Annotated in this window: 47 protein-coding genes and 2 pseudogenes (1 of these 49 running past the window's edge); 22 read left to right on the plus strand and 27 right to left on the minus strand. The window is 61.2% G+C overall.

Going from position 1 to position 57,671, the window contains the following annotated elements:
• Positions 1-101, plus strand: a pseudogene (locus HJB84_RS29675) (IS110 family transposase); the annotation flags it as partial.
• 171 nt (positions 102-272) lie between these two features.
• On the opposite strand, the gene sbmA reads toward HJB84_RS29675, so the two are convergent.
• Together sbmA and HJB84_RS29685 are read right to left on the minus strand one after the other, a co-directional pair.
• Positions 273-1,538 (minus strand): peptide antibiotic transporter SbmA, encoded by a 1,266-nt coding sequence (gene sbmA / locus HJB84_RS29680; protein WP_221117659.1) that lies wholly within the window; start codon positions 1,536-1,538, stop codon positions 273-275.
• 122 nt (positions 1,539-1,660) lie between these two features.
• Positions 1,661-2,845: a YbfB/YjiJ family MFS transporter gene (locus HJB84_RS29685; RefSeq protein WP_221117660.1), complete on the minus strand. Its 1,185-nt coding sequence runs from the start codon at positions 2,843-2,845 to the stop codon at positions 1,661-1,663.
• Between the two features lie 168 nt (positions 2,846-3,013).
• On the opposite strand from HJB84_RS29685, the gene HJB84_RS29690 reads away from it, so the two are divergent.
• Positions 3,014-3,589 (plus strand): PadR family transcriptional regulator, encoded by a 576-nt coding sequence (locus tag HJB84_RS29690; protein ID WP_221117661.1) that lies wholly within the window; start codon positions 3,014-3,016, stop codon positions 3,587-3,589.
• Positions 3,590-3,853: 264 nt separating this feature from the next.
• Here HJB84_RS29690 and map read toward each other — a convergent pair whose 3' ends face one another.
• The 6 genes from map to glpK all read right to left on the minus strand — a co-directional run bounded on the left by map (position 3,854) and on the right by glpK (position 9,804).
• On the minus strand, positions 3,854-4,612 hold the full coding sequence (gene map, locus HJB84_RS29695; RefSeq protein ID WP_221117662.1) for a type I methionyl aminopeptidase: 759 nt from the start codon (positions 4,610-4,612) through the stop codon (positions 3,854-3,856).
• Between the two features lie 39 nt (positions 4,613-4,651).
• Positions 4,652-5,713 carry an LLM class flavin-dependent oxidoreductase gene (locus HJB84_RS29700; RefSeq protein WP_221117663.1) on the minus strand — a complete coding sequence of 354 codons (1,062 nt, stop codon included), beginning with the start codon at positions 5,711-5,713 and terminating at the stop codon, positions 4,652-4,654.
• Positions 5,714-5,959: 246 nt separating this feature from the next.
• The gene (locus tag HJB84_RS29705; protein ID WP_221117664.1) at positions 5,960-6,427 is read right to left on the minus strand and encodes an SRPBCC family protein; all 468 of its coding nucleotides are present in this window, start codon (positions 6,425-6,427) and stop codon (positions 5,960-5,962) included.
• Positions 6,428-6,521: 94 nt separating this feature from the next.
• Positions 6,522-7,781 carry an RNA polymerase sigma factor gene (locus HJB84_RS29710; RefSeq protein ID WP_207581367.1) on the minus strand — a complete coding sequence of 420 codons (1,260 nt, stop codon included), beginning with the start codon at positions 7,779-7,781 and terminating at the stop codon, positions 6,522-6,524.
• A complete protein-coding gene (locus HJB84_RS29715) occupies positions 7,778-8,152 on the minus strand; it encodes a YciI family protein (RefSeq protein WP_207581368.1) in 375 nt (124 codons plus the stop codon). Before HJB84_RS29715 ends, HJB84_RS29710 begins: the two co-directional genes overlap by 4 nt.
• A gap of 158 nt (positions 8,153-8,310) precedes the next feature.
• Positions 8,311-9,804 carry a glycerol kinase GlpK gene (gene glpK, locus HJB84_RS29720; protein WP_221117665.1) on the minus strand — a complete coding sequence of 498 codons (1,494 nt, stop codon included), beginning with the start codon at positions 9,802-9,804 and terminating at the stop codon, positions 8,311-8,313.
• A gap of 259 nt (positions 9,805-10,063) precedes the next feature.
• Between glpK and HJB84_RS29725 the strand changes: the two genes are divergently transcribed.
• From HJB84_RS29725 to xdhC, 4 genes are all read left to right on the plus strand, one after another.
• Positions 10,064-10,840, plus strand: coding sequence for a 3-hydroxybutyrate dehydrogenase (locus HJB84_RS29725; protein WP_207581370.1), 777 nt, complete (start codon positions 10,064-10,066; stop codon positions 10,838-10,840).
• A 28-nt stretch (positions 10,841-10,868) separates the two neighbouring features.
• Positions 10,869-12,335, plus strand: coding sequence for a xanthine dehydrogenase small subunit (gene xdhA, locus HJB84_RS29730; protein WP_221117666.1), 1,467 nt, complete (start codon positions 10,869-10,871; stop codon positions 12,333-12,335).
• 103 nt (positions 12,336-12,438) lie between these two features.
• The gene (gene xdhB, locus HJB84_RS29735; RefSeq protein WP_221117667.1) at positions 12,439-14,778 is read left to right on the plus strand and encodes a xanthine dehydrogenase molybdopterin binding subunit; all 2,340 of its coding nucleotides are present in this window, start codon (positions 12,439-12,441) and stop codon (positions 14,776-14,778) included.
• A gap of 258 nt (positions 14,779-15,036) precedes the next feature.
• On the plus strand, positions 15,037-15,852 hold the full coding sequence (gene xdhC, locus HJB84_RS29740; RefSeq protein WP_221117668.1) for a xanthine dehydrogenase accessory protein XdhC: 816 nt from the start codon (positions 15,037-15,039) through the stop codon (positions 15,850-15,852).
• Here the strand turns inward: xdhC and HJB84_RS29745 are convergent.
• Positions 15,828-16,031, minus strand: coding sequence for a hypothetical protein (locus tag HJB84_RS29745; RefSeq protein WP_207581374.1), 204 nt, complete (start codon positions 16,029-16,031; stop codon positions 15,828-15,830). The two genes, xdhC and HJB84_RS29745, sit on opposite strands and share 25 nt — an antisense overlap.
• A gap of 101 nt (positions 16,032-16,132) precedes the next feature.
• Here HJB84_RS29745 and gcvA point away from each other — a divergent pair, with 101 nt between their 5' ends.
• A complete protein-coding gene (gene gcvA, locus HJB84_RS29750) occupies positions 16,133-17,029 on the plus strand; it encodes a transcriptional regulator GcvA (protein ID WP_207581375.1) in 897 nt (298 codons plus the stop codon).
• A 52-nt stretch (positions 17,030-17,081) separates the two neighbouring features.
• Here the strand turns inward: gcvA and HJB84_RS29755 are convergent, their stop codons facing one another.
• A complete protein-coding gene (locus HJB84_RS29755; RefSeq protein ID WP_085738009.1) occupies positions 17,082-17,414 on the minus strand; it encodes a hypothetical protein in 333 nt (110 codons plus the stop codon).
• A gap of 288 nt (positions 17,415-17,702) precedes the next feature.
• Here HJB84_RS29755 and puuD point away from each other — a divergent pair, with 288 nt between their 5' ends.
• From puuD to HJB84_RS29770, 3 genes are all read left to right on the plus strand, one after another.
• Positions 17,703-18,941, plus strand: a complete 1,239-nt coding sequence (gene puuD, locus HJB84_RS29760) for a urate hydroxylase PuuD (RefSeq protein ID WP_221117669.1) — start codon at positions 17,703-17,705, stop codon at positions 18,939-18,941.
• Positions 18,938-20,248, plus strand: a complete 1,311-nt coding sequence (guaD, locus tag HJB84_RS29765; RefSeq protein WP_221117670.1) for a guanine deaminase — start codon at positions 18,938-18,940, stop codon at positions 20,246-20,248. The genes puuD and guaD overlap by 4 nt, the downstream gene beginning before the upstream one ends.
• Positions 20,249-20,354: 106 nt before the next feature.
• Complete coding sequence (locus HJB84_RS29770) at positions 20,355-21,497, plus strand: alpha-hydroxy acid oxidase (protein WP_221117671.1); 1,143 nt, start codon at positions 20,355-20,357, stop codon at positions 21,495-21,497.
• A gap of 126 nt (positions 21,498-21,623) precedes the next feature.
• Here HJB84_RS29770 and HJB84_RS29775 read toward each other — a convergent pair whose 3' ends face one another.
• From HJB84_RS29775 to HJB84_RS29785, 3 genes are read right to left on the minus strand one after another with little or no spacing between them, the layout of a single operon-like run.
• Positions 21,624-22,064, minus strand: a complete 441-nt coding sequence (locus HJB84_RS29775; RefSeq protein WP_221117672.1) for a hypothetical protein — start codon at positions 22,062-22,064, stop codon at positions 21,624-21,626.
• Complete coding sequence (locus HJB84_RS29780; protein WP_221117673.1) at positions 22,061-23,389, minus strand: phosphatase PAP2/dual specificity phosphatase family protein; 1,329 nt, start codon at positions 23,387-23,389, stop codon at positions 22,061-22,063. The genes HJB84_RS29775 and HJB84_RS29780 overlap by 4 nt, the downstream gene beginning before the upstream one ends.
• Before the next feature lie 9 nt (positions 23,390-23,398).
• Positions 23,399-25,183: a bifunctional alpha/beta hydrolase/class I SAM-dependent methyltransferase gene (locus HJB84_RS29785; RefSeq protein ID WP_221117674.1), complete on the minus strand. Its 1,785-nt coding sequence runs from the start codon at positions 25,181-25,183 to the stop codon at positions 23,399-23,401.
• A 201-nt stretch (positions 25,184-25,384) separates the two neighbouring features.
• Here HJB84_RS29785 and HJB84_RS29790 point away from each other — a divergent pair, with 201 nt between their 5' ends.
• A complete protein-coding gene (locus HJB84_RS29790) occupies positions 25,385-25,996 on the plus strand; it encodes a CDP-alcohol phosphatidyltransferase family protein (RefSeq protein WP_207581381.1) in 612 nt (203 codons plus the stop codon).
• 513 nt (positions 25,997-26,509) lie between these two features.
• Positions 26,510-26,869 (plus strand): annotated as a pseudogene (locus tag HJB84_RS29795) (flotillin domain-containing protein); the annotation flags it as partial.
• 21 nt (positions 26,870-26,890) lie between these two features.
• Here HJB84_RS29795 and HJB84_RS29800 read toward each other — a convergent pair.
• The 8 genes from HJB84_RS29800 to HJB84_RS29835 all read right to left on the minus strand — a co-directional run bounded on the left by HJB84_RS29800 (position 26,891) and on the right by HJB84_RS29835 (position 32,390).
• Positions 26,891-27,631 carry a metallophosphoesterase gene (locus HJB84_RS29800; RefSeq protein ID WP_221117675.1) on the minus strand — a complete coding sequence of 247 codons (741 nt, stop codon included), beginning with the start codon at positions 27,629-27,631 and terminating at the stop codon, positions 26,891-26,893.
• A gap of 2 nt (positions 27,632-27,633) precedes the next feature.
• The gene (gene uraH, locus HJB84_RS29805) at positions 27,634-27,990 is read right to left on the minus strand and encodes a hydroxyisourate hydrolase (protein ID WP_221117676.1); all 357 of its coding nucleotides are present in this window, start codon (positions 27,988-27,990) and stop codon (positions 27,634-27,636) included.
• Positions 27,987-28,487 carry an ureidoglycolate lyase gene (locus HJB84_RS29810; RefSeq protein WP_221117677.1) on the minus strand — a complete coding sequence of 167 codons (501 nt, stop codon included), beginning with the start codon at positions 28,485-28,487 and terminating at the stop codon, positions 27,987-27,989. The genes uraH and HJB84_RS29810 overlap by 4 nt, the downstream gene beginning before the upstream one ends.
• A gap of 4 nt (positions 28,488-28,491) precedes the next feature.
• Complete coding sequence (locus tag HJB84_RS29815; RefSeq protein ID WP_221117678.1) at positions 28,492-28,854, minus strand: DUF86 domain-containing protein; 363 nt, start codon at positions 28,852-28,854, stop codon at positions 28,492-28,494.
• The gene (gene uraD, locus HJB84_RS29820; RefSeq protein WP_207581386.1) at positions 28,851-29,351 is read right to left on the minus strand and encodes a 2-oxo-4-hydroxy-4-carboxy-5-ureidoimidazoline decarboxylase; all 501 of its coding nucleotides are present in this window, start codon (positions 29,349-29,351) and stop codon (positions 28,851-28,853) included. Before uraD ends, HJB84_RS29815 begins: the two co-directional genes overlap by 4 nt.
• On the minus strand, positions 29,351-30,274 hold the full coding sequence (gene puuE, locus HJB84_RS29825; RefSeq protein ID WP_207581387.1) for an allantoinase PuuE: 924 nt from the start codon (positions 30,272-30,274) through the stop codon (positions 29,351-29,353). The genes uraD and puuE overlap by 1 nt, the downstream gene beginning before the upstream one ends.
• A 115-nt stretch (positions 30,275-30,389) precedes the next feature.
• Positions 30,390-31,097, minus strand: a complete 708-nt coding sequence (locus HJB84_RS29830; RefSeq protein ID WP_207581388.1) for a DUF1045 domain-containing protein — start codon at positions 31,095-31,097, stop codon at positions 30,390-30,392.
• Positions 31,098-31,211: 114 nt separating this feature from the next.
• A complete protein-coding gene (locus HJB84_RS29835; protein WP_221117679.1) occupies positions 31,212-32,390 on the minus strand; it encodes an FAD-binding oxidoreductase in 1,179 nt (392 codons plus the stop codon).
• On the opposite strand from HJB84_RS29835, the gene mnmD reads away from it, so the two are divergent.
• Both mnmD and HJB84_RS33835 read left to right on the plus strand, forming a co-directional pair.
• Positions 32,389-33,117, plus strand: coding sequence for a tRNA (5-methylaminomethyl-2-thiouridine)(34)-methyltransferase MnmD (gene mnmD, locus HJB84_RS29840; RefSeq protein WP_207581390.1), 729 nt, complete (start codon positions 32,389-32,391; stop codon positions 33,115-33,117). The genes HJB84_RS29835 and mnmD overlap by 2 nt on opposite strands.
• A gap of 37 nt (positions 33,118-33,154) precedes the next feature.
• Positions 33,155-33,394: a type II toxin-antitoxin system RelE/ParE family toxin gene (locus tag HJB84_RS33835; RefSeq protein WP_311044117.1), complete on the plus strand. Its 240-nt coding sequence runs from the start codon at positions 33,155-33,157 to the stop codon at positions 33,392-33,394.
• Between the two features lie 2 nt (positions 33,395-33,396).
• Here HJB84_RS33835 and HJB84_RS29850 read toward each other — a convergent pair whose 3' ends face one another.
• The gene (locus HJB84_RS29850; RefSeq protein WP_221117681.1) at positions 33,397-36,798 is read right to left on the minus strand and encodes a response regulator; all 3,402 of its coding nucleotides are present in this window, start codon (positions 36,796-36,798) and stop codon (positions 33,397-33,399) included.
• A 340-nt stretch (positions 36,799-37,138) separates the two neighbouring features.
• Here HJB84_RS29850 and HJB84_RS29855 point away from each other — a divergent pair, with 340 nt between their 5' ends.
• The 4 genes from HJB84_RS29855 (at position 37,139) to HJB84_RS29870 (ending at position 41,734) form a co-directional block, all read left to right on the plus strand.
• The gene (locus HJB84_RS29855; RefSeq protein WP_207581392.1) at positions 37,139-37,456 is read left to right on the plus strand and encodes a hypothetical protein; all 318 of its coding nucleotides are present in this window, start codon (positions 37,139-37,141) and stop codon (positions 37,454-37,456) included.
• A gap of 298 nt (positions 37,457-37,754) precedes the next feature.
• Positions 37,755-38,678 (plus strand): hypothetical protein, encoded by a 924-nt coding sequence (locus HJB84_RS29860; protein WP_207581393.1) that lies wholly within the window; start codon positions 37,755-37,757, stop codon positions 38,676-38,678.
• Between the two features lie 14 nt (positions 38,679-38,692).
• The gene (locus HJB84_RS29865) at positions 38,693-39,832 is read left to right on the plus strand and encodes a DNA alkylation repair protein (RefSeq protein WP_221117682.1); all 1,140 of its coding nucleotides are present in this window, start codon (positions 38,693-38,695) and stop codon (positions 39,830-39,832) included.
• Positions 39,833-40,054: 222 nt separating this feature from the next.
• Positions 40,055-41,734 (plus strand): DEAD/DEAH box helicase, encoded by a 1,680-nt coding sequence (locus HJB84_RS29870; RefSeq protein WP_207584351.1) that lies wholly within the window; start codon positions 40,055-40,057, stop codon positions 41,732-41,734.
• A 53-nt stretch (positions 41,735-41,787) separates the two neighbouring features.
• On the opposite strand, the gene HJB84_RS29875 is transcribed toward HJB84_RS29870, so the two are convergent.
• On the minus strand, positions 41,788-42,684 hold the full coding sequence (locus tag HJB84_RS29875) for a DMT family transporter (protein WP_221117683.1): 897 nt from the start codon (positions 42,682-42,684) through the stop codon (positions 41,788-41,790).
• A gap of 402 nt (positions 42,685-43,086) precedes the next feature.
• On the opposite strand from HJB84_RS29875, the gene HJB84_RS29880 reads away from it, so the two are divergent.
• The 3 genes from HJB84_RS29880 to HJB84_RS29890 are packed head-to-tail and all read left to right on the plus strand — an operon-like array spanning position 43,087 to position 46,274.
• On the plus strand, positions 43,087-44,496 hold the full coding sequence (locus tag HJB84_RS29880) for a circularly permuted type 2 ATP-grasp protein (protein WP_221117684.1): 1,410 nt from the start codon (positions 43,087-43,089) through the stop codon (positions 44,494-44,496).
• Positions 44,496-45,437, plus strand: coding sequence for an alpha-E domain-containing protein (locus HJB84_RS29885; RefSeq protein ID WP_207581397.1), 942 nt, complete (start codon positions 44,496-44,498; stop codon positions 45,435-45,437). The genes HJB84_RS29880 and HJB84_RS29885 overlap by 1 nt, the downstream gene beginning before the upstream one ends.
• A gap of 12 nt (positions 45,438-45,449) precedes the next feature.
• The gene (locus HJB84_RS29890) at positions 45,450-46,274 is read left to right on the plus strand and encodes a transglutaminase family protein (RefSeq protein ID WP_207581398.1); all 825 of its coding nucleotides are present in this window, start codon (positions 45,450-45,452) and stop codon (positions 46,272-46,274) included.
• Positions 46,275-46,325: 51 nt separating this feature from the next.
• On the opposite strand, the gene HJB84_RS29895 is transcribed toward HJB84_RS29890, so the two are convergent.
• The 3 genes from HJB84_RS29895 to HJB84_RS29905 all read right to left on the minus strand — a co-directional run bounded on the left by HJB84_RS29895 (position 46,326) and on the right by HJB84_RS29905 (position 57,148).
• Positions 46,326-53,429 carry a M10 family metallopeptidase C-terminal domain-containing protein gene (locus tag HJB84_RS29895; RefSeq protein ID WP_221117685.1) on the minus strand — a complete coding sequence of 2,368 codons (7,104 nt, stop codon included), beginning with the start codon at positions 53,427-53,429 and terminating at the stop codon, positions 46,326-46,328.
• A 117-nt stretch (positions 53,430-53,546) separates the two neighbouring features.
• Positions 53,547-55,004 carry an HlyD family type I secretion periplasmic adaptor subunit gene (locus HJB84_RS29900; RefSeq protein ID WP_221117686.1) on the minus strand — a complete coding sequence of 486 codons (1,458 nt, stop codon included), beginning with the start codon at positions 55,002-55,004 and terminating at the stop codon, positions 53,547-53,549.
• Complete coding sequence (locus tag HJB84_RS29905; RefSeq protein ID WP_221117687.1) at positions 55,001-57,148, minus strand: type I secretion system permease/ATPase; 2,148 nt, start codon at positions 57,146-57,148, stop codon at positions 55,001-55,003. The genes HJB84_RS29900 and HJB84_RS29905 overlap by 4 nt, the downstream gene beginning before the upstream one ends.
• A gap of 238 nt (positions 57,149-57,386) precedes the next feature.
• Here HJB84_RS29905 and HJB84_RS34215 point away from each other — a divergent pair, with 238 nt between their 5' ends.
• On the plus strand, positions 57,387-57,620 hold the full coding sequence (locus HJB84_RS34215) for a transposase (protein ID WP_405049251.1): 234 nt from the start codon (positions 57,387-57,389) through the stop codon (positions 57,618-57,620).
• Here the strand turns inward: HJB84_RS34215 and HJB84_RS33840 are convergent.
• A protein-coding gene (locus HJB84_RS33840; RefSeq protein WP_259671212.1) for a hypothetical protein crosses the window boundary here: on the minus strand, positions 57,593-57,671 show its 3' portion. It continues 50 nt past the right edge of the window; 79 of the gene's 129 nt are visible here — the last part of the coding sequence; the start codon falls outside the window, past its right edge — the gene reads right to left on this strand; the stop codon is at positions 57,593-57,595. The two genes, HJB84_RS34215 and HJB84_RS33840, sit on opposite strands and share 28 nt — an antisense overlap.

Raw genomic sequence — 57,671 nt, forward strand, 5'->3', positions numbered from 1 at the left:
CCGGCAAGCCCAAGATCGTCGCAACCGTCGCAACTATGCGCAAGCTGCTCACCATCCTCAATGCCATCATCAGGGACGGACGACCATGGCAAAACGCTTGACAAATAAGACAGTCGCTCTCCCCGCTGGGGAGAAGAGACAAGCCACGGCGCCTCGACTCCCCTTCTCCCCAGCGGGGAGAAGGTGCCCGTAGGGCGGATGAGGGGGCTGCACGGTACACCGACTATTCTCAGCCACCGCCCACCCTTCCCCATCCAGGCAAGCCCAACACATCAGCCGTCGGCGTGCACGATACCGGCTTCTCGCTCCAAATAGTGCTGGTCGATGGCGGGCAGCGGCTCGTCATCGATAGCGGCTTCGAAGGCACGAAGACGCTTATAGATGGAAAGCAGCTCGATAATCGTCGTCCAAGAACTGACAAGGTACTGAAATGATCCGCGAACCTGATCGAAAACGTTCGTGATCTGCGTCATCAATCCCAGTGTCAGCTTCCCTGCAACGATCGATGGAACAAGCACTACGAAACTGAAGATATTATCGGCTTGGGAATAGAATATTCGCGCCACATTAAAGTACATATAGTGGAAATATATACGAAAATAGTTTCTCCGGACGTTGGCGAATAGCTCGGCAATAGTCGGCGGCGCTGCACGATCTGCATGATCCTCGCCGTAAACAAGTTCTTTGCGATAGCTGGCCTCTACTCGCTGATTCAGGAACTGTAGTCCCGGAAGTTTTATACCGACAATTGCCAGAAATATCGTTCCGAACAGCGACCAGAAAATCGCAGCCCAGACAAGCGCGTGTGGCACGTTGCCGATCAATGGCAGTTCTGTGATGTTCGCACCCAAACGGAAAAGCACGGGGAGGAACGCGATCAAAGTCATGATCGAACCCACGAAACTCACCCCAAGGCTCTCGATAGTTTGTGAGAAGCGCATCGTGTCGTCCTGAACGCGCTGAGAGGCACCTTCCACGTGCCGGAGCTTCGGCCAGTGCGCCATATAGTAATCGTTCATTGCTGTTCTCCAACGGAAGACCCAATGGCTCACGAAGAACGCATTAAACACACCAACCGTAATCGCCACGAATGCGATACCGGCAAAAACTACCATACTTCCATAAAACTCGGATGCCGGAACAGAACCCACATTGGTCAGCGCTTTCTGCACCAAATCATAAAAGGGACCATACCAGGCGTTCACCGCCACGCTGACCTGCACGGAAAAATACGTATCGAATATGATCAGCGCGGTCCCCAAAATGGACCAATACTGCCAACGATGTGGGCTATACCAGAACCAAAATATCGCAAATGGAGCCACGACGGCGGCATAATAAATATAAAACCACAGAAACGGCGCCGACCAGAACACCGGTAAGCCAATCGGCGCTTCCTGCCCTTGCGAAAGGGGAGGCAATCCGATCAAAGCCCCTGCCTGCTCGCCGCCAAAATACCATAGCAGGACGGCAGCCAGACACCAGATCATGACCGATATGAAGAAAGCCTTTGGCTTTGGAAAAAACGATAGAAACACTAGGGGGCGCTTTCCTGAACTGGAATTTCGGTAGCATCAACAAATGCTGATTTTGCCGGAAACTAAGGCAGTTCGAAGGAAGCAGCAATGGGTTCGGCCGATTGTTACGCAGATGTAACCGGTTAAGCGATTTTCCTGATAACCGGCATCACCAGCCCCGCGCAGGCGATGAGGGCGATTGCGGCAATCACCGTCGGCACGGTGAAGCTGCCTGAGCGTTCGGCGATCCAGCCGGCAACGACCGGCCCGACGATCTGGCCGACCCCGAAGGCGGCGGTCATCATCGCGAGAATCCGCCGCGGGCTGTCGGGGGAAAGTTTGCGGCCGATCTGCAAGCCGTAAGCGGTGATCGCCAGGAACGTCGCTCCGAACAGCGCCCCGCCGATCAGCGGTGCGGCAGAGGGCGGCAGCGCCACGGTTGCGAGCACGCCGGCGGCTTCGACCAGAAGCGCTGCGACATAGACGCCGCCGAGCCCGAGCGGCTTGACCAGCGGCTTCCAGGCAAACAGCGCCACCGCTGCGGTCAAGCCGGCAATGAACCAGCAGAGGAATTCGACGAAGGGTCCCGTTGCCGAAAGGCGCGCGATGGTGACGAGGAAGGTCGCGGTGATGACGTAGCCGAAGCCGAACAGGCCGTAGGACAGCGTGACCAGCACCATCGGCCGGCTCCAGACAAGGGCCGGCTCCTTACCCGTGCGCGCCAATTGCGCCGGCGCCGACGGCAAGAGCAGGAAGACGACGACGAGGCTTGCCGCGCAGTAGAGCGCCCCGCCGATCCAGTCGGCGCGCCAACTGTCCGGCCCGTCGTGAAAGCCGAGACCGATCAGCAGCACCATCACCGAGGAAAGTGCGATCCCTGCCCCCGGCCCGCCGAAATGCGCCGCCTGCACATGGTCGTTGCCGGCGGCAGCCCCGTGGCTGAGTACGATCGACGAGGTGAAGACCATCGCGAAGGCGCTGGCGAGGCCGGCGAGGAACCGGATGACGGCAAAGACCGCGACGGAATTTGTGGCGGCCATGGCTGCAAGCAGGATCGCGGTCGCCAGCAGCGCCAGCAGCGCCACTATCCGCTCCCGCCCCGCCGCCCAGCCATAGGCCGCAAGCACGGCGCCGACGAGATAACCGACGAAATTCGCCGAAGCGATAAAACCGGCATCCGCCGCCGAAAGCGGCACGCCGCTCATCATGCCGGGCAGGATCGGCGTGTAGGAAAAGCGCCCGAAGCCCATGGCCGCCGCCATCGCAACGGCGCCGGCAGCGGCGGTGGAAACAAGGTTCGGCGGGGAGTGACGGACGCGCTCGAGCATGCAGCGCTTATCGCGCCGCGGCATCGGCGCCGCAATTCAGTAATTCTGATCGATCGATCAATTTCCGGAAACCTCAAAAAAAAATCGGCTTCCCTTGAAAGGAATTATCGTAAGATATATGTTTTACGACATAGCTAACGATACATCCAACGATGAAAGGAAAAAGCCATGAGAGGTTTTAAAGGCGGCATGTTCGGCGACGCGTTCCGCATGGGCCGCAAATTCGCCGCCGGCGATCTGCAGCTGGTCATCCTGGCGCTGCTCGCCGAGCAGCCGCGCCACGGCTATGAATTGATAAAGCTGCTGGAGGAACGTTCCGGCGGCTTCTACGTGCCGAGCCCCGGCGTCATCTATCCCGCCCTCACCTATCTCGAGGAAACCGGCCTTGCCGAGGTCGAGGCCGAGGGCGCCAAGAAGCTCTATCGCATCACCGAGGCCGGCCGCCGCCGCGTCGAGGAAAACCGCGATATGATCCTGCACACCCTCGCCAAGCTTGAGCGCATCGGCGAGAAGATGGCCTATGTGAAGCGGGTGTTCGAAACCGACCGCCACGGCGCCGACGATGGCGATGACGGCGATTTCATGCAGGACGGCGGCGACATCCGCGCCGCCCGCATGCTGCTGCGCTCGGCCCTGCGCATGCGTTATCCCTGGTCGAAACCCGAGGCCGCACGGATTGCGGGAATATTGGAACGCGCCGCCACCGAGATCCTGCAGGGCAGCAAGCCGGAAACGCGGGGGTGAGGATGAAAGGCTGGTGCCGATGTACGGCGCGTTCGAGGATACCGCGCCGACACTTAAGAGAGCCTCATCCTGAGGTGCCCCGCAGGGGCCTCGAAGGACGGGGCGGGGCTCGGCCCGTCCGATGAATGCAAGGAGCAGCGTTGCGGCGTGCTTCGAGGCTCCGCCCTGTGGGCTGCACACCTCAGCATGAGGGCCGTTGGAGGATGCCGCACGAAGGAAGAAAGCTCTCCGGTCAAGCGACGAGAACGCAATGCCAGCTACGCCCTACCCCCGCGCATCCGGCAAGGTCAGAACCACCGGTCCGTTGCGCGTCGCGACCACCGTGTGTTCATATTGCACGGTCGGCGCCTTGGGATCGGCATAGAGCGTCCACGCATCGTCGCCGCCTTCGGCCCATGTCGCGCCGAGCGACAGGAAGGGCTCGACGGTGAAGACCAGGCCGTCCGTCATCATGCGTTTTTCCGAAGGGTCCGGCCAGGTCGAGAGCTCGGCCGGCTCCTCGTGCAGAGAGCGGCCGACGCCATGGCTCGCCAGATTGGCGACCAGGGTGTAGCGGTTCTTCTGCGCGAACGCGCCGACGGCGGTGCCGATCTTTGCGAGCGGCTCGCCCGATTTCACCTGGTTGAGGCCGGCCCAGAGCGCCCGCTTGCCGTCGCGGCAGAGCCGCTCGATCTTTTGCTTGACGGGCGGCATCGCGAAGGAGGCACCGGTATCGGCGAAGAAGCCGTCCTTCTCGGCCGAAACGTCGATATTGATGAGGTCGCCGGCGCGGATGACGCGTGGGCCGGGAATGCCATGGGCGATTTCCTCATTAATGCTGATGCAGGTGGCGCCGGGAAACTGGTAGCAGAACTCCGGCGCCGAGCGCGCGCCCGAATCCTCGAGTACCTTGCGGCCGATCCGGTCGAGTTCCAGCGTCGTCATGCCGGGCTCCATCGTCGCCGCCATCACCTGGATGGCGTTGGCGCAGATGCGGCCGATCTCCTTGAGCTTCGCCAGTTCGTCGTCGTTTGCGATAACCATTCGTCTGTTCCGGCCTTGCGCAGAACGGCCACGGCCGCCTCAAGCTGTGGCTTTCGCCCCTTCGCCGCTTTCAGTCAACGCCTTTCTGACGATCGGCGCGACTTTCGTCCCGTAGAGCTCGATGCCGCGCATGATCTGCGCATGCGGCATCAGCCCGATCGCCATCTGCAGCAGGAAGCGGTCGTTTTTGAAGAGTGCATGATGGGCGATGATCTTTTCCGCGACCGCCTCGGCATCGCCGACGAAGAGCGCCCCGCTCGGCCCGCGCGACATGTCGAACTGCGCCCGGCTCGTCGCCCCCCAGCCGCGCTCGCGCCCGATGCGGTTCATCACTTCGGCCTGCGGCCCGTAAAACTGGTCGGCCGCAGCCTGCGTCGTATCGGCGACGAAGCCATGAACGTTGATGCTGGTCTTCAGCTTTGCCTGGTCCTGCCCTGCCCGGCGCGCCGCCTCGCGATAGAGATCGAGGAGCGGCGCAAAACGGCGCGGCTCGCCGCCGATGATCGCCAGCGCTACCGGCAAGCCGAGCGCGCCGGCGCGCGCCACCGACTGCGGCGTGCCACCGACCGCGACCCAGAGCGGCAGCCGATCCTGCAACGGCCTGGGATAGACACCGCGCCCGTTAATCGCAGCGCGAAGCTCGCCCTTCCACTCCACCACTTCGCTATCGCGCAACGCCAGCAGCAGATCGAGCTTCTCTTCGAAAAGCTGGTCGTAGTCCTCGAGGTTGTAGCCGAATAGCGGGAAGGACTCGATGAAGGAGCCGCGCCCCGCCATGATCTCGGCCCGGCCGTTGGAAATCAGATCGAGCGTCGAAAACTGCTGGAAGACGCGCACCGGATCATCGGAAGAAAGCACGGTGACCGCACTTGTCAGCCGGATATTCCTCGTCCTGACGGCCGCCGCCGCCAGCACGACCGCGGGAGCCGACGCCGCGTAATCCGGCCGATGATGTTCGCCGAGTCCGAAGACGTCGAGCCCCACCTGATCGGCAAGCTCGACCTCCTCGATCAGATGCTTAAGCCGCTCGGCCCCTTCCGCGCCCTTGCTGCGGGACGGGTTGGGATTGACGTCGGCGAATGTATAAAGGCCCAGTTCCATTGTCGGCATCCTGTTGAATTCTGCCCGGAGATAAGGATCGCCGAGACGGAGCGCAAATACAAACTCTGGAACGGAATGTTCGAAAAATTCGATAGTGGCATGATGTCTTTGCCCTGCTTCGGCAGACATCAAGGGACAGAACCCACCCACAAATTCGAATCTGAATTCAACGACTTCGAAGCCACGGCGGAATCATTTTCCAAGCTGCTTCATGCCGCGCTTGAGTAGCGCCAACGCCCGCGCCGTTCACATCTTCGCCAACAGCTCCGCCAGTTGCTCAGCAGCCTTGCCCCATCCCTCGTGGAAGCCCATCTTCTCGTGCGTTTCCTTATCCTCGGCGCGCCAATGCAGCGCCTTCGCCGTATATTTCGTGCGCCCATTGCCGAGATCTTCGAGCAGGATGACGCCGGTGAAGAAAGGTTTCTCGGCAGGCACCCAGGCGCTGGTATAGGCATCGGTGAAGACGATCTTCTCGTTCTCGACGATCTCGAGATAGACGCCACGGTTCGGATACTGATTGCCCTCGGGATCTTGCATGACGATGACACTGGACCCGCCGGGGCGGACGTCGAGCGTCGCTTCCGCCACACCCCAGGGGCGCGGCACGAACCACTGTTTCATGAGGTCGGGATCGGTCCATGCCTTGTAGATCTTCTCGCGCGGCGCGTCGAATTCGCGAACGAGGACGAGTTCATGTTGCGTGCTGGCGGTCATTCGGCATCTCTCCAATTGAATGAAACCTGCTTCCCAGGTTGTAGCAAGGACGTATCGAAGTTTGCCTTTCCGACAGCGTGCCGATTTTTCCTGATTATTTTGCGGTCGGCTGCGTCGCCTCTTCCTGCATCTTGTCGATCTGCCGGCGGATATGAGCCGCTTCAGCCGCCGAATGGGCAAGCGCAATGGCGCGGTCGAAGGCTTCGCGCGCCTGGCAGGTCAAGCCAAGCTGCTTCAGCAGCCCGCCGCGCAGGCCGTGATAGTAGAAATAGCCGCCGAGTTTTTCGCCAAGCGGATCGATGAGATCGAGCGCATCCTGCGGTCCGCGCAGTTTGGAAACCACGACAGCGCGATTGAGCGTCACGACAGGAGACGGCTGGAGACGCTCCAGCGCGCGGTAGAGCAGATCGATCTCCACCCAGTCGGTATCCCCGGCACGTTTTGCCCGAGAATGGATCGCGGCGATGGCCGCCTGTAGCTGATAGGGGCCGGGTTGGCGGTGTCGCAGCGCCTTGTCGAGCAGCGCCAAAGCCTCGTTGATGAGGGGCTGGTTCCAGCGCGCGCGGTCCTGATCTTCGAGCAGCACGATCTCGTCCTCGGCGCTGAAGCGCGCCGGGCGGCGCGAGATCTGCAGAAGCATCAGTGCAAGCAGCCCCATCAACTCCGGTTCGGACGGGAAGATATACAGCATCAGGCGTGCCAACCGGATCGCCTCGTCGCTGAAGGCCGCAGCCTCATGCTTCGGGTCGGCCTGGCTATAGCCCTCGTTGAAGATGAGATAGATCATCGTGCTGACGATCGACAGCCGTTCGGCCCTTTCCCCAGGGCTTGGCGTTTCGAAAGGCACGCCGGCCTTCGCCACCCGTGCCTTGGCCCGGGTGATGCGCTGCTCCATGGCGCTTTCCGACACCAGGAAGGCACGGGCGATCTGCGGCACCGAAAGCCCGGAGACGATGCGCAGCGCCAGCGCGATCTGCTGGGTCGCCGGCAGATCCGGATGGCAGCAGATGAACAGCAGCCGCAGGATATCGTCGCGATAGTGGGAATCGTCCAGTCGCTCGGCGATGTCGCTTTCGGCATCCTCGGTATCGGAGATGACGTCCTCATCCGGCAAGGCCTGGAGCTTCGTCCGCTTACGCACCGCATCGATCCCGCTGTTTCGGCCGACGAAGATGAGCCAGGCCGCGGGATCACGCGGCGGCCCTTTCTCCGGCCATGTCCGGATCGCCCTCAGGCATGCCTCTTGAAACGCCTCTTCCGCAGTATCGAGAGTACGGAAATAGCGCAGCAGGGCGCCAAGGGCTTTCGGGCGGGCCGAGGCAAGTGCAAGGTCGATCCAGGCAATATCGGTCATGATGAAGCATCTCCCGGCCTGAAGACGTAGAAAGGCCGAATTTCGTAAGAGGTGGAACCTGGATTGACCGACGAAAGCTGTTTCGAGAAGGCGATCGCCTCATCGAGCGTTTCGAAGTCGACCACGTAGAAGCCGAGAAGCGCCTCTTTCGTTTCTGCAAATGGGCCGTCGATGACCAAAGCCTCGTCCTTGCCCTTGCGCACCGTCGTCGCCGCCGTCGTCGGCATCAACCTGCCGACGGGGCCGAGCTTGCCGGCTGCGGCAAGCGGCTCCTGCACGGCATAGAGCTTCTCCATGACGGCAGCCTCCTCCTCCTTGGTCCAGGCAAAGACGGTTTCCTCATGGGCGTAACAAAGGATTGCATAAAGCATCGGGTCACTCCTCTTTCCGAATGACGAAGGAGTAACCGCTTAGCCGACAGGCCGCATCAAAATTATTGGGGGAAATTCGTGATCTTGCATAGCACGGCGATGCCGCAGCTGGGCATTTTGCCGGAGCGAACGAAGCTATATTGCGGCGCTGATTGCCCTCACCCTTCGCTCAGCGTTCGCTTGACCGCATTCTTCCAACCCTTGAGCTTTGCCGCCCGTACCTTCTCCTCCATGGCGGGTTCGAATCGCCGGTCCCGCTTCCACGTCGCCGAAAAGCCGTCTCTGTCCGGCCACACCCCTGCCCGGCTGCCGGCAAGCCACGCGGCACCCAGCGCCGTCGTCTCCAGGATCACCGGGCGGTCGACCGGGGCATCGAGCAGGTCGGCAAGACGCTGCATTGTCCAGTCGGAGGCGACCATGCCGCCGTCGACGCGCAGCACGGTGTCGTCGCCGCCGTTCTTCCAGTCCTTCTGCATGGCATCGAGCAGGTCGCGGGTCTGGTAACAGACCGCTTCGAGCGCTGCCCGCGAGAGTTCCGCCGGACCGCTGTTGCGCGTCAGTCCGAAGATCGCGCCACGCGCATTGGCATCCCAATGCGGCGCGCCAAGCCCGGTGAAGGCGGGCACGAGATAGACCTCCTGGGTCGGATCGGCTCGTTCGGCAAGCCCGTTGGTCTCGGCGGCGCTGCCGATGATGCGAAGCCCGTCACGCAGCCATTGCACCGCCGCGCCAGCGATGAAGATCGACCCCTCAAGCGCATAGGTCGTCTGGCCGTTCAGGCGATAGGCGATGGTGGTCAGCAGCCGGTTTTTCGAGCGCACCATATCGGCGCCGGTGTTAAGCAGCGCGAAACAGCCGGTGCCGTAGGTCGATTTCAGCATGCCCGGCTGAAAACACGCCTGGCCGATGGTGGCCGCCTGCTGGTCGCCGGCAACACCGAGGATAGGGATTGCAGCACCGAAGATCGCGGGATCGACCGTGCCGAAATCGGCGGCACAATCCTTGACCTCCGGCAGCATGGCGGCGGGCACCCTCAGAATATCGAGCAGATCCTCGTCCCACGCGTTTTCAGCAATGTTGAACATCAGCGTGCGCGAGGCGTTGGTGGCATCGGTGACGAAACTCTTGCCATTAGTCAGCCGCCAGATCAGGAAGGTGTCGATCGTGCCGAAGCAGAGGTCGCCCCTTGCAGCACGGGCCCGTGCGCCCTTCACATTGGCGAGCATCCAGGAAAGCTTGGTGCCGGAAAAATAGGGATCGAGGATCAGGCCGGTCTTCTTCGTGAAAAGCCGCTCCAGATCCTGTCGTTTCAGATTGTCGCAATAGCTTGCCGTGCGCCGGTCCTGCCAGACAATGGCATTCTGGATCGGCCGGCCAGTCTCGCGCTCCCAGACGACGACAGTCTCGCGCTGGTTGGTAATGCCGAGCGCCGAAATATCCTTGGCGGTAATCCCCGCATCGCGCAGTGCCATATTGACGGTGGAGACAACCGAATCCCAGATTTCCTCAGGATCGTGCTCGACCCAGCCGGAGCGCGGATAGATCTGGGTGAATTCCTTCTGGCCCTTGCCGGCGACATGCATGTCGCCATCGAAGACGATCGCCCGCGTCGATGTCGTTCCCTGATCGATCGCCAGTACAAATCCACCCATGAAAATCCCCCCGCTAAAGCAATTCCAGCAAAAGTGTGCAGCGGTTTTGCGTCCGGAATTGCGTGAAAAAAGAGATAGAGCATTTCCGTGATTCGAAGAAAAACGGAAATGCTCCGGCATATGATTATCGTGACAAATCAATAGGACACGGATGCGGGCGAGAAAAGCGAATAAAGCGGAATTGCCAGCCCGCCGGCTTTGGGCATAACCTCGCCACTAACGTTGCAACGCAGCATCGCGCCTTTCACGGGAGAACAGCATGAGCAGAACAGTCGTCGTCACCGGGTCCACCAGCGGCATCGGCCTTGCGATCGCCACTGCATTCGCCGACACGGGCGACAACGTCGTCATCAACGGTTTCGGAAAGACTGATGAAATCAAGGCGATCGTCGAGCGGCTTGAATCATTGTCTAAAGGCCGGGCGCTCTATCATCCGGCCGACATGACCAAGCCCGCCGAGATCGCCGACCTGATTGAAACGGCGGCGAAGTCCTTCGGCACCGTCGATATCCTCGTCAACAATGCCGGCATTCAGCATGTTGAGAAGATCGAGGATTTCCCGATCGACAAATGGGACCAGATCATCGCCATCAACCTGTCGAGTTCCTTTCACACCATGCGCGCCGCCATCCCGCTCATGAAGGCGAAAAAACACGGCCGCATCATCAACATCGCCTCGGCCCACGGCCTGGTCGCCTCTCCCTTCAAATCCGCCTATGTCGCGGCAAAACATGGTATATTGGGCCTCACCAAAACCGCGGCACTGGAGCTTGCCGAATTCGGCGTGACGGTGAACGCCATCTGCCCCGGTTACGTGCTGACGCCGCTCGTCGAAAAGCAGATACCGGATACCGCCAAGGCCCGCGGCATGACCGAGGAACAGGTGAAGAGCGAGGTCATCCTCAAGGCGCAGCCGACCCGTGAATTCGTCAAGGCCGAGGAAATCGGTGCGCTGTCGCTTTACCTCGCCAGCGACGCCGCCCGCCAAGTGACCGGAACGCACATCTCGATTGACGGTGGCTGGACGGCGGCTTAACCATTTGGAAAAAACAACCGGGAATATCATGAACGACAGCATCCGCTTCATCCTGAATGGCCAGGACATCGCACTCACCGATGTCGGGCCGACCGAGACGCTTCTCGATTTTCTGCGGGTGAGGCAACGGCTGACGGGCACCAAGGAAGGATGCGCCGAAGGCGATTGCGGCGCCTGCACCGTGCTCGTCGGGCGGCTCGCGGACGGCAAGCTCGCCTATGAATCGGTCAATGCCTGCATCCGTTTCTTAGGTTCGCTGCATGCCACACACGTGGTGACCGTCGAGCATCTGGCCGGCCGGGACGGCGCACTGCACCCGGTGCAGCAGGCGCTGGTCGACTGCCACGGCTCGCAATGCGGCTTCTGCACCCCGGGCTTTGTCATGTCGCTCTATGGTCTGTGGTTGACGAAGGAAAAGCCTGGCCGCCAGGAAATCGAAAAGGCCTTGCAAGGCAATCTCTGTCGCTGCACCGGCTACGAGCCGATCGTCAAGGCTGCCGAGCAGGTGAGCCTGATGCGGCCGAGCGCGCTCTTCGACCCGCTGGAGCGGACACGTTCGGAAATCGTCGCGCGGCTCTGGGCCATGCAGGCGAGCGGCACCATCAGGATTACCAGTGGCGAAGACCGGCTGATCGTGCCTGCTTCCATCCAGGCGCTGGCCGAAGTCCTCTCGCAGGAGCCCGACGCGATCGTCGTCGCCGGCGCGACCGATGTCGGCCTCTGGGTGACGAAGCAGATGCGACGGCTGAACCCGGTCGTCTTCATCAATCATCTGAGCGAATTGCAGTCGGTCACGGAAGGCGAGGACGGCGTCACCATCGGCGCCGGCGTTAGCTACAGCAGGGCCTTCGCGGCGATTTCCAAGAAAATCCCGGCGCTTGGGCGGCTGATCGACCGCATCGGCGGCGAGCAGGTGCGCAACATGGGGACGATCGGCGGCAATATCGCCAACGGCTCGCCGATCGGTGACAGCCCGCCGCCGCTGATCGCGCTCGGCGCGACGCTGACGCTGCGGTCGCTGCAAGGCCAGCGCAGAATGCCGCTCGAGGATTTCTTCATCGGCTATGGCAAACAGGACCGCGAGCCGGGCGAATTCGTCGAGAGCATCTTCGTGCCCTATCCCGCCGATACGAGCCATTTTGCTGCCTACAAGATCACCAAGCGCCGCGACGAGGATATCACCGCCGTGCTCGGCGCCTTCTTGCTGACGCTCGACGAGGCCGAGATGATCACCGAGATCCGCATCGCCTTCGGCGGCATGGCGGCAACACCGAAACGCGCCAGCACGGTCGAGGCCGCGCTGATCGGTAAACCCTGGACCGAGGCGACCATCGAGGCCGCCCGCCCCGCCTTCGACACCGACTACCAACCGTTGACCGACTGGCGCGCCACGGCAGAATACCGCCAGCTGACGGCAAAGAACCTGCTGACGCGGTTCTACCTGGAAACGGTGGGCGCGCCGGCTGAGCTGAAGCGGTTCGAGGAGGTGGCGTGATGGATACACTGATTAGCACGCCCGGAATGCAAGCTTTGATGGGAACAGCCGCGATCTCCTCCCCTCCCTCATTCCGTGTGGCTACGCTTGGAGGGCTGATCTAATGGATAAGTCCACCTTCGAAGATCGCAAGGTCATCATTTCAGGCCCGATGCACGGCTCGCTGCGGCATGATTCGGCACATAAGCATGTCACCGGAACCGCCGATTATATCGACGATATCCCCGAACCCGCCGGCCTGCTGCACGGCGCCCTCGGCCTCTCGGACCGGGCGCATGCCGAAATCGCCGGCATCGATCTGTCCGCGGTCGCCGCCTATCCCGGCGTCGTCTGGGTCCTCACCGGCAAGGACGTGCCAGGCGTCAACGACGTCAGCTCCAACGGCAGCCATGACGAGCCGCTGCTCGCCGAAACCAAGGTCGAATTTCACGGCCAGCCGATCTTTGCCGTCATCGCCGAAACGCGCGAAGCTGCCCGCCGGGCCGCACGGCTGGCGAAGATAGACTATCGCGACCTGCCGCACTGGAGCGATATCGACGGCGCGCTCGCCAACGGCAGCCCGCTGGTCATCACCCCGATGACGCTCCAGCGCGGCGAGCCTGAAGTGGAAATGCCAAATGCCCCCATGCGGCTGAAGGGCCGGATGCGCATCGGCGGCCAGGAGCATTTCTACCTCGAAGGCCATATTGCCATGGCCATCCCCGGCGAAGATGATGAGGTCACCGTCTGGTCATCGACGCAGCATCCGAGCGAGATCCAGCACATCGTCGGCCACGTGCTCGATATCCCTTCCAACGCCGTAACCGTCAACGTCCGCCGCATGGGCGGCGGCTTCGGCGGCAAGGAGACGCAGGGCAATCAGTTCGCAGCGCTCGCGGCGATCGCCGCCAAGAAGCTCGGCCGCGCCATCAAATTCCGCCCCGACCGCGACGAGGACATGAGCGCCACCGGCAAGCGCCACGATTTCCTCGTCGATTATGAGGTGGGCTTCGATGCCGAAGGCCGCATCCATGCGGTTGACGCCACTTACGCGGCGCGCTGTGGTTTCTCCTCGGATCTCTCGGGACCGGTGACCGACCGCGCCCTCTTCCATGCCGATTCCAGCTATTTCTATCCGCATGTGCATCTCCAGTCGAAACCGCTGAAAACCCACACCGTCTCCAACACCGCCTTCCGCGGCTTCGGCGGACCGCAGGGCATGCTCGGCGCCGAGCGCTTCATCGAGGAGATCGCCTATGCCCTCGGCAAGGATCCGCTCGATATCCGCAAGCTGAATTTCTACGGCCAGCCGGGCTCCGGCCGCACGCTCACGCCCTACCATCAGGAGGTCGAGGACAATATCATCGCCCGCATCGTTGAGGAGCTGGAGGAAACGGCCGAATACCGGGCGCGCCGCAACGCCATCATCGCCTTCAACCGCGACAGCCGTTACATCAGAAAGGGCATCGCGCTGACGCCGGTCAAATTCGGCATCTCCTTCACCATGACCGCCTTCAACCAGGCCGGCGCCCTCGTCCATATCTATCAGGACGGCTCGATCCACTTGAACCATGGCGGCACCGAAATGGGCCAGGGCCTCTATACCAAGGTGGCGCAGGTGCTGGCCGACAGCTTCCAGGTCGACATCGACCGGGTGAAAATCACCGCGACGACGACGGCCAAGGTGCCGAACACCTCCGCCACCGCCGCCTCCTCCGGCTCGGACCTCAATGGCATGGCGGCCTTCGACGCCGCCCGTCAGATCAAGGAACGGCTGGTGGCGTTTGCCGCCGAGAAATGGGGTGTTGGCCCCGCCGACGTCGTCTTCCTGCCGAACCGCGTGCGCGTCGGCGAAATCGAGATCCCCTTCCCCGATTTCATCAAGCAGGCCTATTTCGCCCGCGTCCAACTTTCCGCCGCCGGCTTCTACAAGACGCCGAAGATTCACTGGGACCGCAAGGCCGGCCGCGGCACGCCCTTTTATTATTTCGCTTACGGCGCCTCCTGCACCGAAGTCTCGATCGACACGCTGACCGGCGAATACCTGATCGACCGCACCGACATCCTCCACGATGTCGGCCGCTCACTGAACCCCGCAATCGACATGGGCCAGGTCGAGGGCGCCTTCGTGCAGGGCCTGGGCTGGCTGACGACGGAAGAGCTCTGGTGGGACGACAAGGGCCGCCTGCGCACCCATGCTCCCTCGACCTACAAGATCCCGCTCGCCTCCGACCGGCCGAAGATCTTCAACGTCCGCCTCGCCGAATGGTCGGAGAACACTGAGGCCACCATCGGCCGCTCCAAGGCCGTCGGCGAACCACCCTTCATGCTGGCGATCTCTGTGCTGGAAGCGCTGTCGATGGCGGTCGCAAGTGTGGCGAATTACAAGGTCTGCCCAAGACTCGACGCCCCGGCGACGCCAGAGCGGGTGCTGATGGCGGTGGAGCGGATGAAGCGGGTGTAGGATGAGTCCGGCTGGTTTGTTGTTTAAACAGGACGGACGGAGTCAATGTTACCCCCCTCTGTCCTGCCGGACATCTCCCCCACAAGGGGGGAGATCGGTAAAAGGTTGGAGCATCGCTCCCCATCTGCCCCGTTGGAGTAGCAGCGCTTTAGTTGTTTGGCGAAGCCGTCAACCCCATCCAATCTCCCCCCTTGTGGGGGAGATGTCCGGCAGGACAGAGGGGGGTAACACAGCCACTTACCTATCGGCCATCTCCCTATGACCGACCTCCCCACATTCCTCACCGCCCATCCCGACAGCATCCTCATCGACATCACCGGCACACAAGGCTCCACCCCGCGTGAGGCCGGCGCCTTCATGCTCGTCTCGCAAACAGCTCTATGGGGCACAATCGGCGGCGGGCAGTTCGAGTTCATGGCGATCGCGAATGCGCGGGAGATGCTGGCTGGCTCGGGCGGAAAGGCCATCATGGATATCCCGCTCGGCCCCGAGATCGGCCAATGCTGCGGCGGCCGCACGCAGTTGCGGTTTCGCAGACTGACGCAGGCGGTGAAAGGTGAGTTGGAGGCAAAACTTTTGGGCGAGATCGAGCGTCTACCCGAAGTCTATCTCTTCGGTGCCGGCCATGTCGGCCGGGCGCTGGCCGCAGCCCTTGCGCCATTGCCGTTCTCGGTCACCGTCGTCGAAACGCGGCAGGAGGAACTCGCCAACCTGCCTGCTCGGACGAAGACCCGCCTCGTCCCGATGCCGGAAGCACTGGTGAACGAGATTGCGGCTGGCGGCGCGGCCGTCATCCTGACGCATGATCATGCGCTCGACTTTCTCATCGCCCGCGAAGCGCTGGCAAGGAGCGACCTTGCCTATACCGGCATGATCGGCTCGGCGACCAAGCGCGCCACTTTCGCAGGCTGGCTTTACCGTGAAGGCGGCGGGGAGCGCGACTGGATCGAGCGGCTGACGCTGCCGATCGGCGGCGCCGTGGTTAGGGACAAACGACCCGAAGTGATCGCCGCCATGACCGCCGCCGAGATCCTGACGGCGCTTGGCGCCTACCGCATACGCTCGTCCTCGTAGTAGGGATCGCGTCCGTCGAGGAAACCGAGGTCGCGTTTGACGCGGTCTGGCGTGGCGGAAAGATCCAGCCGGGGCAGACGGCGGAAACGGTCGGCACCACCCGCCAACCAGTCGGCAAGGCGCCGGAAAATCTGGATTCTCTGCTGCGGCCGGCGCTCTTCGATAGCATGGCAGTCCATGGCATCACCTCGGTGGATTGATGGTATGAGTTGCAGTTTGCCGCCGAAAATGCTGCAATTCCAATCGAACAACCGTCTGCCTGCATCAAGAGAACTTATCCATGAAGCTTTCGAAGCAATTTCCGTTGAATGCGCTGCGCGTCTTCGAGGCCGCGGCCCGGCTCGGGAGTTTCACCAAGGCGGGCGACGAGCTCGGCATGACGCAGACAGCCGTCAGCTACCAGATCAAGTTGCTGGAGGAGAATGTCGGCGAGCCGCTCTTCCTGCGCCGCCCCCGTCAGATCGCGCTGACGGAAACCGGCGAGCGGCTGGCGCCGAAGGTGACCGAGGCCTTCGCCATACTGCACGACGCGATGGCGACGGCACGCGACAGCGTCGAAGGCACGCTGGCCATCAGCTCAACCCACACTTTCGCCTCGAAATGGCTGGCGCCGCGCCTCGGCTCTTTCCACTTGAAACATCCGGCGATCGCGGTGCGCTTTCAGGCGAGCTCGGATATCATCGATTTCGCCCGTGAGCAGATCGATGTCGGCATCCGCTGGGGCGACGGCAACTGGCCGGGGCTGACGCTGCACCGGCTGATGGGGCTGGAGTTCACGCCGATGCTGAGCCCGAAGCTGGCGGAATCGGCAGGCGGCATCAAGGAGCCGCGTGATCTGTTGAAGCTCGATCTCTTCGACGCCGGCGACATCTGGTGGAAACAATGGTTCGAGGCAGCCGGCATCACCGAGACGGACCTCGATCGCCGCCCGCGCAACCAGCTCGGCTCCCAGGCGGTGGAAGCCGATGCGGCGATCGCCGGCCACGGTGTCGCCATCCTCCATCCGGCCTTTTATGCAGCCGAGATCGCGCTCGGCCGGCTCTATCAGCCATTCGAACTGACCCGCAGCGACGGCAAGGCCTACTGGCTCGTCTACCCCGAAAACCGCCGCAACGTGCCGAAGATCAAGGCCTTCCGCAACTGGATCCTTGAGGAAATGAAGGCGGCCGGGAATTAGTTCATCGGGTGTCCGGGCTTGGTTCCGACCTGTCCGATCTGTTAGTCCGGCTTCAATATCCCATCTCCGGCGCATAGAAACAGCGCGGCGTATCCTCGTTTGGAAACAGACAGAGATGATAGTCGTTGTCACCCGATTGCATCGCCTTCGTCATCGGCAGCAGAAAGACGTGAGCATGCGTGACCAGCCGGTGGTCGCCCGGCAGCAGCGTCACTCGATATCCGCCCGGCGTCACCGCCACGCTTTTCGAAGGGATCATCTGGCAATCGCCATTATGACTGTCGCCGTTGCAACAATAGGGGTCATAACTCCACCCCGTAGGTGCGTCGTGAGCCGTCGCCAGCGACGCATACGCAATCATCACACACGTCAGAATGCTGCGCATGGGCATCTTCTCCGTCGATGAATGCGCCGCCGATGATCTAACGGTCCTTATTTTATTCCGGCGGCCTGCAAATAACTGTAATCGAACCATCGTAGTTTCAAGGTCCGCTGAATTAGCGTATTCCGTATTAGAGACAGATAATGCACAGCCTTCTCGGCAGCTTTTAGGCACGCGACCGCAGATCTGCGATGCGACTGCGGTCGACGGCTTCGGCAAAACAGAATCTCCTCTTCCCTCCCCGCCAAAATTTCAGCAATGTCACGAGTCGGAGGAAGACAGGGGAACTCGATGTATGAATATGCCATAGCATGGGAATGGCTCGCCTTTGCGGCGCGCTGGTTCCATGTCGTCACTGCGATCGCCTGGATCGGATCGTCCTTCTATTTCATCGCGCTCGATCTCGGGCTGGTGAAACGCCCGCACCTGCCGCCCGGCGCCTACGGCGAGGAATGGCAGGTCCACGGCGGCGGCTTCTATCATATCCAGAAGTATCTGGTGGCGCCCGCCCAGATGCCGGAGCACCTGACCTGGTTCAAATACGAAAGTTATTTCACCTGGATTTCCGGCTTCCTGATGCTCTGCATCGTCTATTACGGCGGCGCCGACCTCTTCCTCATCGACCGCCACGTGCTCGATATCAGCCCGCCCGTCGCGATCCTGATCTCGCTAGCGTCGCTTGGCCTCGGCTGGATCGTCTACGACCTGCTCTGCAAATCCCCCCTGGGCAAGAATACCTGGGGGTTGATGGCGGTGCTCTATGTCGTGCTGGTCGTCATGGCCTGGGGCTACACGCAGCTTTTCACCGGCCGCGCCGCCTTCCTGCATCTCGGCGCCTTTACCGCGACGATCATGTCGGCCAACGTCTTCATGATCATCATCCCGAACCAGAAGATCGTCGTCGCCGATCTCATCGCCGGACGCACGCCCGATCCCAAATACGGACAGATCGCCAAACAGCGCTCGCTGCACAACAACTACCTGACCCTGCCGGTCATCTTCTTCATGCTGTCGAACCACTATCCGTTGGCTTTCGGAACACAATTCAACTGGGTGATCGCGGCCTTGGTGTTCCTGATGGGCGTCACCATCCGCCATTGGTTCAACACCACGCATGCCAGGAAGGGCCGGCCAACCTGGACTTGGATCGTCACCGTCATCCTTTTCATCCTGATCATGTGGCTTTCCACAGTGCCGAAACTGCTGACCGGCGAAACGGATGCGGCAGCCGTAGCACCGGCCTTCCAGCAATTCGCCGGTGATCCGCATTTCCCCGCCGTCAAGCAGCTGGTTTCGACGCGCTGCTCGATGTGCCACGCGGCCGAGCCCGTCTATGAGGGCATCGTCCGCCCGCCAAAGGGTGTGGTGCTCGAAAACGACGCAGAAATCGCCGCCCATGCCCGCGAAATCTATATACAGGCGGGCCGCAGCCATGCCATGCCGCCCGGCAACATCACCGACGTCACGCCGGACGAACGCAAGCTGCTGGTCGCCTGGTTCGAGAGCACAGTCGAAGGCAAGAAACAATGACGACGACACTCCTGCGCGGCCGCTTGCTTTCCTTCCATCGCGCGCCGCTAAGCCTCGCCGACAGCCAAAGCTATCGCTACGAGGAGGACGGCGGCCTGCTGGTCGAAGACGGGCTGATCGCTGCGGTCGACTCCTATGCCGACGTCAAGGCAAAGGCAGCCGAGGGCACGGCCGAGATCGACCACCGCCCGCATCTGATCCTGCCCGGCTTCATCGACATGCACCTGCATTTTCCACAGATGCAGGTGATCGCCTCATATGCCGCCAACCTGCTCGAATGGTTGAACACCTATACCTTTCCCGAGGAATGCCGCTTCGTCGAAACCGCGCATGCTGAAAGGATCGCCACGCATTTCTACGACGAGCTGATCCGCCATGGCACGACGACGGCGGTCGCGTATTGCTCCGTGCACAAGACCTCGGCAGACGCCTTCTTCGCCGAGGCGATAAAGCGCAATATGCGCATGGTCGGCGGCAAAGTGATGATGGACCGCAATGCCCCCCAGGGCCTGCTCGACACGCCCGAGATGGGCTATGACGAAACCCGCCAGGTGATAGCGGACTGGCACGGCAAGGGCCGTAACCACGTCGCCATCACCCCGCGCTTCGCCATCACCTCGACGCCGGCGCAGATGGAAGCGACCTCAGCCCTTGCCCGCGAATTTCCCGACCTGCACATCCAGACGCATCTTTCGGAAAACCACGACGAGATCAAATTCACCTGCGAACTCTATCCCGATGCGATTGACTATACCGACATCTATGCCCGTTACGGCCTGCTCGGGCCGAAAAGCCTCTTCGGCCATGCCATTCACCTGTCCGAGCGCGAAGCCGATGTCATGAGCGAAGCGGGGGCCGTTGCCGTCCACTGCCCGACCTCGAACCTCTTCCTAGGCTCGGGCCTGTTTCCATTGAAGGCGCTTGTCCGGCGGGAAAAGCCGGTCCGCATCGGCGTCGCGACGGATATTGGCGGCGGCTCCAGCTATTCGATGCTGAAGACGATGGACGAGGCCTACAAGATCCAGCAATTGCTCGGCGAGCGGCTGAACCCGCTCGAAAGTTACTACCTGATGACCCGCGGCAATGCCGAAGCCCTGTCGCTGGCAAACAGGATCGGCACTCTGGAGCCCGGCACCGAAGCCGATCTCGTCGTCCTCGACGCGGCGGCGACCCCGGCCATGGCGCTGAAGATGGAGGTGGTAAAGACACTGCCCGAGGAACTCTTCCTGCTGCAGACCATGGGCGACGACCGGGCGATTGCCGAGACCTATGTGGCAGGTGTCGCCTTGAAGGCGGCGCTTCGCTGACACACCCATTGCCCCGTGCGAAGCTGCCTCACCCGCCCATTTCCCACAATACTGCTGCGAAACCATGTTACTACCGACAGCTGGAATCAGATTGAAGGTTCAATTCATGGCCACTCCGCTCACCATCGCCGACCTGAAGAAACTCGCACGGCGCCGTGTGCCGAAGATGTTTTTCGATTACGCGGATTCGGGCGCCTGGACGGAATCCACATATCAGGCGAATGAGAGCGACTTCAGCCAGATCAAGCTGCGCCAGCGGGTGATGGTCGACATGACCGACCGCACGCTGGAAACGACGATGATCGGTCAGAAAGTGTCGATGCCGGTGGCACTCGCCCCAACCGGCCTGACCGGCATGCAGCATGCCGATGGTGAGATGCTGGCGGCGCGCGCGGCGGAAGAATTCGGCGTTCCCTTCACGCTCTCCACGATGAGCATCTGCTCGATCGAGGATGTCGCGTCGGTGACGACGCGCCCGTTCTGGTTCCAGCTCTACGTGATGAGGGACAAGGATTTCGTCCTCGACCTCATCAACCGCGCCAAGGCCGCCAAATGCTCGGCGCTGGTGCTGACGGCGGATCTGCAGATCCTCGGCCAGCGCCACAAGGACCTGCGCAACGGCCTGTCGGCGCCGCCGAGATTCACCCCGAAGCACATCTGGCAAATGGCGACCCGGCCCTTCTGGTGCCTGGATATGCTGCAGACCAGGCGCCGCACCTTCGGTAACATCATCGGCCACGCGAAAAATGTCTCCAATATCACTTCGTTGGCCGCATGGACGCACGAGCAGTTCGACCCCCGGCTCTCCTGGGCCGATGTCGCCTGGATCAAGGAGCAATGGGGCGGCCCGCTGATCATCAAGGGCGTGCTCGATCCGGAGGATGCGAAGGCCGCCGCCGACACCGGCGCCGATGCGATCGTCGTTTCCAACCACGGCGGCCGCCAGCTTGACGGCGCCCCCTCCTCGATCAGCATGCTGCCGAGGATCCTCGATGCCGTCGGCGACCGCATCGAGATCCATCTCGACGGCGGCATCCGCTCCGGCCAGGACGTGCTGAAGGCGGTGGCACTCGGCGCCAAGGGCACCTATATCGGCCGCCCCTTCCTTTACGGCCTCGGCGCCATGGGCAAGGAAGGCGTGACGCTGGCGCTCGGCATCATCCGCAAGGAGATGGACCTCACCATGGCGCTCTGCGGCAGGCGCGATATCAACGATGTGAATTCGTCGATTATATCGGGGCGGCAGTGACCTGCTTGAGAAGCCAGCTTAGAAGACACGAATCCCGGAATTGCCGTCGCGATTGCTGAGTCATTGAGTACAAGACCTGCCAGACACGTGCCGGAGAGCGTTTGCATCAATCGCCTGCGGTCGTATTCAGCAGAGCGGCTGCCCATCGGTCGCATCGAGCAGAAGGATCGCGAAAATCGCGAGACAGATGGCGAGCGCAAAACGCTGCTGCCAGACGATGCGACGCGATCCGGCAATCCGCCTCTCGAGGCCAGGCGGTGTCCTGTCAAGCTTGCGAAGCTGCATGCGGGACAACAGGTCGTCGACGGCTGCAAGACCGGCCGTCTCGGTGTCGTAGGTCGATGCGAGGCGAAACAACAGCGCATCGAAAAGGAGATGGATCGCCAGCGCAAGAACAATGACGCAGAAAACGAGCATCAAGAGCCAGCCAAGCGGTGGAGCGAAGCCTCGATATTCCGCGGTGATCGGGCCGACAATCAGTGGCAACAGCGCTGTCAGCCCGCAGAAGATTGAATTGCGGCCGAGATTTCGCGCAGCCGCCGAGGCTGTGGCATTCCACTGCGTCATTGTAAGCCCTCCGCCACGGAATGGAGACTTTCCACGGGCAGATAAACACGCCACCCCGCCCGTTCGATCAGCCGCAGCGCTTCAGCTGGATTTTCACAACGTCGGCTGATGAGCAGCCAGCGCACGATGACGCCTGCGCTCCGCTGGAAACCCAGCGCACAGCAGACGAGGACCGGTCCCTGCTGGCGCGCAACCTCGATAAGGTTCGCCGCAGCTCGGGTCTGGATCTTGTCGAGGCCAGTCAGATCAAGGGTCGGAAAGCTGGACCAGCCCGCCAGCGTCCCTTTCGGCCGCTGAAGTTCGCCGGTGATGTCGATCACCGTGGCAAAACGGTTGGCCTCGTGGCAACGCGGAAAACGACCAAGATGGACACCATCAGCGATCGCCACGGATGCCGGCATTCTGCGGGTCCAGAGCCAAACGTTGATGACAGCGCCGAGCCGGTAGGGCGCCAGTAGCCAGCGACTGGCAAGCGTGGCCCGGCCATCGACGCGTTTCTGGAATATCTGCGGGCCGGCGCCGAAATATCCGACTGCGACGATCGCCAGCGCAACAGCCGGCCAGAGCAACAGAAGCGCTGCGGCCGATAGAGGAGTGCAGAGCGCTCCAAGGCCGAGTAATGCGACGGCACCGCACAGATAATAGATGCCGAGACGGCGCGACCTTGGGTCGCCGCTCATCGCAAAGTTCGCGAGAGGCGAACCGGCATCGCGCGGGAAAAGCCAGGCGGCAAACAGACCGAGCAGCATGCCGGTCGGTATGTCCATGATCTGATGCTGCCACGTCGTCAGCACGGAGGCTCCAATCAGGAAGCACCAGAAGTGCCAGAGAAGCCGTGCCTTCCGTGGCAGCCGGCCGCGCAGATGATCCCAGATCACCACCAGGAGCGCGATATGCAGCGACGGCGCCTGGTTGAACGGCTTATCGAAGCCACCGAGGACGGCGAACATGAAACCAGGCAGGCCGCTCGTTGCCGGCCGCACGAAGATCGCTTCGAGCGGAAACACGACGAAGCAGGCGACGGCTACTATCTGGATCGTCAGATAACGTCTCGCGAGCATATCCACATCGCGCGGCGTCGTGTTGATGAACAGGCAGAGCGCATAGAACAGATTGATCGACCAATATGGAATGATGGTCCATCCGAGGAACGGAATGGCGCTTTCCCATGCGAAGGCAACGTTTGGCACATGAGCGCGTTGCGATGCCAGCCAATTGGCGCCGCCATAGCTCAGATAGAAGAACGGCGCCAGGAAGACGAGCCAGAGCGCCGCCCGCTTCGGGACCGGTGCTGCCCGGGAAAAAGTAGAACGTGCCTTGTCCACGGTTTGCCCTCAGACTCTCTCGGCCAGCGAGACGGTGAAAATGCCCCACTGATCGATGCGCTGTTCGATCTTGCGGAAACCGGCTGCGGCGACCAGCTGGTCCATTTCCTCTTGCGTCCGCCGCCGCATCACCCACGCCTCGCCGCCGCGGTGGGAGGTCAATGCGCGGGCGATCATCTCCAGTTGTGGATGCCATGGCTGGTTGGTGTAGACAAGCAGACCACCGGGCCGCATCGCCCGGGCGATCCCGTTGAGCGATGCGGCGATCATCGCATTGTCGGAAAACAGCTCGTAAAGGCCGGAGACGATCGCGAGATCCGGGGCCGGCGTGATTGCAGCCAGCCCCTCGCCGTCAAAGGCATCCTGCTGGCGGAAGCTCACGAAATCACTCAGTCCCCGCGCGGCAATGCTGTTGCGGCCGGCATCGACGTTGATGGAGGAATAGTCCTGCAACCGCGCACTATCGGGACGCACGGCAGCCGTCTCGATCGCATCAAGGACATAACGGCCGTGCCCGGCCGCTATGTCGAGCAGGTGGGTATTGCGGCCGGCTGCTTTCAGGCGCTGCAGCGCGCGGTCGATCAGATCCTGCAAGTGCAGCTTGCGCTGCCTGATGCCGCGCCAACCGATCGCCTCGAGGAACACCTTGTCGATCAAACGCCCGCCGGGACCGAGCCCGCGCGGCATGTTCTCGTAGACGTAATCGAGCGTCGAGCCGGAATCAAAACCGGTCTTGACCCCCGTCTTGATGCCTTCGGACACCAGGGCGCCAATCTTGATGTTGAGGCGGCTGAGCGCCCAGTAGATGCCGCGTGGGGATGTGGCGTCCAACGGGCTCGCGAGCCGGTCGGCCTCGTCCTTTGTATAGCCCTGGATATGGGCGGTGCGAAGGTCGGCAGGCGCCCGGGGCTCGGCAAAACGCGCGTCTATAAAACGGCGAACCTCGGCGAGGGCAATCGCGCGGTCCTTTTCGCCAAGCGTGTCATGGTAGAAGCCGGCAAGCACATGCCGTTCCTTGATACGGCTGCCGAGGTTTTCGTAAAACCGGTGCTGCGGGGCGTGTCGCACCACCCAGTCGCTGCCGGAGATAAGCAGTTGGGTCGGGACGGTGATGGCGCGGGCGTCACCGACGACGCGGGCTGCCGCCTCATAAAGCTGCAACAGGATGTTGGAGGCAATTGGCCGGGTGATCAATGGGTCGGATTCGTAGGAGGCGATGCGCTCGGGGTCATGCGTCAGGAACCTCGCCTTGACATAGGAATTGACGAAGAATGTCCCCTTAAGCTTTTCCCAGAGCGCAATGCCTTCTTTGGCAAAAGGCACGTAGAGCTTGACGCTGAAGGCCGGCGAGGCAAGCACGAGCGCACGGATCGGCGGCGCATAGTCGTGCACCCAGGTGGTGGCGAGGACCGCGCCGACGCTCTGCGCAATGACGGCGATGTCTTCGACGGCAGTACCGCTTGTCTCGCTGACATGGCGCACGAAGCAATCGAGATCATGCGCCGAGGCAGCAAAGGATGGCGAATAGCCGCGCTCTCCCGGTGAACGCCCGTGGCCGCGTGCGTCCCAGGCGTAGAAGGAAAAATCATCGAGGCCGAGTTCGGTGGCGAGATGGGCGACACGGCCGCTATGCTCGTGGCCGCGATGGAGAAGAATGATTACGCCCTTCGGTGCAGCCCCCGTCGCAGGCCACGCCCGATAAAAAAGCCGTGTGCCATCATGCGATGCGAATTCGGATTCATGCATTGGTCTGGCCGTCGAGGACGGTTGCCCGCTATCGGCAGTTTGCAGCACGGTCTTCTCCAATTCTGATTGGTGGGTGGATTGCAACCACTGGCGGGAACAGTGATTTGTCTTCATTGCAAAAGTCTAGTCGCAAATGTAAGCCCTTTGCGAGAACCGATATGAAGTGTGGCCTTCCTCAAAAATACAACGATCTGCACCGCCAAAGCCGGGATAGACCTTTCCGATGCCACGAAATTCCACTGAGGTAGCATGTCTGTCTATCAATTGAAGTCCCGATTTCAGAATATTCTTCGCCCTCTGGTGCGCTCCCTCGCCGCGCGAGGCGTCACCGCCAATCAGGTGACTTCAGTTGCCGCCGCCGTCTCGGTTGCATTGGGCGTTTTTCTGAGCGTTGTTCCGCTTCCGCATTGGTTCCTGCTGGTGCCCGTATGGTTTCTCCTGCGCATGGGCCTCAACGCCATCGACGGCATGCTCGCGCGCGAACATGGGCAGAAGAGCATTTTAGGCGCGTATCTGAACGAGATCGGTGATGTCGTGTCGGATACCGCCTTGTATTTGCCGTTTGCGCTCATCGATCCGAACGGCTTGGTGCCGGCGATGGCCGTCATATTCCTCTCGGCGCTGACGGAATTTACCGGCGTTCTGGGTCAAACGGTCGGGGCAAACCGGCGTTACGACGGGCCGCTGGGCAAGAGCGACCGCGCGGTGCTTTTTGGCGCGCTCGGCACTTTTGTCGCGGTTGGTGGTACGTTTGCAGCATGGACTTCGTGGCTTTGGGCGGTGGTGGCTCTACTTCTCATATGGACCATCATCAACCGTATCAACGCCGGTATTCGCGAGGCGCACACGGCCGCCCGATAGGAAGCGGAGCCGATCTGTCGCCTATGCTTCCATCGGCAAATGTGATCCGACAATCGACGCTGCCTCCGTCCTCCTAACGGTATGTTAAGCTTATACCGCTCCCCATGATTAGTGCTCATCTGCCCACTTCAGGCTGCGGGTCCAGTAGCTTCAGAAAGCCGTCGGCGGCTCTCGACCGCGAGCGGCGGCGGGTCCGCTTTGCGCACACGCCTAAGACGGCCCGCGCCGGTTCCATTGGGATGGGAGGCCCGGAACTTGTCAGCCGGGCGGCGGCCGAGTCTTTTCAGGCGGGAATCAGGCCGTGCCGCAGCATGATCTCTGTAAGCCGCGCCGGATCAGGCTCGCCAGGACCGCTCACAGCCTTCGCGATTTCCTCGAAATAGGCGCGGCCAATCGAACCTGGGTTCAACACGATTAGGGCGCGCGGCCTCGCTGTGCAGATTTTCGGCGTGATGGGCGGCGCTCGATGACACGATAGTCGCCTATCGCAGGATGATCGACATCCTGATCGAGCTCGCCGAGGCGGTCAAGCCGATCGAGAAAATCTCTGACATCAGGATCTTCGACACCGGCGGCATGCTGGGCCGCGGGGGCGCGAACGGCGAAAGCGGCATCGGCCTCGGCGAAGGCTTGGCCGGCCAGCTCCTCTCCTATCAGGCAAACAAGCCGATCCTCGACAAATTGCTGAAAGAGGCCGGCTTCGACGGCGACAACGCCATCTCATCCCTCCTTGGAAATCTCGATGGCGCGAAACCGGCAAAGCTGGTTCCGGCTCCGGTAAAGCCGGCAATACCGGCCGCGCCTCCGGTAGCGCCGGCAGCGGCCGCAGCCCCGGCAAAGACGATCGCCCCTGCGGCGCCGAAGAAGGAATGATCGCGTGCAGGCGGGTCTGGGCTATCTCACCCAACCCGCCGCCAGCGCGCTCTCCCAGTCGCCACGGCCCCTTTCGGCGGCCAGTGCCGACATCGCCATATGGTCGTAGGCGACATTCCTGAACTGCCACGTCCATCCCGCCTCCGTCTTTTCCAGAATGGCATAGCCGGCCAGCGGATGGCCGGCTTCGATCTTGTGGTAATAGGGCCGGTCGTCGTCATAGGCGGGGCAGCCGACGCTGCCGGGATTAACGATCAGGCGGCCGTCGGAGAGACGGACGGCGCGGGGAAGGTGGCTGTGGCCGCAGAGGATCAGCGGCAGGTCTATGCCCTCGGCCAGCGCCTCGATCGCTTCGATCGGCTTCAGGAAGACGACGCCATCCGCCGAGACCGATTCCAGCCAATAGAGATTATCGTCCTTCGGCGTCGCATGGCAGAGATACACCTCGCCGCGATAGACGGTGTTGAACGGCAGGCTGCGAATCCAGTCGAGATGGGACGACGTCAATTGCCGATGGGCTGAAGCATCCGAGGCATGCATGGAGGCCGGATCCTGCTCGATCAGATAGCGATCGTGATTGCCGCGAACCGAGGTCAGGCCAAGCGGCATCAGCAAATCAGCGGTCCGACCGGCTTCCAGCGGCCCGCTGAAGAAATCGCCGAGATTGACGATGTCCTCGATGCCCTCAGCGCGAATATCCGTAAGCACGGCTTCAAGCGCCAGATGGTTGCCGTGAATGTCGGCGATCGCGGCAAAACGCATTTCTAACTCCCTCGATAGGTGGAATAGCCGTAGGGCGAAATCAGCAGCGGCACATGATAATGCGCCGTGACATCGGCAATGCCGAAGCGGATTGGCACCAGATCGAGAAAGGCCGGATGCGGCAGCGGCGTGCCGCTGGCCCTCAGATAATCGCCGGCGTGGAAGACCAGTTCATAGGTGCCGGCCCGGAAATGTTCGCCAGCGAGGATGGGACCGCCGTCGACTCGGCCGTCGGCATTGGTCTCGACCGTCTTCAGATGCCTGCGGATCTCGCCGTCGAGCTGGAAAAGATCGATCCTGAGGCGTTCGGCCGGCTTGCCGAGGGCGGTGTCGAGAACATGGGTGGTCAGTCCGGTCATGGGGCTGGCTCTTTGATGATGTAGGGGGTTTCGAAGAAGAACTCTTCCAGATTGTTGCCCGGCCCGTCGCGGTCGACGACCAGGAAATCGGAGACTTGGCCAAGCGCCATCAGCGGATGATGCCAGACATTTTGGCGGTAGTTCACTCCCTGGTCCCCGCGCGCGCAAAACACTTGCGGTCTGCCCGGACGTCCGCCCTCGTCCTCGGAGACGACGACGAGGAAGGGACGGCCGGAGACTGGCGAGAAGCTCTGGCTGCCGAAGGGATGACGCTCCATCATGTCGATGTCATAGGGAAAGCTGCGCGGCTGGCCGCGAAAGAGGTTGATGATGACGCGGGCGCCCTCGCCCGTCGCTTGCGCCGCGGCCAGCGCATGGAAACGCTCCGTCGTGCCGCCATTGATGAGCCGCTTCGCGGCCGGATCGGCTTCGATCACCTCACCGAAGAGAGCGAAGGCGGAGCTGGTGAGAGGACGAATGTCGAGAAACCGAGACATCGCGTCACTCGCCTTGGGCATGCCAGTATCGGACGGCATCGATCTCGCGAAGAAGCTCCGGCAGCGTCCGATACGTCGCCTCCCAGATTTCGGAGGGATCGAGATCGAAGACGTCGTCGAGGATGCGATTACCGGTGCCGCAGATCCTGGTCCACGGCAGATTGGGATGCTCGGTGGCAAATTCCGGATGGGTCACCAGCAGACGGGATGCCGCAGCACCGATGGTGAAGTGGCAAAAGGCAACGGCCTTGAAGGTAAGCTGGTCCTCGGCGAAAGCCGCCTCATCCATTCCGCCGATGAAGGACAACGCTTGGGATGCCGCCTTTTGCATGTCATTGAGATAGTCGATAGCGCGCCTCTCCTTCATTCAGCCTCCGGCAACATCGATGTCAGACGCAGCAGCGCGATCTTTTCGACCTGTGCCGTCGCGGTCGAAAACTCCTCGTCTCGGCCGTTGCCGATCCGTGTTTCGAAAGCTTCCAGGATATCCTCCTTGCCGAGCCCCTTGACGGCGATGATGAAGGGAAAGCCATATTTTTCGACATAGGCCGAATTGAGTTCTGTGAAGCGGGCGTGCTCGGCAGGGCTCAGGCGGTCGAGACCGGCGCCGGATTGCTCCTTGCGGCTGTCTTCGGTAAGTTCACCCGATATGGCGAGGCGCCCGGCAAGGTCGGGGTGGGCGCTGAGCACCCCGAGACGCTCCTGTCGGCTTGCCGCGCGGAAGACGGCGGCAAGCGCCGCATGTACGCCGGCCGCCGTCAGAGGCTCGTTCACGCTGCCGGCGTCATAGGCGCGCTCGGCGATGAAAGGCGAATGTTCGAAGACGCCGCCGAAGCGGGAAACGAAATCCTCGCGCGACAGCATCAGATCGCGTCCGGCTGATGGTGCTTGTGCCAGTGCTCGGCAATCTCGATGCGGCGCGGAATCCAGACCTTGTCATGCTTCAGCACATATTCGATGAAGCGCTTCAGCGCCGCCGCCCGGCCCGGGCGCCCGACGAGGCGGCAATGCAGGCCGACCGACATCATCTTCGGGCTGCCCGCCTTGCCTTCCTCATAGAGCGTATCGAAGGCATCCTTCAGATAGGTGAAGAACTGATCGCCGGTATTGAAGCCCTGCGGTGTGGCAAAGCGCATGTCGTTGGTTTCGAGCGTATAGGGGATGATCAGGAAGGGTTTCCCATCGACGCCCTTCACCCAGTAAGGCAGATCGTCGGCATAGGAATCGGAGGAATAGAGGAAGCCGCCCTCCTCCTGCACCAGCCGAAGCGTCTTGTCGGAAGGCTTGCCCTGATACATGCCGTATGGCCGCTCGCCGGTAAGCTCGGCGTGCAGGCGCACCGCTTCGAGGATGTGCTTGCGCTCCAGATCTTCCGGAAAATCCTTGTATTCCAGCCAGCGGTAACCGTGGCTGGCGATCTCCCAGCCGGCATCCTTCATCGCAGCGACCGCTTCAGGATTGCGCGCCATCGCTAGCGTTACGCCGTAGACGGTCGCCTGCACCTTGAGATCGGTGAACATCCGCCAGAGCCGCCAGAAGCCCGCGCGCGAACCGTATTCGTAGATCGATTCCATGTTGAGATTGCGCTGTCCGGGCCAGGCGGCCGCGCCAACGATCTCCGACAGCAGATTTTCAGAAGCCGGATCGCCGTCGAGGATCGAGCTTTCGCCGCCCTCCTCATAATTGATGACGAACTGCACAGCGACGCGCGCCTCGCCCGGCCACTTCGGATCGGGCGTCTGTCGCCCGTAGCCGACGAGATTGCGCGGATAAGTCTCGGATACCATCAAATCACCTTCTGAAAAGACGGCGAACGGTAGCATCCGCAGCCGGAATGTCGAGAAGGAAACTGCTCAATCCGATTTTGCCTTTGCAGTACAATGGCTTAGCCCATCGGCACGCTCAGGCGATCTTGCGCGCGCTGACCTTGCCCATCGGGTGCAGCGAATGAACGCGGAAGGGACCGCCCGTGCCCTCCTCGATCATGAGCGCCACGTTTGAAACCGTCACCGGGTCACTGAGGGCAGGCGCGAAAATCGTCCGCAGCGCCGGCTCGATGCGCGCCATGTCGATCGCGTTGACGGGTCCTGTCACCGGCATATGAAAGCGGAACTCTTCCATCACATAAGGATTGCCCCAGCGATGCAGGTTTGAAAACTGCGCTGCCGACAGCCCGTCCGGATCGCTGCGCTCGATCTCGGCTTCGCTGAGCGGCGCGCGGAAACGATCGAATTCCTGGACGATCGCCGAAGCGAGATACTGGATCCGCTCGCAGGGGGCGCTCGGCAGCAAGCTGTAGAAATTGCCGAGCCGTGCGACTTCGATGCGCGGAATCTGGAAGGGGACGAAGGTCCCGGAAAAACGCATCAGATCGCGCAGGAGTTGCGCTTCGGACATATTGTGACCCAGGTGAAACGGCGCCTTCAGAACGCCGTGAAAACCATAGCGCCGCGGCACGGCGGTATGGAAGGCGATCTCGTGAATGCCAAGGCCACGAACTGCCGGCGGCTCCACCATATCGCCCGAAAACACGTTTCGGCCAAGCCAACTGGCAGCCACAAGCGACAGCGGGTCGCTCGCCGGAGGCGTGAAGCAAATGGCATAGCGCATGCAATTTCCTCCATCAAGGAACTGAGCGCCGATCAAATCCGGCGCTGTCGATGCGCAAGCAGATAGGTGATTTGCATGACAGAATAACGAAACGAAGCGGCGTCGAATTCACGTTTAACGTGAAGCTGCCGCGATATGGCTTGAAATTGCGAAGCTTTCCGGCAGCAAAAATCCGCAATCCGTATCGCCTGCGATACATATCGCCGCTTCCGCCAGCCGGTGGGCCAGGCCGAAGCTGACCTTAAAGCCGCCGGTCAGCGCGATCAGGCGCGGATGATCGGGGTGGCGGCCGATCATCGGATCGCGGTCGATCGCCTTCGGGCGAAGCCCCGCCCAGCGCTCGACGATAGGGGCGTCGCGCAGCGCCGGCACGATCTCCCGCGCCGCGGCGATCAGCGTATCGAGCTGAGCGTCGGTCGATGTGGAATCGTCGAAGCGGTTTTCGCTGGTGCTGCCGATCGCCACATGCCCGCCCTCGTGCGCGACGACATAGAGCCCGTCGAGGAAGATCGTCGGCAGCGCGGGGTCGAGATCGGCTTTCAACAGCGCCGCCTGCCCCTTGACCGGTTGACCGAGCGGTCGCTTCAGCCCGGCGGTCAGCGCCTGCAGCAACGGAAAAGACTGGTGACCGGCGGCCAGGATGCAGTCGCTGAAAGTGATGGTTTCGCCCCCTATGTCGGCCGTGCCGCAGTCGGGATCGACACCGGTCACCGCCGCGTGTTCCATGATCCGCACATGTTTTGCCTGTCGCAAGAAGGCAATGAGCCCCGCAGTCAGTGAGCGGGGCGCAACGCGGGCGGCGAGCGTATCATGCACGAAACCGCTCTCGCCGGCGGATGCCTCGATCCAGCCGTCGACCGGCGGGCTGTCGAGCACGTGCCAATGGAAGCGGCGCTCGCCTGCGCACCAGTGGCGCTCGGCATCCTCGGAGTGAGCGCGCGCTATCTTGTTGAGATGCGGCTTCGGCAGCGGGATCAGCCGCCCGGAACGGCGGTAACCGGCCGAAAGCCCGGTTTCGGCTTCCAGCATGGCGATCTCGGCTTCGAGCGAGACCAGCGCATCGAACTGGAACTGCTTTTTCTCAGACCACCGATCCGGCATATGCGGCATCAGCGCGCCGAGCAGGCCGCCGCTCGCACCTCCACCCAATTTGCCGGCGTCGACGATAAGGGTAGCGATACCACGGCGCTCGGCATGGACGGCCGCCCAGAGACCCATGATGCCGCCGCCGACGATCAGCAATTCGCAGGACGATTGACCTGAGACCGGCTGAGGATTATCGGCTTTTTCCATGACAGACGTGAACCCCGATCAGATTGGCGCGGGCGCGCCGCAGCCGCTCGAATGGCGCGACGGCGATATGCCCTATTCCCTCGCCTTTGGCGACCATTTTTATTGCCAGACCGATGGGCGGCTGGAATGCGGCCATGTCTTTCTCGCCGGCAACGGCCTGCCGGAGCGTTGGAACGGGCGGCAGGAATTCGTGATCGGCGAACTCGGCTTCGGCACCGGCCTGAACTTCGCCGAGACCTGGCGGCGATGGAAGCTGTACAGCGTGCCCGGCCAGCAGCTGCATTTCATCTCCTTCGAGCTCCACCCGATGCGCGGCGAAGAAATCAGCCGTGCGCTCTCCCACTGGCCGGAGATCGATGCCGAACGCGAGGCGCTGACGGCGGCCTGGCCGCCAACGCCTGCCGATACCGTCTCGCTCGACCTCGACGACCAGATGAGGCTCAGCGTCGTCTGCGGCGCAGCACTCGACGGCGTCGCAGCCGCAAAGCCCGGCTTCGACGCCTGGTATCTCGACGGCTTCGCCCCTTCGCGCAACGGCGATATGTGGTCGGAAGAACTGATGCGCCGCGTCAACGAAAAAACCGCGCCCGGCGGCACTTTCGCCACCTATGCCGCGGCCGGTTTCGTACGCCGCAACCTCATCGCGGCGGGCTTTACCGTCGAGCGCCGCCAGGGCTTCGCCGGCAAACGCGAAATGCTCTGCGGCATCAAGGCGCCCGACAGGTAACGTTTGCTGCTTCCAGTCCACTGTTGCTAACGATTATATCGCAAAGTACAATCCGCAGCGGGCGGTAAGCTTTATTCATGAACTGATGGAACGATGTGAACGTCTGGCGGAAACGCCGAACGGTTTTTTACTGGTCCCGCGCGGTGAACACGCCGGCGTCCGTCGCCGCCCTTACGGCAATTATTTGATCTTTAATCGGGTTGGCAAGGATCGCATCCAGGTCCTGCATATCTTGAACGGAGTTCAGGATTTCGAGAGCATCCTGTTTTCCGACTGAGATCAGTAGCTGGTGCGCCCCGGCTGCTGCTCGTCCTTGAGGAGCCATTGCCGAATCTTCTCTTCCAACAATTCGGGGCTGATCGGTTTCGACATATAGTCGTCCATGCCGGCGTCGAGACAGAGGTCGCGGTCGCTTTCGAGCGCATGGGCGGTGACACCGATGATCGGCACGCGATGCCCCTGCCCTTTTTCGCGCGCGCGGATCGTCCGGGTCGCCTCATGGCCGTTCATGACGGGCATCGAGACGTCCATCATGATGATGCGCGGCGTGTGTCGCTCCCAGGCGGCAACCGCCTGCTCGCCATTGTCGACGACGAGGAAGGAGAGGCCCGTTCCTTGCAGGATCTGGGTGAAGACGATCTGGTTGACCTCGTTGTCCTCGGCGACGAGCACATCGACGAATTCAGGCGCCCGCTGCTGCGGCATCGGCTCAGGCGGCGGTGCCGGCACCACCGCCTGCGCCTGCAGCCGGGCGATCTCGGCTTCTGAAACCTGCTTCACGCGGCCGGCGCGGACGACCTCGACGACGGTATTGCGCAGCACGTTGGCGCGCGCCGGCTTCATCAGATGCGCATGACCGTTCAGTGCCGCGAATTCCTTTTCTGTGCCTGAAATATCCATCGACGTCAGAAAGATGATCGGAAGCTCGACGAAGCGGGGATCGGCGCGCAGCCGGCGCGCGACATCGGCGCCGTTCATATCGGGCATGTGATAATCAAGCACGACGGCATCGACGGTAATGCCGAGATCCGCCGCCGCCTCCAGGATCGCAAGACCGGTGCCCCCGCCCTCGGCGGCCACGCCGTCAAAGCCCCAGAGCGAAAGCTGCTCGGTGAGGATGCGCCGGTTCACATCATTGTCGTCGACCACGAGGACGCGCGCGCCCTGCACATTGATTGGCAGCGGTTTCGGCTCGAGGCGGGCTGCAGCCACCGCAAAGGGGAGATTGACGGTGAAGACCGAGCCCTTGCCCCATTCGCTCTCGACATTGAGATACCCGCCGAAGAGATCGACAAGGCCGGCGGTGATCGCAAGCCCGAGACCCGTTCCCTCATGCCGCCGGGTCGAGGAGGCGTCGACCTGCGAGAACTTGTCGAAGACCGATTCGAGCTTTTCGCGCGGGATGCCGATACCGGTATCCTCGATGCGGACGCTCGCCAGGATCTCGCCGCCGGCAACCGTCTGAAAGCCGACATCGACGAAGACGTGGCCGCGCTCGGTGAATTTGACGGCATTGCCGACGAGATTGGTGACGATCTGGCGAAAACGCCCGGCATCGCCGATCACCGCGGCGGGCAGATCCGGTGCGGCCCGCACCAGGAGCTCGATGTTCTTCTCGGCAGCATGCGAGGATAGGAGTGTCGCCACGTCCTCCACCGCTTCGGTGATGTCGAAGGCGGCTTTGCGCAGTTTCATCTGCCCCGCATCGATCTTCGAGAAGTCGAGGATGTCGTTGATGATCGTCAACAGCGCATTGCCCGACTTGACGATGATGTCGATGAAGGTTTTCTGGCGCGTGTCGAGATTGGTCTTGGCAAGCAGTTCCGCCATGCCGAGCACACCGTTCATCGGCGTGCGGATCTCGTGGCTCATATTGGCGAGGAATTCGGATTTGGCCCGGTCGGCGGCTTCGGCGCGCGACAAGAGCTGGCGCAGGTCCTCCTCGCGGCTCTTGAGCTCGGTGACGTCGGTGAAAAGCGCCACCCAATGCTGCCCCTCGCTGACCGTCGCCTCCATGTTCACCCAGCGTTCGCCTGCTACATGGAAGACCGTGGAGATCGGTTGCTTCGATGCGATGTTGGCGCGCCAACCCTGCAGGATCTCGGCGGCTGCATCATGGAAATCGCCGCGCGCCGCGCAGAAATCGAAGAGCCCGATCCAGCCCTCGCCTGGCTCGATATGGGAAGCTGGAATGCGCAGTATCTCTGAAAGCGACTCGTTGGACAGCTTGATGATGCCATCCTGGACGATGGCGAGCCCTTGCGACATGGCATGCGTCGCATCGCGCATCATCTCGCCGAGCCGCTCCAGCGCGGCGCGGGCCTCGTGGATTTCCTTCTCCCGCTCGCGAACAGCCGTGATGTCGGCATAGGAGAGCAAGATACGGTCGTTGGAAATACGGCGACTGTCGAAGATGACGGATTTACCGCCTGCCCAATCGAGCTCGATCGGCTCGGGCGCATCGGTCTCGAACAGGTGCTTGCGGAAAGCGTAGATCTCATCCGGCGTCTGCGTGCCGTCGTAGCGGCCGAGCTCGGAATTGCGGCGGATGACGTCGATGAAGGGGCGGCCGTCGAAGGGATCGTCGGGTGGCAGATCCCAAATGCTGTAGAATTCGTCGTTGACGTAGAGAATCCGATGGTCGTTGTCGAGGATCAGCACGCCGACCGGCAGCGAGCGAAGGATGCTTTCGATATCCCGATGCAGCACCTCTTCCTGCTTCTTCGCCTCGATCAGTGCCGTCTCCCGCTCCTTGAGCGGCGAGATATCGGAAAAGGAGCCGACGACATAGGTGCGCCCATCCGGCGTCACGACGCGGTTGACCCGCGAGATGAGCGGATGAATGCGGCCATCCTTGCTCGGCATCTGGCTTTCGATCTCTTTCGACAGGCCGTCTTCCAACGCCAGGCGGTTTTCCTGGTAGATCGCCTCGCCGTCCTCTGGCCCGAACATTTCGTGCTCGGTCATCCCCAGCACCTGGGAGCGGTCATAGCCACCGAAGGTCTCGTAATACTGATTGGCATAGACGAGGCGGTGCCTATCGTCGCGCACGAAAACCGCGACCGGCAGGTCCTCCATGATGATGCGCAACAGATCGCGTTCGTTGACGCTTTCGTGCCAGCCCGTATCGCTGGGAGCAGCCGGCTTTGCGCTGTTGCGATAGGCGGCGTTGACGATCAGGGGTCGCCCATCCCCGGCAAAGATGCCGATCGGATGGTCGAGCTTTTCCAGCGCCTCGCGCACGCGGGCAAAATCGGCCGAAATCCCAGGATCGCCAGCGATCCTGGGATCGCTAGCAACCCGCCCGCCGTCAACCGCGCGACGCGCCGTCTCGCGCACTTCGAAGATACCGAGCACATAGGCCCGCTCAGGCGACGGTGAGAAGCTTTCGATCTGGATGCGCTCATGGCCGAGACCGGCTGCATCGAAGCAGATGGCGTTTTCCTCGCTACCGAACACCAACGCGCGGCGTTCCCTATCCTCGCGCTCCTCTTCCTCGGGACGGTCGAACAGCTCGCGGCTGCGCCGGCCGATGAAATCGGAAATCTCGCGGCCCAGGAAATCGGCATAGGCCTCGTTGACGGCGACATAGCGCAGCTCGCTGTTCTTGACATAGGCCGGGGTGTCCAGATCAGCGATCCGGCGGCAAGCCAATTCCAATAGATCCCCGGCTGATTTCAAGAAATTGTCGCTCCCGCAATGAATGAAATATCAACTACAAAGACTGTAACACCAAGGCTTTTAACAAGGTTTTAACCATAAATTTTAGCGGGGGAATTTTACGAGCCCGCTCACCAGGCTGAAACTGCCTCACATTGGGAGCCCGGACTTGCACGAGACTGAAAAGCGGCGATATCGGCGGCAATGCCACCCTATGCATCATTCCACCCCCTGCCGGGACCCGTTGGAATCATGACGAAAATTTAATGCGGGAAGCGCTTGCGCGGCCATTTCGCCGCCGCGATCCGGGCGGAGTCTGGACATGGCTTTATCGAAGCCAGTCTAAATCAAGGAAAACAGCATGTCCGTTCTTCATAAGACCATGGCGACGGGCCTGATCGCGCTGACCCTTGTCAGCGCCTCGCTCGCCACCGCCACCACCGCCGATGCCCGTCCACGCGATGCCTTCTGGGGCGGGCTTGCCGCCGGCGTCGTCGGCGGCGCTCTGCTGTCCGAGGCCGCACGCCCGGCCTATCCCGCTTATCCTGCCTACCCCGCCTATCCCGCTTATCGCCCCTATCCGGTCTACCGGACCTACTACCGGCCGTCGTATTGCCACCTCGAATGGCGGCGCGACGATTGGGGCGATCCCTACCGCGTCAAAGTCTGCACCGAATAGCTGAAACCGCAACCGGCGCCACTTGACCTCCCGGCGGCGCCGGGCCAACAGCAGCTTCGGCATCAATGCCGATGGCGCAGTGTCCGCAACATCGCTCGATCCGATGAAGCGCTTTGGCTCCACAGTATCGGAGCACCAATTGCGCGCTGCATCCTCGATAAGCGATCTATTCGTCACTCTGTTAAATATCGCAAAAGGCAGCTAGTAATCCCCTCGAAGCGTTCGTGCTTTTCGCTTTCGCTATCGATCGAATTTCGAGCATCAGCCGGATATTTAACATGCGGAGGGCAGAAGCGGAATGGCCTTGAAAATCCCGGCTGCCGGTTGGGCGGCAGACGTAGTCGGCTTCCTATCCCGAAACATCCCGCGCGGCGATGGGGAAGAGGGCTGGAACCATATGTTCCTGACGGCCTATCAGATCGGTTGCGAAGCTCTGGTGGCACTCGGACAGGCCGATGAAACCCGCGGGGGCACAATCCCGCGTAAGAATGCTCAGCTACCTCTCGAACTGCCACGCTGGGACGATCTGTGCGTCTCGGTGCTTCGGCTGGCGGCACAACAGAGGCTGCTATCTTATCGCCTGCCTGATGGCAGCGTGCCTCTATCGACGGGCGGCTTTCTCGTTTACCGGTTAGGCGCACCACCTCCGCCTCCGCCGAATATCGCGGCTGCAAACGGTCTTGGTCCTGCGTTCGCAACATCCGAGGTCTTGCCTGTCATTCGGGCATTGGGGCTGCTTGCCGAAGGCCGTTGGACGGAGATTGCTGAAACCGTGTTCTGGCGGGACTGGCCAGAGGAATGGGAAATGAGTTTCACCTCCGATCCCCGTTTCTCTAACGCATTGGAGCAAGCTCTTGTCAGGATACCGGCTGATATCCGCGCCGAAATGGACAAACTTGTCACCATCACCGATGCGCAGGTGACAGCCGAGATGCAACGAAGTGCGGCAGCTTTAGAGGAGTCACGCGCCAAATATGGGCCGAACGCCAACATGATAAGTTCATCCGACACTCCGGAACGGGCACGAAGTAGCTTGGAGTTTATATCCCGGCACGAGCTTGACTGGCTGTTCTTCCGTCGCTGGCGCCTGACTGACGGGTGGCTCACGCCGAAAGACGCAGGCAAAGCGCTCGAAATCTTTCACGACGATCTCGCTATCGCCATGCGGTGCGCCGTCATTGAACGGCTCTATCCGAACTTGGTGTTTGCGGCCACCAGATAGGTAGGAGGATCAGCATGCCGGAACCGCTCAAGAACCTGCTGCATCAGGCGCTGGTCGGCGACATGGCCGATCGCATCGCCGCCCATGCGCCCGCCTTCGACAAGGGCCGTTTCGTGACGCTGGCGACCGATGGCCTCGGGGCGATGGAGTTGATGGAACGCTCGGCCCTGATCCGCGACGCGCTGTTTGCCACGCTTCCCGATGATTTTCCTGGGGCGGCCGCTATCCTGAAGGCGAGCCTCCCTGCATCAGGCAGGCCCGGTCTATCAGGCTGGATGCTGCTGCCGGTCAACCAGTTCATCGCCACACGCGGCCTTGATCATTTCGAACTCGGTCTCGATCTCCTGAAGGCGCTGACGCCGTATTTCACCGCCGAATTCGGCATCCGCCCGTTCATCCACCGCGACCAGCAGCGTGCGCTTGCCATCATTTCCGGCTGGGTCGACGATCCCGATCGGCATGTGCGCCGGCTGGCGAGCGCGGGAACGCGGCCACGTCTGCCTTGGGCGATGCGCCTGTCGCAACTCGTGAAGGATCCGGCGCCGATCCTGCCGATCCTGACCGAATTGATCGACGATCCGGAGGATTATGTTCGCCGCTCCGTCGCCAACAGCCTGAACGATATCGCCAAGGATCATCCGGACATGGTCGCCGCCTTCATCGCCGGCCACATCGAAAACGCCACCCGCGAACGCCGTTGGCTGCTGAAGCACGCCTCCCGCACGCTTTTGAAGAAGGGCCATACGCAGGCGCTCGCCAATTTCGGCTTCGGCGCGGCTGCCTCGCTCGCATGCGAATTGCGGCTCGCAAACAGCGAGGTGCTCTTCGGCGAAGGGCTGGATTTCGAAATCCGCGTGACGAATGCCGGCGAGACCCCGCAATCGCTGATGATCGACTACGCCATCCACCACGTGAAGGGTGACGGTTCGCTCTCGCCCAAGGTCTTCAAGTGCAAGACGATCATGCTCGCGCCGGGCCAAAGCCACGCGATCGAGCGCCGCCACGCCATGCGGCCGATTACCACGCGGCGCTATTATCCCGGTAAACATCGCATCGCCATCCTCGTCAACGGCGCGGAGACCGCATCGGAAAGCTTCGTCCTCGTCATGCCTTCTCTTGAGCCTGGCGGAGGCTTTCTTGTGCACTGCACTTGACTTTGTGAGAGAACTAGCCCAAATGCGGCTCAGCTTTCACCCTTCCGGCCGCCGCGTGAGCGTGCCCCTGCTAGAAAATACGGACGCAGGAAGAAGGGACAAAAGCGCATTTCGATAGAGCGCCGCACTCCCATGAGCGGCCAGAAGCGCTGGAAAGCTTTTTCCAACTCACAAGTTCCCACTTCACGCGGGGTTCTTGACGCCAGAATGAAACCGGATCGCATGGTGCGTTCCGGCGATAGTCGTTGTGGCGCCCCGAAAGGTTATGCCTTGACTAATTTTGAATCGCTTGGTGTCTCCAAGCCGATCGTCGCTACTTTGTTCCAGCTCGGCATCGAAACGCCGACGCCGATCCAGGAACATGCCATTCCCCTCCTTCTCGAAGGCCGCGACCTGATCGGTCTTGCCCAGACCGGCACCGGCAAGACGGCCGCTTTCGGCCTGCCGCTCATCGAGAAGCTGCTTGCCGACGAACGTCGCCCCGACAACCGCACGACGCGGACGCTGATCCTGGCGCCGACCCGCGAACTGGTGAACCAGATCGCCGAGAGCCTGAAGAAGTTCATCCGCAAGTCGCATCTGCGCATCAACGTCGTCGTCGGCGGGGTTTCGATCAACAAGCAGCAGCTTCAGCTCGAAAAGGGCACCGATATCCTCGTCGCCACGCCCGGCCGCCTGCTCGACCTCATCAATCGCCGGGCGATCTCGCTGACCACAGTCCGCTATCTCGTGCTTGATGAAGCCGATCAGATGCTCGACCTCGGCTTCGTTCACGATCTGCGCAAGATCGCCAAGATGGTGCCGAAGAAGCGCCAGACCATGCTTTTCTCGGCCACCATGCCGAAGGCAATCGCCGATCTCGCCGGTGACTACCTCGTCGATCCCGTCAAGGTCGAAGTCACACCGCCCGGCAAGGCTGCCGACAAGGTCGAGCAATACGTCCATTTCGTCGGCGGCAAGAACGACAAGACGGAACTGCTCCGCAAGTCGCTGACCGAAAACCCCGATGGCCGCGCCATCGTCTTCCTGCGCACCAAGCACGGTGCGGAGAAGCTGATGAAGCATCTCGAAAACATCGGCTATTCCGTCGCCTCGATCCACGGCAACAAGAGCCAGGGGCAACGTGAGCGAGCGCTGAAGGCCTTCCGCGACGGCAGCATCAAGACACTGATCGCCACCGACGTTGCCGCCCGCGGCATCGACATCCCGGCCGTCAGCCATGTCTACAACTACGACCTGCCCGAAGTGCCCGACGCCTACGTTCACCGCATCGGCCGCACGGCGCGCGCCGGTCGCGACGGCATCGCGATTGCCTTCTGCGCCCCCGACGAAGCCAAGTTGCTGCGTGACATCGAGCGCCTGATGGGCATCGACATCGCAGTCGCAAGCGGCGAGCCGCCGGCAAATATCAGTGGCGGCCCCCGCCGCGCTAACGGCAATGGCAACAACCGCAATCGTGGTGGCGGCCAAGGTCAGGCGCGCGAAGGTCAGGGTCGTGGCGAAGGCCGTGGCGATCAGAACCGTTCGGAGCATCGCGGCAGCCACCAGGAGCGCCGTCCGCGTCCCGAACGCACCGCTCGCAACGAGGATTTCCGCGGCCAGCGCCGCGGCGAAGCCACCCCGAATCTTGGTCCCGACAACGATCTGGCCTCGACCTCCGACTTCCGCCCCTCGGCAAAGCCGCAGCGTCCCGCCCATGGCGGCCATGCCAATGGCGAGCCGAGCGGTCATCATCGCGGCAACGGCCGCCACGCCCACGGCCGCCCGGCTCGCAAGCACGGTGAAGACCGCGGCCCACAGCAGGCCCAGGGCGGGGAACCCCGTCGCGACGGCAACGGCGGCGACCGTCGCGGTGGCTCCGGCTCCCGCAATGGCGGCGGCCAGCGCCGCGAACGCGCCTAAGCATCGATAGACTGAAAAGCAGAAAGGCCGGGATTTCCCGGCCTTTCTGCTATCTACGCTTCCGCAGGCTCGCTGAATGCCCTGCGGTTCGTCAGGTAGACCCCCATCACGACCACCACGGTGCCGACGATCAACGGCAGCGTCAGCGGTTCCCCAAAAGCGATGAAGGCCTCAAGGGCGACGGCCGGCGGCATCAGGTAGATCAGCGAGGCAGCTCGTGAAACCTGGCCGCGGCGGATCAGATGAAGCAGCAACCCGACGCCACCCATCGACAGCCCGAAGACCGACCAGGCGAGCGCGCCATAGGCCTGCGCGGAGCCATCGAAATGCTGTTGCTCGAAAATGAGCGAAAGCGGCAGCGTGAGCATCAGCGCGCCGATATATTGCAGCGTCGCGATGGTCCTGAGGTCGCCCGATTGCAGGTGCTTCTTCTGGTAAAGCGTGCCGTAGGTAACGGACCCCATGGCAATGAGGTTGATCGCCAGCGGCAGAGCGGCATGTGTGAGATCGGCGGTTGCCGGATCGAGGAGCTTCGGCGAAATGGCGATGGCAATGCCGATGAAGCCGAGGCCAAGCCCGAATTTCTGTGCCTGTTGCAGCCGCTCGCCGACCAAGAAGGGAGCTGCCATTGCCGTCAAAAGCGGCTGCAGCGCCGCGATGATTCCCGATATGCCGGCCGGCACGCCGTTGGCAATCGCCCACCAGAGGCCGGCGAGATAGAAACCATGCAGGAAGAAACCGGAATAGATGGCGCGTAGCCACGTCGCCCGGCTTGTCGGCCATCGCGCCCGCGCCGCCAGGCAGAGCCCCAGGAAGGCCGCCGCCGACAGCGCGTAGCGGATCGAAAGAAAGGTGAAGGGCTCGGAATGCAGCGAGGCGTATTTCGCCACCACCCAGCCCGTTGACCAGAGCAGGACGAAAACGGCGGGGGCAAGGCGATCGAGGGACATGGGGATGCTCGCGAGAGAAGGGCTGGTCGCGCTGATAGCCGCACCCGGCCGTTCAGTCAAAGTCGAAGCGTTGATGCTTATTTGTAATTGCGCTGATGGTTGGGATTGCAGGACGAATCTGCCGGCTTTCCCCACTCTTCTCATCCCAGTGACAGGCACAGGATGAGGAGAGTGGGGTTCTGTCGGCGCCCAACAAACCACGGCGACCGAACGAAAAACGATCAAATGCTCAGATTTTGCGCAAGCCTGCAGATCGATTATCCGGCATGCCGCACCGCACCACTTTAAATGCCCGGATTTTCACCCGTTTCCCGCAGCGCAAAATCTTTTCCTCGAACTGCGCATGGTTCTTGCATTGCCATTTGCGTTGTATTCAAATGAACGAAAAGGGGAGCTGCACTTTTGGCATTTGATGAAATGATTATCGGGGACGAAAATCCTCGCCCGCCTTATGAAAAATACTTCGAGTGGTACAACAGCCAAGACCGGGCGCATCTGATTGCTAAGTCCCGCGATGCGGAAAACATTTTCCGGAAGACCGGCATCACCTTCGCGGTCTATGGCCATGCCGATAGCTCCGAAAAGCTCATCCCCTTCGATATCATTCCCCGCATCATCTCCGCCCGCGAATGGCGCAGGCTCGCCCAGGGCATCGAGCAGCGGGTGATCGCACTCAACGCCTTTCTCGATGATATCTACCATAAGCAGGAGATTATTCGCGCCGGCCGCATCCCGCGCGAGCTGATCGAGAACAACGTTACCTTCATCCCCGAGATGGTCGGCTTCCGCCCGCCCGGCGGCGTCTACACCCACATCGTCGGCACCGACATCGTGCGCACCGGCGAGGACCAGTTCTACGTGCTCGAGGACAATGCGCGTACGCCTTCCGGCGTCAGCTACATGCTGGAAAACCGGGAAACCATGATGCAGATGTTCCCCGAGCTCTTTCATGAGAACAAGGTGCAGCGCGTCGAGGACTATCCCTACCTGCTGCGCCAGAGCCTCGCGTCCCTCGCTCCTCCCGGCTGCGCCGGCAAGCCGCGCGTCGCGGTACTGACGCCCGGCATCTACAATTCGGCCTATTACGAGCATTCCTTCCTCGCCGACATGATGGGCGTCGAACTGGTCGAGGGCTCGGATTTGCGCGTCATCGACGGCAAGGTGAAGATGCGGACGACCCGCGGTTACGAGGCGATCGACGTGCTCTACCGCCGCGTCGACGACGACTTCCTCGACCCCCTCACCTTCCGAGCTGATTCCGCGCTCGGCATTCCCGGCATCATGGACGTCTACCGCTCCGGCAATATCACCATCGCCAACGCACCTGGTACCGGCATTTGCGACGACAAGGCGATCTATTCCTATATGCCGGAGATCGTCGAATTCTACACCGGCAGCAAGGCGCTGCTGGAAAACGTGCCGACCTGGCGCTGTTCGGAGGCGAGCAGCCTGAAATACGTGCTGGAGCATCTGGAAGAGTTGGTGGTCAAGGAAGTGCACGGCTCGGGCGGCTACGGCATGCTGGTCGGCCCGACGGCTTCGAAGAAGGAGCGCGCCGATTTCGCTGAGAAGCTGAAGGCCAAGCCGAACAACTACATCGCCCAGCCGACGCTGTCGCTCTCCACCGTGCCAATCCTCGTCAACAAAGGGATTGCGCCGCGCCATGTCGACCTTCGCCCCTATGTGCTCGTATCTGACAAGGTTCAGATCATTCCGGGCGGGCTCACCCGCGTGGCGTTGAAGCAGGGATCGCTGGTGGTCAATTCCAGCCAGGGCGGCGGCACCAAAGACACCTGGGTATTGGAGGACTGATGCTCGGAAGAACCGCAAACGGCCTCTACTGGATGTTCCGCTACATCGAGCGCGCCGAAAATATCGCCCGCCTTGTCGATGCCGGGCTACGCATGTCGCTGACCCGCAGCAGCGCCGGCGACGACAACTGGGATGGCGTGCTGCAAAGTGCCGGCGTACGCGAGGCCTATGACGAGGGCCATGCGAAGCTGACCAACGCCGACGCGATCGACTATCTCCTGCGCGATCGCGCCAACCCGTCGAGCGTCATGTCCTGCATCGACTCCGGCCGCAACAACGCCCGCATGGTGCGCACCGCGCTGACGCGGGAGACTTGGGAAGCGACCAACGAATGCTGGATCGACCTGAAGTCGCTCCTCGAAAAACGCGTCAAGCCGGCCGAAATGCCGGAGGTGATCGACGCCATCAAGCGCCGCGCCGGCCTGATCCGCGGCGCTTTCCATGGTTCGACGCTACGCAACGAACTCTATAATTTCGCCCGCATCGGCACCTTCATCGAGCGGGCCGACAATACCAGCCGTATCCTCGACGTGAAATATTACGTGCTGCTGCCCTCGGTCTCGGCCGTCGGCTCCTCTCTCGACAACGTGCAATGGGAATCGATCCTGCGCTCGGTCTCCGCCCACCGCGCCTATAGCTGGGCCTATGACGGCGAATACCGCGCCATGAACATTGCCGACTTCCTGACCCTGAACGTCCAGATGCCGCGCTCACTCGCCTATTGTTACGAGAAGATCGTCAGCAATCTCGGCTATCTCGCCCAGGATTACGAGGAGCGGCTGCCTGCCCACGATACCGCCGATGCGATCCGCACCACGCTGCAGACGCGGGCGATCCGCGATATCATGGATCAGGGCCTGCATGAGTTCCTGGAGGATTTCGTCTCGCGCAACAATCAGCTCGGCGCCGAGATTTCCAACGGCTACCGGTTCTACGTTTAAGCGGATCAGAACATGAGACTGAAAATCAGCCACCTCACCGAATATCGCTACGACGAACCGGCGCAGTTCTCGCTGCAGCGGCTCAGACTGACGCCGCCGACGAGCCCCGCCCAGAAGGTGCTCGGCTGGTCGCTGAACGTCGAGGGCGCCACCCCCGAGGTGGAATATGACGACCAGTACGGCAATCACGTCAACCTGGTCTCGCTGGAAGGCGAGCAGGACGTGACGCGCATTCTGGCCGAAGGTGAGGTCGAGACGGCGGATAACAACGGTGTCACCGGCCCGCATACCGGCTTCTGCCCACTTTGGCTTTTCCTGCGCGAAACGCCGCTGACCAAGGGCGGCAAGCTGGTCAAGGAACTGATCAAGGACGTCGGCGGCGATAATGCGCTGGCCCGCATGCATGCGCTCATGGAAGCAATCCACCAGACGGTCGATTATAAGCCCGGCACCAGCAACACCGAGACGACGGCCGAACAGGCCCTTGAGAAAAAGAGCGGCGTCTGCCAGGACCATGCCCACATCTTCATCGCCGCCGCCCGCGCCCTGCAGGTGCCGGCGCGTTATATCTCGGGCTATCTTATGATGGCGGAAAAGGTCGAACAGGCGGCGACCCATGCCTGGGCCGAGGCCCATATCCCCGGCCTCGGCTGGGTCGGTTTCGATCCAGCCAACGAAATCTGCCCGGATACGCGTTATGTCCGCGTCGCCTCCGGCCTCTGCTACCGCGACGCCGCGCCGATTTCAGGCATGCGCATCGGCACGCCGGGCGAAACGCTGTCGGTCACCGTGAAGGTCGAGAACGGCGGCCAGATGCAAAGCCAGAGCCAGAGCTGAGCGGCATCAGCCCACCCCGGCAGAATTTGTGCCGCAAGGCCCAAGCGAAGGTCACGCAAACAAGAAGTCCCACGACTGAAGGCTTGAAACAGCAACATTCTTCAGCGTTATGGTGTTGTCGGAATCGGCTGTAATAATTGCATCACTCCCAGACTGCTGGGTTGCCGCAAAAAGCGATGCCCAGTCGGCGAAAATGCTGTCATCGATCCAGATCGCGTCATGTGCGGAGCCGATTGCCACGAAGTTTGTGATCGTATCGTGGCCCCAGTTCGGCGAATAAACGAAGACGTCGGCTGCCGCTCCACCAGTGAGGATATCGTTGCCGGCGCCACCCGTTAGCGTATTGGAACCACTGCCGCCGACGATAACGTTGTTCAGCGCATTCCCTGTTCCGGCAAACACCCCAGTGCCGGCAAAGCTCAGGTTCTCGACATTGTCGGCAAGCGTATAGCTCGCCAGGTTCGTGCGAACCGTGTCGATCCCATTATCGGCGGCTTCGGTGACGAGGTCGCCGGCATTGTCGACGATATAAGTGTCGTTGCCCGCACCACCGATCAAGGTGTCAGCACCTGCCCCGCCATTCAGCGTGTCAGTGCCGGCGCCGCCGGTGATCGTGTTGGCGAGCGCATTGCCGGTGCCGGTGAAGCTGGCAGATCCCGTATAGGTCAGGTTCTCGACATTGTTGCCGAGCGTATAGCTTGCAAGCGCCGTCTGGACCGTGTCCGTCCCTTCGTTCACATTCTCGATCACGATGTCGGTCGCAATATCGACCACATAGATGTCGTCACCCGTCCCGCCCAACATCGTGTCGGCACCAGACCCGCCGATCAAAGTGTCGTTGCCGCCAGCCCCCATGAGCTTGTCGGCAGCAACACCGCCCTTGAGGACGTTGTCGAGCGCATTGCCGGCACCGGTAAAGCTGGCGGATCCCGTATAGGTCAAGTTCTCGACATTGGCCCCCAGCGTGTAGGCGGCCAGATTCGTCAGCACTGTGTCGATACCCTCGTCGGCATTTTCGACGACGATATCACCGGTGGAGATGACATAGGTATCGTCGCCCGCACCGCCCTTGAGCGTGTCCACGCCCGCCCCTCCGGTGAGGATGTTGTTCAGCGCATTCCCTGTCCCGGTAAAGGCCACCGTGCCGATGTAGGTGAGGTTCTCGACATCGCTGCCAAGCGTATAGCTCGCCAGTGTCGTGCGAACCGTGTCGATCCCCGCCGCTTCGGTGACGATGTCGCCGGCATTGTCGACGATATAGGTGTCGTCGCCTGCACCGCCGATCAAGGTGTCAGCACCTGCCCCACCGTTCAGCACATCATTGCCGGCGCCGCCGGTGATGGTGTTGGCCAGCGCATTGCCGGTACCGGTGAAGCTGGCGGATCCCGTATAGGTCAGGTTCTCGACATTGGCCAATGCGGCAAGCGAGTAGGCTGCAAGCGCCGTGCGGATTTCGTCGGTGCCGGCACTGATCGCCTCGGTGATCACGTCGCTCGCACTGTCGACCACATAGATGTCGTTGCCAGCACCGCCGATCAGCGTGTCGTTGCCGGCGCCGCCGTCCAGAAGATCGTTGCCGGCGCCGCCGGTGATCTTGTTGGCGAGCGCATTGCCGGTGCCGGTGAAGCTGGCGGATCCCGTATAGGTCAGGTTCTCGACATTGACCAATGCAGCGATCGAGTAGGTCGCAAGCGCCGTGCGGATTTCGTCGGTGCCGGCACTGACCGCCTCGGTGATCACGTCGCTCGCACTGTCGACCACATAGATGTCGTTGCCAGCACCCCCGATCAGCGTGTCGTTGCCGGCGCCGCCGTCAAGCGTGTCGTTGCCGGCGCCCCCGGTGATCGTGTTGTCGAGCAGATTCCCTGTCCCGACAAAGGATACCGTGCCGATGTAGGTGAGGTTCTCGACATCGCTGCCAAGCGTATAGCTTGCCAGCGTCGTGCGAACCGTGTCGATCCCCTCATCGGCGGCTTCGGTGACGGTGTCGCCGGCATTGTCGACGATGTAGGTGTCGCTGCCCTCACCACCGATCAAGGTATCCGCACCTGCCGCGCCGTTCAGCACATCATTGCCGGCGCCGCCTGAAAGCGTATCGGTGGCAGCGCCACCCGTGATCGTGTTGTCGAGATTGTTGCCGGTACCAGCGAAAGTCCCAGTGCCGGCAAAGCTCAGGTTCTCGACATTGTCGGCAAGCGTATAGCTCGCCAGGTTCGTGCGAACCGTGTCGATCCCATTATCGGCGGCTTCGGTGACGAGGTCGCCGGCATTGTCGACGATATAAGTGTCGTTGCCCGCACCACCGATCAAGGTGTCAGCACCTGCCCCGCCATTCAGCGTGTCAGTGCCGGCGCCGCCGGTGATCGTGTTGGCGAGCGCATTGCCGGTGCCGGTGAAGCTGGCAGATCCCGTATAGGTCAGGTTCTCGACATTGTTGCCGAGCGTATAGCTTGCAAGCGCCGTCTGGACCGTGTCCATCCCTTCGTTCACATTCTCGATCACGATGTCGGTCGCAATATCGACCACATAGATGTCGTCACCCGTCCCGCCCAACATCGTGTCGGCACCAGACCCGCCGATCAAAGTGTCGTTGCCGCCAGCCCCCATGAGCTTGTCGGCAGCAACACCGCCTATGATAATGTTGTCGAGCAGATTCCCTGTCCCGGCAAAGGCTGCCGTTCCGATGTAGGTGAGGTTCTCGACATTGGCCGCCAGTGTGTAGGCGGCCNCTATGTCGGTCGCAATATCGACCACATAGATGTCGTCACCCGTCCCGCCCAACATCGTGTCGGCACCAGACCCGCCGATCAAAGTGTCGTTGCCGCCAGCCCCCATGAGCTTGTCGGCAGCAACACCGCCTATGATAATGTTGTCGAGCAGATTCCCTGTCCCGGCAAAGGCTGCCGTTCCGATGTAGGTGAGGTTCTCGACATTGGCCGCCAGTGTGTAGGCGGCCAGTGTCGTGCGAACCGTGTCGATCCCATTATCGGCGGCTTCGGTGACGAGGTCGCCGGCATTGTCGACGATATAAGTGTCGTTGCCCTCACCGCCGATCAAGCTGTCGGCGCCAGCCCCGCCATTCAGCGTATCGTTGCCGACACCGCCGGAAAGCGTATCGTTGGCAGCGCCGCCCATGATCGTGTTGTCGAGATCATTGCCTGTTCCGACAAAGGCTGCCGTGCCGATATAGCTGAGGTTCTCGAGGTCGCTGCCAAGCGTGTAGCTCGCCAGCGTCGTGCGAACCGTGTCGGTCCCCGCCGCGTCGGTGACGATGTCACCGGCATTGTCGACGATGTAGGTGTCGTCGCCTGCACCGCCAATTAGGGCGTCAGCGCCAGTTCCGCCATTCAGCGTATCGTTGCCGACACCGCCGGTGATCGTGTTGGCCAGCGCATTGCCGGTACCGGTGAAGCTGGCGGATCCCGTATAGGTCAGGTTCTCGACATTGGCCAATGCGGCGATCGAGTAGGCTGCAAGCGCCGTGCGGATTTCGTCGGTGCCGGCGCTGACCGCCTCGATGATCACGTCGCTCGCACTGTCGACCACATAGATGTCGTTGCCAGCACCGCCGATCAGCGTGTCGTTGCCGGCGCCACCGTCAAGCGTGTCATTGCCGGCGCCGCCGGTGATCGTGTTGGCAAGGCTGTTTCCAGTCCCAGCAAAAGCACCGGTGCCGATGAAGGTCAGGTTCTCGACATTGGCAATATTGGTCAAGGCATAGGAAGAAAGCACCGTCCTGATCAGATCGATCCCTTCATTCAGCCCTTCGGTGACCACGTCGGAAACATCGACAATATAGGTGTCGTTGCCCGCTCCGCCGATCAGTATGTCTGCTCCGGCCTTTCCGTCCAGGGTGTCGGCACCTGCCGCGCCCTTGATGGTGTTGGCGAGGCTATTGCCTGTTCCGGTAAAAGTTCCCGTGCCGACAAAGCTCAGGTTCTCGACATTGCTGCCAAGGGTATAGCTTGCGAGTGTCGTGCGAACAGTATCGGTTCCCGCGCCGGTGTTCTCGGCGACGCTGTCGCCGGCATTGTCGACGATGTAGATGTCGTCGCCCACCCCGCCGGTCAAGCTGTCCGCACCTGCCCCGCCATCCAGCGTGTCATTGCCGGCGCCGCCGGTGATCTTGTTGGCCAGCGCATTGCCGGTGCCGGTGAAGCTGGCGGATCCCGTGTAGGTCAGGTTCTCGACATTGGCCAATGCGGCGATCGAGTAGGCTGCAAGCGCCGTGCGGATCTCATCGGTGCCGGCGCTGACCGCCTCGGTGATCACGTCGCTCGCACTGTCGACCACATAGATGTCGTTGCCGGCACCGCCGATCAGCGTGTCGTTGCCGGCGCCACCGTCAAGCGTGTCATTGCCGGCGCCGCCGGTGATCGTGTTGGCAAGGCTGTTTCCAGTCCCAGCAAAAGCACCGGTGCCGATGAAGGTCAGGTTCTCGACATTGGCAATATTGGTCAAGGCATAGGAAGAAAGCACCGTCCTGATCAGATCGATCCCTTCATTCAGCCCTTCGGTGACCACGTCGGAAACATCGACAATATAGGTGTCGTTGCCCGCTCCGCCGATCAGTATGTCTGCTCCGGCCTTTCCGTCCAGGGTGTCGGCACCTGCCGCGCCCTTGATGGTGTTGGCGAGGCTATTGCCTGTTCCGGTAAAAGTTCCCGTGCCGACAAAGCTCAGGTTCTCGACATTGCTGCCAAGGGTATAGCTTGCGAGTGTCGTGCGAACAGTATCGGTTCCCGCGCCGGTGTTCTCGGCGACGCTGTCGCCGGCATTGTCGACGATGTAGATGTCGTCGCCCACCCCGCCGGTCAAGCTGTCCGCACCTGCCCCGCCATCCAGCGTGTCATTGCCGGCGCCGCCGGTGATCTTGTTGGCCAGCGCATTGCCGGTGCCGGTGAAGCTGGCGGATCCCGTGTAGGTCAGGTTCTCGACATTGGCCAATGCGGCGATCGAGTAGGCTGCAAGCGCCGTGCGGATTTCGTCGGTGCCGGCGCTGACCGCCTCGATGATCACGTCGCTCGCACTGTCGACCACATAGATGTCGTTGCCAGCACCGCCGATCAGCGTGTCGTTGCCGGCGCCACCGTCAAGCGTGTCATTGCCGGCGCCGCCGGTGATCGTGTTGGCAAGGCTGTTTCCAGTCCCAGCAAAAGCACCGGTGCCGATGAAGGTCAGGTTCTCGACATTGGCAATATTGGTCAAGGCATAGGAAGAAAGCACCGTCCTGATCAGATCGATCCCTTCATTCAGCCCTTCGGTGACCACGTCGGAAACATCGACAATATAGGTGTCGTTGCCCGCTCCGCCGATCAGTATGTCTGCTCCGGCCTTTCCGTCCAGGGTGTCGGCACCTGCCGCGCCCTTGATGGTGTTGGCGAGGCTATTGCCTGTTCCGGTAAAAGTTCCCGTGCCGACAAAGCTCAGGTTCTCGACATTGCTGCCAAGGGTATAGCTTGCGAGTGTCGTGCGAACAGTATCGGTTCCCGCGCCGGTGTTCTCGGCGACGCTGTCGCCGGCATTGTCGACGATGTAGATGTCGTCGCCCACCCCGCCGGTCAAGCTGTCCGCACCTGCCCCGCCATCCAGCGTGTCATTGCCGGCGCCGCCGGTGATCTTGTTGGCCAGCGCATTGCCGGTGCCGGTGAAGCTGGCGGATCCCGTGTAGGTCAGGTTCTCGACATTGGCCAATGCGGCGATCGAGTAGGCTGCAAGCGCCGTCTGGACCGTGTCCGTCCCCTTGTTCGCACTCTCGATCACAACATCGAAGCTATCGCCGACCAAATAGATGTCGTTGCCGGCACCGCCGATCAGTGTGTCATTGCCGGCGCCGCCGTCCAGCAAATCGTTGCCGGCGCCGCCGGCGATCGTGTTGGCGAGGCCGTTTCCAGTCCCGCTAAAATCGCCGGTGCCGATGAAGGTCAGGTTTTCGACATTGGCAATATTCGTCAAGGCATAGGAAGAAAGCGCCGTCCTGATCAGATCGGTCCCTTCATTCAGCCCTTCGGTGACCACGTCGGAAGCATCGACAATATAGGTGTCGTTGCCTGTTCCGCCGATCAATGTGTCCTTGCCGGAACCGCCGGTAAGGGAATCATTTCCGGCATTGCCCCAGAGCGTATTGTCCGCCTCGTTGCCGATAATCGTATCGTTGCCGGAGCCGGCCTGAACGTTCTCAATCAACGACGCGACATTGTCGTGATAAAGAAGGGCGTTGAAAATGTTGCCGCGGGCATAGCCATTGTTCGGACCACCCCCGAGATAAGACAACTGGCCCTGTGAAAAAACCGAGTACCCCCCTGCTCGCAAGTCGATTTTAAGGCCGATCGTATAGGCACTCAGATCATAGGTGTCGGTACCGCCGCCGTCCCAGATTGTTGCGAAGATCCTGTTGGCAGCGGGCGTGATGGCTGCAACGCCGTTGACATAGGTGATGCCTTGGTTCGGATTCCACTTATAGACGGTGTCGCCACTGTTCGTTGTGTAGTCCGCACCATACATTTCCTGTAGGGCGGCGATGTCGAGCATCATGAAGCTTTGTGGCGCGCCATCATGCTCATACTTGGCCCCACTCTCATCGTCTCCGATGAATGTGTGGTAGGTCATGATCGTATATTCGAGCGAGTCGTAGGCGCTCGGAACAACTATCCCATCTTCGTGAGCATGTTTCAGTCCGAGAGCGTGACCCAGCTCATGCGCCAGGGTATGACCTGCATAGTTGCCGAACCTCGGAAAGCGAAGATCATCTTCGGTGCCAGCATATCCCGTCCCGAACCAGATATCACCACCCGGCGCCCCGGCAATTGGTAAATAGGCCCATGCCGTGTCAGGCAGAGACGATTGCGCGAACCGCACCGTTGCGGTATTGGCGCTTCCGGCCTCAAAGTTGGCGTTCGTGAATCCCTCGACGGAGAAGCCGTCATTTGCCGCACTCCCGTAAGACTGCTCCATAAAGTACAAGGCGAGAGATTGCTGCTGCGACGAAATTGAAGAGAAAGAATGGTATTTCTCGTCGCCATAGGTATAAGATGTCGACGTTGTGGGAAACGCGTAGGTTATTGTTCCGTCCCAGGCAAAGTCGCCCAAGAGCCCGTCTACCTTCTGATCTCCAGTCGAGCTGACGTACGTCTTCCCAGTCGTAAGGTCCGTCATAAAATCCTCGTTTGCCTATTCCACCGGCAGCAGCTATTGCCGATTTCCCTCTGCCCCATCTGAGGGGAAATTTCAACTAAAAGCTTCATTTCTATTCAGGAAGATTCGACGGAGTCGCTAGCGCTCATGAAGCGCTTCCTCCGCGACCTCGACCAAAGGCGAAAAGACGTATTCCAGAATCCTGCGCTCTCCCGTTCGAACCTCCGCAATTGCTGCCATGCCCGCACTTAACTTGACGTTACGGCCATCTGCTGAAATCTGGTCGACCTCCAGACTCAAGGTGACCGGAAAAACCAGGTTCTGCATCCTTTCGGCGCCGCCGAATGGCGTCTGCGCCTGTCTTGTCGCAGGATCGCCTTCACGGCGTGCGGCATCGGGTTCCGGGATTGCATCTGCCGCAATTTTGGTGACATGAGCCGCGATCGTTCCATAGCGGGTAAAGGGAAAAGCTTCGAGCTTTACGACAGCTTCTTGCCCGACCTTTATGAAGCCGATGTCCTTGTTCAAAGCGTAAACTTCGAGCTCCAGCGTACTGCCCTCGGGCACAACGCGCATAACGTCCTGCCCGACCGTCACCACTTGACCCACGCTGGTAATCGAGGACGCTTGGACCGTGCCGTCTATTGGACTGCGCAATGTCATCTGCTCACGAAAATTTCTCGCTTTCGCCACCCGCTGCTCCAGCTCTTCGACCCGACGTTCCGCATCGCCGAGTCGCACGAGTTGATCGCTCAGGAACGTCCGTGTGACCTTGTCCTTTTCCCTGGTAAAGACCTCGATGCCCGCTGCGGCATCTGCGAGCTGGCCCTCCTGCATGGCGAGCTGCGTCGCCTGCTCTTTCAAGGTTTGCGTCGCATCGATCACGCTCGCCATCGTGCCGGCCTCTTTCGAAGCCAGCATATTGCGCATCGTCACTCGCTCTTTCAGGGTTTCGACCAGAGAGTTCTGAGCCGCGACCGTCACCGTCAGGCGGTCGCGCTCCACCTCCTTCTGGTGCTTCTGAGCATCAAGCGAGGCAACTGCAGCTTGGTGCTGTTCAAGGTCGCCTCGGAGGATGCCCTCTTCACGACGACGCAATTCATCGGGCACATCTGCGTCCCATGAGATCGTTGGTAAGAGCTGGTCCGTCTTCCGCGAACGAACATAGTCCACTGCAGTTCTTCGGCGCCGGACCTCGGCCCTCACCGACGCTAGGCCCTTTGCCGCATCCGTCTCATCGGCAATGGCATCTGTCGGATCAAGTTCAAGGAGGATATCGCCGCTTTCGACGTGCGCGCCATTTGCTGGCGGAAGCGCCTTCACCTTCCCGGTCAGCAAGGGCTGAACAACCTTGACCCGGCCGGTCGGCTGAATCTTGCCTTGCGCGGCTGCGATAATATCGATGTGGCCGACATAGGACCAGATTAAAGCCGTTGTGACGAAGGCGCAGATGACCAAGATCAGCGCCAGCCGCACCGGCGAGGCTGGGGTTTCCAGGATTTCGATCGCCGGCGCCAGAAACTCGTGATCGGATCGCTTTAGCGGGCGCGGCGGAAGGCCGGCATATCGAACAGCTTGAGCAGACTCGCTTTTCATGCGACGCCCCTGTCATTCTGCAAAGCCCATAGCCGCGCATAGAGCCCATCGGGGCGCTTAAGCAGCGCGTCATGGCTGCCAACTTCCGCTATGCGGCCGTCAGCCATGCCGATGATCCGATTGCAGGGCCGCACAGCTGCAAGCCGATGGGCGATGATAATAACCGTTCGGCCGGCGGCGATCTGGTGCATATTGGTCTGCACAACGCGTTCGCTTTCATAGTCGAGAGCGCTGGTCGCCTCATCAAAAATCAAGATCCGGGGGCTGGTGGCAAGGGCGCGGGCAATGGCGATCCTCTGGCGTTGGCCGCCGGAGAGGTTGGCGCCGCGCTCTTCGATCATCGTGTCGTAGCCTTGCGGCAATCGCAAAATGAATTCTTCCGCCCCAGCGAGCTTGGCAACGGCAATAACCTGCGCACGATTCATCGCCGGGTTTGAGAAAGCGATATTGTCGTGAATCGTGCGGTTGAACAGCAGGTTCTCTTGAAGAACGACTCCTATATGGCTTCGAAGCCAAGCGGGATCGAGTTGTGATAGATCCATCCCATCAAGAAGAACCTGCCCCTCTTCTGGGATATAAAGACGCTGAACCAGCTTGGCGAGGGTAGACTTTCCGGAGCCCGATGCGCCGACAATACCGATGACCTCTCCGGGTCTGATTTCTAGCGATACGCTTTTCAAGACCTCCGGAGAGCCGGGCCGGTAACGGAAGGTGACATTTCGAAGTTCAATATTCCCGCTCGGGGCAGGTAACGACAAACGTGAGCCTGGCTGACGTTCCATCGGCGTGTTCAGAATGTCACCGAGCCGGTCGACCGAGATCTGCACCTGCTGGAAATCCTGCCAGAGTTGGGACAGCCTTAAAACCGGTTGGGTCACCTGCCCGGCAATCATGTTGAAGGCGACAAGTGAGCCAACGGAAAGCTCCCCGTCGATAACGGCCTTGGCACCGAAAAGAAGAAGGGCAGCCGTGGAAAGCTTGCTCACATATTGAATGGCGTTTTGTCCGCCAATGCTAAGCAGTGTCGTATCGAAAGCCGTTCGCACGTAAGCTGCGAGCTTCTCCTCCCACTGCGCCTGCATCACCGGCTCCACCGCGGCGGATTTAACCGTGTGAACGCCGACGATCGCTTCGACCAGGAACTGCTGACTGGCCGCCCCTCGATTGAACTTCTCTTTGACGAATTCGCGCAACGGCCGTCGAACCACAAATCCAATCAGGATGTAGATCGGGATGGCGGCAATGACAATCAGCGTCAAGCTCCAGGAATAAGCGAAAAGAACTGCGATGAACACAAAGGTGAAAATGACATCGAGAGCCGAAAACAGGCCCTGCCCTGTCAGAAATGCGCGGATCGTTTCAAGTTCTCGCACGCGGGCGACAGTCTGGCCGGCGGATCGCGTCTCGAAGTACCCCAGCGGCAGCCGTAGAAGATGGTGGAACAATCGTTGGCCGAGCTCGACATCGATCCGGTTGGTCGTATGAGCCAACGCGTAGGCTCTCAGGTATTGGAGCATAACATCGAAGAAGCCAATGATCGCGATACCGGCAACGAGCACGAACAGAGTCGAATAAGCTTTGTGCGTCAGGACCTTGTCGACCACCACTTGAAAGAACAAGGGTGTGATAAGCGCGAAGATCTGCACAAACAGCGAGGCAAGCAATACGTGAGCAAGTGGCTTTCGATAGCGCCAGATTGATGGCAGAAACCATTTGAAGCCGAATTCTCGCGGGTCGGATCCTTCACCTCTTATACGCCGTCCCACGAGAATAACACGCGCGTCGATTTCTTCTAATATATCTGAAGGCGTGACTTCCCGATCGACGCGCGTTATCGGATCGACAAGTCTGTACTTGCCGGATGGATTCAACCCGCCGAGCACTTGAAAGGAGCCGCTGCGCACCTTGACTATGGCGGGGACGGGCATGACACGAAGGCGTTGCTCCGTGACGTTCTCCACAACACGCGCCTTCAGGCCGATGATTTTGGCTGCTCGCTGAATATCGGCGGCCTGGGAGGTCCGTCCTTTCAACGCCAAGTCGTGCTGCAGCTGGGCCGGGTCGGCGGCAATTCGATAGAACCCAGCAATGCCGCACAGCGCACGAAGACCGGAGTCCAGATGCTGCGAAAGGATGCCATCCATGCGCGGGAACTTTCCCCCTCAAGTTGCGGATTGTCGCAATTGCCGAACTCGTTCCGGCTGTTTGCCGACATGTAGCTCACGCAGAAGTTTGGCACCATCGGGATTTTTGTACTCGGTGTATTTTCGAAGTAGTGTGACTAATAAGTAGCAAATCCATGCTCCCGTGAGCGATGCATCGATCGTGAAGACGACACGGCTCGAAGCTGATTCAACATCATTCACAGCGAAGAGGTGGATGATGTCGCCTAGCCTTCAAGCGGGTGATGCCGTGGTCATCGACAACCTACCGACCCACAAGGCAGCAGGGATGCGAGATGCCATCGAGCGTGTAGGCGCCTACCCGATGGTCCTGCCGCCAGGTAGCCCTTACTTTAATACCATCGAGAACACATTCCCGACTTTGGAAACCATGATGCGAGCGCGGCCGAACAAAAGAGCGATGCTCTATGCCGGGGACAGCGGATCGTCATAACGCAGGGCATTGCCCTTCATCGCACCGAGAATACTCTTGCGTTCGTTTGTC

It is taken from the genome of Rhizobium sp. NZLR1b, assembly GCF_019685155.1.
In the GTDB taxonomy this organism is placed as follows: Bacteria; Pseudomonadota; Alphaproteobacteria; order Rhizobiales; family Rhizobiaceae; genus Rhizobium.

Bases quoted from the DNA above. Each gene is read 5' to 3' on its own strand.
- HJB84_RS29835 (WP_221117679.1), bottom strand. From the start codon at position 32,390: ATGGAAAAAGCCGATAATCCTCAGCCGGTCTCAGGTCAATCGTCCTGC.
- HJB84_RS29715 (WP_207581368.1), bottom strand. From the start codon at position 8,152: ATGCTTTATGCAATCCTTTGTTACGCCCATGAGGAAACCGTCTTTGCC.
- map (WP_221117662.1), bottom strand. From the start codon at position 4,612: ATGGTTATCGCAAACGACGACGAACTGGCGAAGCTCAAGGAGATCGGC.
- xdhA (WP_221117666.1), top strand. From the start codon at position 10,869: ATGAACGACAGCATCCGCTTCATCCTGAATGGCCAGGACATCGCACTC.
- HJB84_RS29775 (WP_221117672.1), bottom strand. From the start codon at position 22,064: ATGACGCAGTGGAATGCCACAGCCTCGGCGGCTGCGCGAAATCTCGGC.
- glpK (WP_221117665.1), bottom strand. From the start codon at position 9,804: ATGGGTGGATTTGTACTGGCGATCGATCAGGGAACGACATCGACGCGG.
- HJB84_RS29690 (WP_221117661.1), top strand. From the start codon at position 3,014: ATGAGAGGTTTTAAAGGCGGCATGTTCGGCGACGCGTTCCGCATGGGC.
- xdhB (WP_221117667.1), top strand. From the start codon at position 12,439: ATGGATAAGTCCACCTTCGAAGATCGCAAGGTCATCATTTCAGGCCCG.
- HJB84_RS29870 (WP_207584351.1), top strand. From the start codon at position 40,055: ATGGTGCGTTCCGGCGATAGTCGTTGTGGCGCCCCGAAAGGTTATGCC.
- HJB84_RS29685 (WP_221117660.1), bottom strand. From the start codon at position 2,845: ATGCTCGAGCGCGTCCGTCACTCCCCGCCGAACCTTGTTTCCACCGCC.
- HJB84_RS29830 (WP_207581388.1), bottom strand. From the start codon at position 31,097: ATGCGCTATGCCATTTGCTTCACGCCTCCGGCGAGCGACCCGCTGTCG.
- uraH (WP_221117676.1), bottom strand. From the start codon at position 27,990: ATGACCGGACTGACCACCCATGTTCTCGACACCGCCCTCGGCAAGCCG.
- HJB84_RS29705 (WP_221117664.1), bottom strand. From the start codon at position 6,427: ATGACCGCCAGCACGCAACATGAACTCGTCCTCGTTCGCGAATTCGAC.
- HJB84_RS29875 (WP_221117683.1), bottom strand. From the start codon at position 42,684: ATGTCCCTCGATCGCCTTGCCCCCGCCGTTTTCGTCCTGCTCTGGTCA.
- HJB84_RS29770 (WP_221117671.1), top strand. From the start codon at position 20,355: ATGGCCACTCCGCTCACCATCGCCGACCTGAAGAAACTCGCACGGCGC.
- HJB84_RS29810 (WP_221117677.1), bottom strand. From the start codon at position 28,487: ATGTCTCGGTTTCTCGACATTCGTCCTCTCACCAGCTCCGCCTTCGCT.
- HJB84_RS29855 (WP_207581392.1), top strand. From the start codon at position 37,139: ATGTCCGTTCTTCATAAGACCATGGCGACGGGCCTGATCGCGCTGACC.
- HJB84_RS29900 (WP_221117686.1), bottom strand. From the start codon at position 55,004: ATGAAAAGCGAGTCTGCTCAAGCTGTTCGATATGCCGGCCTTCCGCCG.
- HJB84_RS29815 (WP_221117678.1), bottom strand. From the start codon at position 28,854: ATGAAGGAGAGGCGCGCTATCGACTATCTCAATGACATGCAAAAGGCG.
- HJB84_RS29885 (WP_207581397.1), top strand. From the start codon at position 44,496: ATGCTCGGAAGAACCGCAAACGGCCTCTACTGGATGTTCCGCTACATC.
- HJB84_RS29755 (WP_085738009.1), bottom strand. From the start codon at position 17,414: ATGCGCAGCATTCTGACGTGTGTGATGATTGCGTATGCGTCGCTGGCG.
- uraD (WP_207581386.1), bottom strand. From the start codon at position 29,351: ATGCTGTCGCGCGAGGATTTCGTTTCCCGCTTCGGCGGCGTCTTCGAA.
- HJB84_RS29700 (WP_221117663.1), bottom strand. From the start codon at position 5,713: ATGGAACTGGGCCTTTATACATTCGCCGACGTCAATCCCAACCCGTCC.
- gcvA (WP_207581375.1), top strand. From the start codon at position 16,133: ATGAAGCTTTCGAAGCAATTTCCGTTGAATGCGCTGCGCGTCTTCGAG.
- HJB84_RS29905 (WP_221117687.1), bottom strand. From the start codon at position 57,148: ATGGATGGCATCCTTTCGCAGCATCTGGACTCCGGTCTTCGTGCGCTG.
- guaD (WP_221117670.1), top strand. From the start codon at position 18,938: ATGACGACGACACTCCTGCGCGGCCGCTTGCTTTCCTTCCATCGCGCG.
- mnmD (WP_207581390.1), top strand. From the start codon at position 32,389: ATGACAGACGTGAACCCCGATCAGATTGGCGCGGGCGCGCCGCAGCCG.
- HJB84_RS29745 (WP_207581374.1), bottom strand. From the start codon at position 16,031: ATGGACTGCCATGCTATCGAAGAGCGCCGGCCGCAGCAGAGAATCCAG.
- HJB84_RS29725 (WP_207581370.1), top strand. From the start codon at position 10,064: ATGAGCAGAACAGTCGTCGTCACCGGGTCCACCAGCGGCATCGGCCTT.
- HJB84_RS34215 (WP_405049251.1), top strand. From the start codon at position 57,387: ATGTCGCCTAGCCTTCAAGCGGGTGATGCCGTGGTCATCGACAACCTA.
- xdhC (WP_221117668.1), top strand. From the start codon at position 15,037: ATGACCGACCTCCCCACATTCCTCACCGCCCATCCCGACAGCATCCTC.
- HJB84_RS29890 (WP_207581398.1), top strand. From the start codon at position 45,450: ATGAGACTGAAAATCAGCCACCTCACCGAATATCGCTACGACGAACCG.
- HJB84_RS29865 (WP_221117682.1), top strand. From the start codon at position 38,693: ATGCCGGAACCGCTCAAGAACCTGCTGCATCAGGCGCTGGTCGGCGAC.
- HJB84_RS29710 (WP_207581367.1), bottom strand. From the start codon at position 7,781: ATGACCGATATTGCCTGGATCGACCTTGCACTTGCCTCGGCCCGCCCG.
- puuE (WP_207581387.1), bottom strand. From the start codon at position 30,274: ATGGTATCCGAGACTTATCCGCGCAATCTCGTCGGCTACGGGCGACAG.
- puuD (WP_221117669.1), top strand. From the start codon at position 17,703: ATGTATGAATATGCCATAGCATGGGAATGGCTCGCCTTTGCGGCGCGC.
- HJB84_RS29790 (WP_207581381.1), top strand. From the start codon at position 25,385: ATGTCTGTCTATCAATTGAAGTCCCGATTTCAGAATATTCTTCGCCCT.
- HJB84_RS29860 (WP_207581393.1), top strand. From the start codon at position 37,755: ATGGCCTTGAAAATCCCGGCTGCCGGTTGGGCGGCAGACGTAGTCGGC.
- HJB84_RS29800 (WP_221117675.1), bottom strand. From the start codon at position 27,631: ATGCGTTTTGCCGCGATCGCCGACATTCACGGCAACCATCTGGCGCTT.